Consider the following 57,671-nt stretch of genomic DNA (forward strand, 5'->3'; position numbering starts at 1 on the left):
TTTTTTGACCAATCTTCTTTTACTGGATCGGTTGTTTCATTTTGATAGCTTTCCCACATTGTGTAAGCATATGGGAAGCCGGTATCAGGATTGATATCGATCGGTAATACCGTATTGACGTTGAGTGCAGATACGCCATCTTTGTAACTTCCGCCACCGTATTCTTCTGGCACATCCCCATCACCATCTAGCAATGCTTGTTTTCCGAACTCAGTTAAGACAGGCTCGCCGTCTTTCATTTCCCAAGTCAAGCCTTCTGGACCACTACTGCCGCTTGTTTGAGAAGAATTTGCTAACACACCTTCTGAAGAGTAGAGCCAGTCAATGAAGGCTGCGATTCGCTCTGGGTCTTCGGCATTAGAACCGATCCCGATAAATTGTTTGCCACCGTATACTTCCGCACCATAAGAGAAGATTTTTTGATCTTGGATCGGTGCCAACATAAATCCTTTTCCTTCAGTCAAGTTCGTGGTCGTATTAAAGGCCGCTTGACCTAACCAAGGCCACCATGAGAATAACACTTGTCCTTCTTGGAATTTTGCAAAAAGTGTATCGTAATTTTGCGTCGTTGATTCTGGGTCAACTAAGCCCATTTGATTGGCTTCGAAGTAAAACTTAAGTGCACGAATATATTCAGAGTCACTATCGAGAATGCTTTGATAATCAGATCCATCGGCTTTTGCCAAGACAAATCCTGATTCATCGTACCCATAGTAGGTGACAAGCTGTTTGCCTGCATTCATCATGTTGCCGTCCCAATCGCTGAATAGAGAAAACCCATACACTTTTTTGCCAGAATCTGTTGTTGGATTGTCTTCTTGCATTTTTTGAATCACAGGAAGCAGGTCTTCCAATGTCCCGATTTCTGGGTATCCTTGCTCCCCATAAAGATCCCAACGCACATAAGCACCAAATGTAGGATCTAATCCTTCTGAAGGATCGGTGGCCTTTAAGGTAGAAACAGAAGTTGGAAAGCCATACAGCCCATCGGCATCTTTGTTTAGATTTTGAACAGCCGCATCGAAGCGCTGAACGTTTTCCATAGTTTCATAATACTCGCTCGCATCGGTCAACAAACCTGCTTCAACCAATTCGTTGTATTGTTGGCCATTATCAACAATGATCAAATCACCCAAATCGCCTGCTGCCGTTCTCGTTTGATAAAGGGTATCACCGTTTCCAGCAACGTTTGGTGCGATGATGTTCAATTCCATATTGAATTTATCCCGCACGATTTTGGCAAACCAACCTTCTTGCATTCCCATATAGTTGGCTAGCCCATTATAGACATCGATCGTGATCGTTTCATCGTAGCCACTTTCACTGGAAGCAGCATCTGTCTCAGATTCAGCCGCTCCTCCACAGCCGGCTAAACTACCTAGCAATGTCATGCCTAACAAACCTGTTGTTACATATTTGGACATTTTTTTCATTTTCTTCCCTCTTTCTTTTTATTAGCCTTTCACCGCACCCAACATAATTCCTTTAACAAAATACTTCTGGAATAGCGGATAAATGAACATGATTGGTAAAACAACAATGACTGAAACGGTCATGCGGATCGACGTCGGCGTCTGCGTTGTTGCTGCTGAAGCGATGCTAGAAAGTGATCCCGATGTATTTTTGACCATTTGTGCTAACGAATTGGCTTGATTGATATACGTGTAAAGAAGGTATTGCAAGGAGTAGAGACTTTGATCCGTAATGTAAATCAGTGTATCCTGGAAGGAATTCCATTGACCCACTGCCGAGAAAATCGCTACTGTTGCTAAAATCGGGGTACAGTTGGGTAAAATTACCCGAAAGAATACTTGAATGATGCCAGCTCCATCCATTTCAGCTGCTTCTTGCAATGATTTGGGGATCGACTCAATATAGGTTTTCACCAAGATGATATTAAAGGGCTGAACGACAGCCGGCAAAATATAGACCCAAAAGTTATTCGTTAAACCTAATGTCTTCATGGTGATGAATAATGGAATCAACCCTGCATTGAAATACATTGTAATTACGACAAAGCGATACCAAAATTTTCGTTTCCACATTTTTTCTTGGGTAAACATGAAGCCTAAAAACGCTGAAGCTAAGACAGTCGCGGCGGTACCAATCACCGTTCTAGCCACCGAAACTGTTGCGGCTAGAGGCAATCCTTTTAGCTGTAACACTTGACTATAGTTTTCAAAATGGATCTCTTGTGGAAAAAAGCGAATTTGGCCTAACGCACTCAACTCATTATTACTGATTGAATTAATGATCAAGTAATAAAAGGGATACGCGCAAATCAACGTAATCAAAAAGAAAAAGGTATAATTGAGGATACTAAACGTCAGGTTTTCACGTTTGCGTACTTTTTTCGCCTTTTTCTTTTCACTAATCGATAGTTCCATTGATATCCTCCTCTTCTAAATAATGGATGTCCCCCGAATTTTTTTCGAAGCAATATTGACGATGGCTAACAAGGCAACAGAAATGACACTTTTTAGCATACTGATCGCGGTCGCTAGCGACAGACTATTTCCGCCCATCCCTAAATTGTAGACATACAAATCAAGGACTTGGATCGTATTTCGATTGAATGCATTTTGGAAGACAAAGTACTGATCCATTCCGTTGTTCAGCAAGTTGGCGATAGACAGCATCAACATCACAAGGAACGTCGGCATCAAGGCAGGTAGTGTGATATGACGCATCAGGTGGAAACGATTCGCCCCATCGATTCGTGCCGATTCATACAATTCGGGGTCAATTCCTGAAATGCCTGCAAGATACATGATGGCACCCCAGCCCAAGCCTTTCCAAATATTCCAAAGACACATCATCAGCCACGTATGATTGCCGCTATCCAAAAATTTGATTGGATCGGTAACGAAGCCCCATTCTTGCAGCAACGTGTTTACCAGCCCTGTTGAAGAAAACAAGCTAAAGGCAATCGTATACACCAAAACCCAACTGATAAAATTCGGCAGCGTGGTCAGCGTTTGGACCAAGTTTTTAAACCATTTGCACTTGATTTCGTTCAGTAAAATGGCGAAGCCTACTGGTAGGATCGAAGTGGCGATCCCTAAAAAACTCATGGCAAAGGTGTTTTTCATTACTTGTACGATCTGATCCACTTGTGTTGGACTAGAGACAAGAAGTCGAAACCATTTGAAGCCTACGAACTCGCTGCGCGCTAAACCTAATGCTGGTTTGTAATCATAAAGTGAATAAATCCATCCGTGCAAAGGAAAATAAGAGAACAAAAACACGAGAATCAGAAAGGGAACGATACATAAAAACAAAATCTTCCCTTCTCGTGTCACCCGCTTATTTTTTCTTGGGACACTGCTTAGTTTACTTTCCATTTTCCTCCCCCTTTTTTTGTAACCGCTTTTACATTTTTAATACTAGCACCTGAATGCTTATTTGCCACCTGTGAAAAATAGAGGTCAATCCGTACATTTTAGACTTCATTTTTCTTTTATTTATAAAGAACGTTGATCTATCAATGTTATCGATAGAAATCGCTCAAATGGTAAGGCTTTCAAAATTTGTTTTTTGCGAGTACTATAGGAATATATCAATTTTGGAGGGATAAAAATGAAGTACAATCCTGATGGTCAACTTTACAAAATAAGCACCGTTTTTTCACAATTCACATTGTTAAATTTACTATATATCATTAGCTGTTTGCCAATTATTACAATTGGTGCTGCGACAGCTGCCCTTTATGAAGTGACGATTCGTTATGCGGATGAGGAGCGTGGTGAATTGATTGTAGGCTATGTGCGAGCGCTACGAGCAAACTTTATGAAAGCCACCGGTAGTTTTCTCCTTCTTGGGCTCCCCATGGTAGCACTACTGTATAGTAGCTTGTTTTGGTTTTCCTCAAAAACCATTCTTGCCAGTATTTTTGCTTTCGCTCTAATTGTTACAACTATTTATCTGTTTATTGTGTTAGTCTATTGCCTTGCGTTAATTGGACGTTATGAAAACAGCTTTAGGCAAACACTAAAAAATGCGTTTCTGTTACCGATCGCGGACCCTATCCGTTCGTTAGCCCTCGCACTTATTCCTATCGCTGCGTTTTGTTTTGTTGTTTTATTTCCGTTGTTTAAATTTCTCTTGTTGATTTTTGGCTTTTCTTTTGTTATTTATTGTAGTTCGTTCCTGTTGCTTTCTATCTTTCGTAATCAACAAGCATGAAAAGAATCAGTCATCTCTCACTTTTTCGTCGTCTGAGTCAGTTTTCCATTCGGCGACAATTGTTCATTCTTTATCTACCTGTTGTTTTTTTATCCACAGTGACTATAGGTCTCTTATTGGTCTACGATTCAACTAAACAGTTGACAGGCAATTACCAACACTTGGCAGAGTTGAATGCTCAGCGTGTCAAATCTGTTCTTTTTGATACAACAAACACGCTGACAAACACGGCGAGTTCCTTATCAAACGATACCCATCTACGTCAACTTTTAACTGCCAATTACCTTGACGACCAAGAAGCGATTGTGGACATCAATAGCTATGATCAACTAGATGAGATCAGAAATCTTCAAACCTCGATTGCGAAATTAACTATCTATACGACGAATCAAACCATTCCGAACTATAAATATTTTCAACAGGCAGATGACACGATTCAAGCGACCGCCTGGTACCAACGAGCTCTCAAGCAACCCGATGCTTTTTTGATGACGATGCCAGAGGATTACAAAGCAAATCGTTTGAGTCTTTATAAGACGTTGCCTTTGCCTTTATCAAAAGAAACAGCCGTTTTGGAGATCCAAGTCGATTACAATTATCTCAGTAACCGACTTCGTAATTCATCCTATGAATTGGAATTACAGTTAAATGATGATGTCATCTTTTATAGTGACAAAATCAATCAAGTTGGGGAACCGGGACAGCTGACAGCTCTTTCTGAGCCGCAAACGAGTGCTGCCTTTTTAAAAAATGATGGTACCAAGGTGATGCTCACCAAAAGCACCTTACCCATGAGTAACAAAGAAGATATCATCACGATTTATAGTGCGGATACAAATGCCTATCGTAATCTACGCGCCAATCTGATCCGTTGGAGCACGATCGTTTTGGTGATTTTGATCACTACTTTCATCATCGTCTTTCTCTTTGCTCGATTCTTTACCAAACGAATTTCTCAACTGCAGCAGGCGGTCTACTTTGCCTCGATCGAGGATTATGATTTCTTTCAAAATATTAGCGGCGAAGACGAGATTTCACAGATTTCTCTTGATTTCCATAAGATCATTCAACGAATCAAGAAAAAAGAAGAAGAGATCTACCGTTCGCGTCTGGCACAGCAAGAGCTATTGACTCAGCAGCAGCAAATGGAATTTAATATCTTAGCGGGGCAGATCAACCCCCACTTCTTGTTCAACACGTTAGAAACGATTCGCATGATGGCGCTGACTTCCGGCAATTCAGACGTCGTTTATGCCATCAAATTACTAGCAAAATCGATGCGCTATACGCTAGAAGCCCACGGAACCAAGCGAACGAGTTTAGAAGAGTCCTTAGATGCCGTTCACGTATATGTCAAGATCCAGCGGATGCGTTTTGGTGATCGAGTCAACTTTTCCTATTCAGTCTCCAATGAGATCGACCAAAAAGAAGTCCAAATATTGCCCCTCCTGATTCAGCCATTGGTGGAAAACGCCATCTCCCATGGCTTGGAAGGCATCACCTATCCAGGATTTGTCCGTTTGACAATCACCAAAGACGGCCATGATCTGGTGATCGTGGTACAAGACAACGGCAGCGGGATACCGCCAGAAAAACTCGAACACTTGCAGCAAAAAATCAAGACGCCCTCCACCCATGCCAAAAAGAACATTGGGCTAGCCAACGTCAATCATCGGGTCAAAATGTTTTATGGACCTGAATACGGCTTGACGATCGAGAGTGTGTTGGGCAGCGGCACACAAGTCACCTTGCGGATCCACGATCTAAGCCAAGATTCATCTTCTCCTCACTAAAACAGCAAAGCCCCCCTTCGATTCCTGTTTCAGAAATCGAAGGGGGGCTTTTGATTGATTAGAAATCCCGCACACGAAGGGTTTGTTGGGATGAAGAGGCGCTGGCATAGCAGCCTACCATGATCCCAGTAAAGACACCACCAACTTCAGTAGTCAGATATTTTGTTTCTCCCCTACCTAAAGGCTGTGCTTGTCCTTGCTCATCAACAACAGAAAAACGATAAGTTTCTTTATTGGCGCTCAGCTGCAAGGTGACTGTATCTGCTGCATAAGGCAGTTTCTTTTCCACTTTCCATAGGGAACCGATTTGTCGGCGGAAAACTAGCTGCTGACTGGACGCCGTTTTTTCCAAGTAGCCCTCATAGTGATGGGTGGCATTTAAGAAAACCGTCAATCCCGCTTGTCCATCCGTTAGTTGCCGACAATCAAAGGTTGCTTGAAATTGTTGATCAAAGGCGGTTTGCCGTTGGAACACAGCCGCAAGTTTGCCTTGATCAGACAGACCCGTCTGATTAGGATGCAGCAAGAAGCCATGCGGCTCTTCTTCAATCAACGTCGGGTCCCATTCGAATAAAGTCACGTAATCAGGCTTGCTGCTCTTCTTTTGTGTTTCCTTTGGTGCCGCCGCTGTGTCTACCTGAATGGTTTCTGGTAGATGACCTTCCTCGCCAAACACCGGCCATGGGTTTGACCAGTCCACTGGCAGCAGGCATGTTTCCCGCCCTAACAAATGCCTCAAAGGATAGCTGATGGGGCGTACTGCTAGACAGACTGCCCACCAGTTGCCTTTAGTATCTTGCACGAGATCCGCATGCCCTGCGGCTTGCAGTGGCAGATTCGTACTGCGATTGGTCATCACTGGATTGTTGGGGCATGCTTCATAGGGTCCCGTCAAGGAACGGCTGCGGGCCATGGTCAGCATATGCCCATAGGACGTTCCGCCTTCGGAGATCAACAGGTAGTAATAACCGTCTTTTTTATACAAGTGGGGGCCTTCTGGATCAGCCGCTCCGCTGCCCGTCCAAATATTTTGCCGCGGGCCTAGTTCTCCAGAAGCCAAATCGATCGTCCGCAGATAGATCTCCTTATGGGTGCCTAAGTAATAGGTCTGCCCATCGTCATCTACGAAAATCGTCGGGTCGATCCCAGGGGTGTCCAGCCAAATCGGGTCAGACCATTCACCAGCGATGTCATCCGTCCAAATCAGAAAATTGCCTTCTCCTCCTTCGTTTGCGCCAACGTTAGTACAAACGAGGTAAAAGCGGTCCTTGATGAAACGCAAGGTTGGGGCATACAGACCAAAAGCATTGGGGTTTTTCGTCGATAGCTGCAACTGCTCAGGTCGCGAAAGTCCATGGCCAATCAGCTGCCAGTCTGCCAAGTTTTTACTGTGATAGATTGGTAATCCAGGAAAATATTCAAAGGTACTCGTCACCAGATAAAAGTCTTCACCGACACGGCAAATACTGGGATCTGGATGAAATCCAGGTAAAATTGGATTCGTGATGGTTCGCATGGGCATCTAGAACTCCTTTATCGTGGTTTGGTCAGCCGTCAGCTCATGGCTCGTTTTTCCAGCAGTCGTGTGTATCTGCAAGGATGCTTGCTGGATGCCAGTCAGCTTGACGATCAGTTCTTGATCGACTCTTTCGACAGCCACCTCGCCAAGCCACTCACCGTGGTGATCATAGATAGCGGCAGCGGTCTTGTCTTGCGGATCAAAAAGATGGATCGTTGGATGTTGGGCATAGTCATAGACTGCTTTGGTTTGTTCATGGCCTTCGATAATGACTTGATTTGGTCGGACTAACAGTGGCAAGTGGAAATAGTCATAGGTTTCTTGGTACCAGCGTCCGCCCTCGTAGGCTTTGCCAGATAAATAGTCGATCCAATGCCCCTTCGTTTTCGGTACGTAAAAGGAGACTGTTCCTTGATCATTAAAAATGGGCGCCACTAAAAGGTGTTCCCCCAGCATGTATTGGCGATCCAAATGATGGGTCATCTCGTCTTCAGGAAACTCTAAGACCATTGCCCGCATCATCGGAATCCCCGTTTGAGCGGTTAGCACCGATTGGGCTTGCAAGTAAGGCATCAAGGACAATTTTAACTTGGTAAAGGCTTTAGCTACCGCCACGGCTTCGTCGTCATAGACCCATGGCACTTTGTATTCCCAGCTGCCATGGTAACGGCTATGGGAAGACAGCAGACCAAATTGTGTCCAGCGCTTGTAGAGGTCTGGAGTTGAGCCAGCTTCAAACCCTGAGATATCGTGGCTCCAATACCCAAAGCCGCCTAATCCAAAGGATAGACCGGCTCGCAGCGACTCTGCCATCGATGGATAATCCGAGGTACTGTCGCCGCCCCAGTGTACAGGCAAACGTTGCGAACCAACCGAAGCTGCCCGCGCAAAAACGATGGCTTCTTCTGCTCCCTTGACTTCTTTCAGCAAGTCAAAGACGACCTTATTGTATAGATAGGCGTAATAATTGTGCATTTTTTCTGGATCAGAGCCATCATAGTACACCGCATCGGTGGGAATCCGTTCACCAAAATCCGTTTTGAAGCAATCCACCCCCATGTCTAATAAGGTACGCAGCTTGCTGTTGTACCAAGCGACCGCTTCAGGGTTGGTGAAGTCGACGATCGCCAAACCTGCTTGCCATTTGTCCCATTGCCAGACATCTCCATTGGCACGTTTCAAAAAGTAGCCATTCGTCATTCCTTCATCAAACAAGGGTGATTTTTGCCCAATGTAAGGATTGATCCAGACACAGATTTTCAATCCTTTGGCTTTCAAGCGCTGCAGCATTTTTTCAGGTTCTGGGAAAGTTCGTTCATCCCACGTGAAGTTGCACCACTCGTATTCTTTCATCCATAAGCAGTCAAAATGAAAGACCTCAAGAGGGATATCACGTTCTGCCATACCGTCTACAAAAGACGTCACGGTTTGTTCATCATAATCCGTCAAGAACGAGGTACTTAGCCATAACCCAAAGGACCATGCAGGCGGCAGCGACGGTTTTCCCGTCAAATCAGTGTAGCGCTGGATCACTTGTTTCAGCTCATCACCAGCAATCACAAAGTATTGTAGCGATTGTCCTGGATTGCTGAATTGAACACGCGAAACTTTTTCACTCCCCACTTCGAATTGCACCCGATTTGGTGAATTGACAAAGACGCCATACCCTTTATTACTTACATAAAAAGGAATATTTTTATAAGCTTGCTCTGTACCAGTCCCCCCATCGGCATTCCAAATATCAACACTTTGGCCATTCTTCACGAAATTAGTAAAGCGTTCCCCTAAACCATAGATCGTTTCTCCCACATCCAGAGTCAACTGCTCGCTGATATGGGTATTTGCTTGCGGATCGATCACTAAGGCTTTGCTGCGAGGCTTGCTTTGGGTAATCAGCTGTTCTTTGTAATAAAACGAAGCTGTCACATTTTCCTCTTTGGTGATTACGACTTGCAAGTCTCCCGAGCGAAAAACATAGGATTGCTCGTCTTCTGAAATATCAGGAGTGATCGCTTCTGTCATCAATTCAAAATCGGGGGCTTTGGCTTGGACCCCTTTATAGTTATAGAGGGTGATCCCAATGATATTGCTTCTAGGGGTAGTGACTTCCATCGTTAACAATCCGCCATCCAGCGTTGCCCCTTTATGTCCGACATAGCTATAAGGCAGATATAAAACCAATTTGTTTTCTTCTTTACGGGCATCGTAGACATGCACCGCAAATTTCACATCAAATCCTTCACGAAATAACCAACCGCCATCTGAAAATTTCATTTTTTTCCTCCTTGTTGGATCAATGTCAACGCCCCTAACAGACCAGAATCATTATAGTAACGACAAGTCTCGATCGGCACTTGGAAATCTGGCCAATGGGGGTTCTCATTGATTGCTTGTTTGATTATAGCTAATAGATCAGGGTGTTGGCTGATGCCGCCGCCGATCAGTATTTTTTCGGGATTCATCGTGACAGCTAGGTTGTAAATCGCAAGTGCGACATAACGTGCCCACTGATTCAGGATCTCCTGCGTTTCAGGATCACTCGACCGCTGTTGCATGATGGTTTCGCCTAAAATCTCCTCTGATTCAGGAATCGCTTTTGCCCGCCGATAGGCAGCAATCAGTCCTCTCGTTGAAGCTAGATCATGGAGGGTCGCAAAAGAAGATGCTTGAAAATCAGTGATCATCATTCCGAATTCTCCTGCCCGAAACCCATGTCCGTGAATCAACTGGCGCTGATGAACGAGCGCGCCACCAATACCGGTGCCTAATGTGATCATGACAAAATCTTGTACGTCAGCAGCATTGCCGGTAGAAAGTTCTGCTAAAGCAGCACATTTCGCATCATTTTCGATCCAGATCGCATAGGACTTGTTTAAACGCTGCTGCAGCTCTTGTACAACAGCACAGCCGTGTAAAGGAGCCAACGCCCCCGCCATGATCGCTCGGCCATTGACTGAATCAATGAAACCAGGAAAACTCAGCCCGATCCCTTCGATGACATGCACTTGCTCGACTTCTTTTATTTTGGCAGCTAAGGTAGCAAAAAATTCATCCCGCGTATTACTCGGGGTTTTGATTTTGCCTCGGTCCAGCCATTGATTCTTCTCGGTAAAAAACCCGAATTTGATATAGGTCCCCCCTACATCAAAGCACAGGCGTACATCTGTCATTTCTCCTCCTCCGTTCGAAAAGCGCTTACAGTTTTCATTTAAATTATATAAAAGAAAAAAAAGAAAGCCTACTTCTCAGAATAGACTTTCTTACTATAAAAATTAGCTTTTTCTGCCTCCGATAGGCCATAGGATACTTCTTTTTTATTTCAGCATTGCTCCATTTGAAGCAATGACTTCCTTATACCAATCAAAAGAATCTTTCTTGATTCGATCAAACGAACCATTCCCTTCATTGTCACGGTCTACATAGATGAACCCATATCTTTTTCGCATTTCACCTGTAGTAAATGAGATGAGATCAATACAGCCCCATGCTGTATAGCCAATCACATCAATGCCGTCTTCCTCGATGGCAAGCATCATTTGTTTGATGTGTTCTGCTAGATAGTCAATCCGTTCGGGATCATGAATGCCGGTTTCTGTCATTTGGTCATTAAAACCAAAGCCATTTTCCACAATGAAAATCGGCAGTTCATAACGATCCTGCAAGAGATTCAGCATATAGCGCAAACCAATGTGGTCAATCGTCCAGCCCCATTCCGTCATCGTTGCATAAGGATTCGTTGTCAGCACACTGCTGCCCAACAGAGGATCATGTAAATAGTTTGCATCTGAGCGAGTAGATACTGTATTGCTTAAATAATAAGTAATCCCGATATAATCAACGGTGCCCTTTGCCAAATCATCAAGATCGGCTTCTGTTACATCGATCGTGTACCCTTTTTTCTGCCATTCATTGAGAATTCTTTTTGGGTAGTGTCCGCGAACGTGTACATCTGTGAAATAGAGTTGATTATTATCTTCTTGTTGTGCTAACAATTGATCACGAGGATCAGAAGTCAGCGGGTAATTAGGTGTGGCAGCTAAACAGCAGCCAATTTGAAACTCAGGATTGATTTTTTTCGCAGCTGTGACGACCCGAGCTGAAGCAACAAACTGATAGTGAGCGGCTTGGTACATGCCTGCTAGTTTCTCCTCATCCTCGTCAAAGATCACACCAGAATTGGTAAAACTGTAAATTGGATTATCGATGATCCGCTGATTGTTGATCTCGTTAAATGTTAGCCAATACCGCACTTTTTCTTTGTAGCGTTCCATTACAGTTTGCGCAAAACGTTCAAAAAATCCGATCATCTTTCTGTTGCGCCAAGCCCCATAGGTTTCAACTAAATGATAGGGCATCTCGAAATGAGACAACGTCACAACAGGTTCTATTCCATATTTTTGCATCTCGTCAAAGACCTGATCGTAAAAATACAGCCCTTCTTCGTTCGGTAGTTGTTCATCTCCTAAAGGAAAAATTCGTGTCCATGCGATACTGATTCGCAAAGCTTTGAAACCCATTTCCGCAAAAAGTTTGATATCTTCCGGGTAACGATGGTAAAAATCAATGCCTTCATGATTCGGGTAATATTCCTCAGGCAAGATTGTGTTGGTAATTTTCCGAGGCCGGTCTTTCGTTCCTGCTGTCATCACATCGGCAATACTGATCCCTTTCCCGCCTTCTTGCCAAGCACCTTCCACTTGATGAGCGGAGATCGCACCGCCCCATAAAAAGTTTTCTTTCATTTTCAAACTCCTATCCTTCGTTGTTTACGGTAAACAGAATCCCTTCTGCTTCAATTGTTCCGGCCGTTGTTTCGTACTCGATTACTGTATCTGGTCCACAATTTGTAACGATCACGGGTGTCGATAATTGATAGCCTTTATCCAGAATCGCCTGCCGGTCAAAGGTCAACAAACGATCTCCTCGTGCAATTGTCGCACCATTTTCGACGTTAACATCAAAAAACTCACCATTTAGATTCACGGTATTCAGCCCGACGTGGATCAATAATTCAACCCCTTGATCAGATTTGATACCAATCGCATGCTTAGAAGGGAAAACAGCAACAACAGTGCCCGCAAAAGGTGCCCGAATGATTCCTTCATCGGGGATGACCGCAATTCCTTGTCCAGCGATCCCGCTGGCGAACACATCGTCTTCCACTTCTGCTAAAGGCATCACTTGTCCTTTTACCGGTGAGTAAATCGGAGTTGCTGCATTGGTTAAGATACTTTCTACCTCTGATTCAGGCTCTGCTTCAAATTCTGTCAGTTCGCTTTCCTTCACGCCGAAGAAATAAGCCAGTAAAGCACCTGACAACAATGAAACGGTGATTCCGATCAGATAGCCCACCAAAGGACTGTAAACAGGCAAGGAAAAAATATTATGGAAAACATACGCATTCATCGTCACACCAAAAGCGCCTAACACCGCTCCGCCTAAACCACCGGAAATAGCTACGATCGGCAAAAGTCTTTTGTAACGAAGAATAATCCCATAGACGATGGGCTCTGTCACGCCGGCAAAGAAGCCAGTCAATGCAACAGGGCCTGCCAAAGCCCGCATTTTCGAATGTTTTTTCGCTCGTAAGAAGAAGCCAACTGCAATCCCGATTTGAGCAAAAACAGCGGCCAATGCCATTCCTTCAATGGGGTCTCCACCTAATCTTGTCAGATTATCTAACGTTACAGGTGTAAAGCCCCAGTGCAAACCAAACATAACCATGAAGGTCATCCCGCCCCCTAAAACGATGCCTGAAAGGATTCGGCTTTTTTCAAATAACCACATTACACTTCCTGATAAAAGATCCCCGAAAAAGGTGCCGAATGGACCAAAAAGGATAACGGTCAATGGAATCATGATCATCAAACTAAGCATTGGTACGGCAAACAATTGAATGTCTTTATAAATAATCTTTTTCAAAAATTTATCTACAAATTGATAAATGAAAATAGCCGCAAAAATCGGAAATAGGGTTGTGGCATAGTCCACGGCTTGAACTGGTATCCCCAAGAAATTTGTATTTTCCACGCCAATCAACCCAGTAAACTGAGGTTCCAACAATGCTGCACCAATCACGCCGCCAACGTACATGTTGGCACCTAATCTTTTCGACAACGTGATCCCTAAGAAAATCGGTAAAAAATAAAATATTGCATTACTCGCGGCACTCAAAATGACATAAGTAGAAGATTCTGCTGATAACCAATTAAATTGGGTCAAAACCGTCAGCAGTGCTTTTAGCATCCCCGAACCTGCTAGAGCAGGAATTAAAGGAGAAAAAGCACCTGAGATAATTTCAAATACGGCGTTCAAATTAAAACCTGTTTTTTTCGAAGAACCTGTTTCTTGATCTGATAACCCAGCCATAGCTGAGATCGTCGCATAGTAATCTGATACATTGCTGCCGATTACGACTTGATATTGTCCTCCGCTTTGTACAACAGACATCACATAGGGCAGTTTTTGAAGTTCCCCTTTATTGGCCTTGGCGTCATCCTTCAAGCCAAAACGCAATCTCGTTGCACAATGAACCAAGCTGTCGATATTTTTTTCACCACCGATCAAGCGAATGATCGCGGCACTTTCGTTTTCAAATTTCATAGTTATTCTCCTTTTGCGTATAATAAAAAGCGTGATCTAGAATACACCTCAAACAAAAGACTCGTTTGAGTACTCACTCTAGGTCACGCCTGCTTTACCAGTAACGATCCGTTAAGATGCCAATCGATTTAAATGTAAGGTTAAATACAACACTTCATCTTCAGTGATTTCCCACTGATACCTATTTTCCAGAAATTGCTTGATTTTCATAGCACACTCATAATCCAACGGATATTTCAGTTGAATCACATCTAATAAACTAGACGCTGGTTGAGCTGGTAGCTCATTGCTCATCTGTCGTTTAACAAAGTAGCGAATGTGAGTGATGAATCGGGAAAAATAAATAGAGTCTTGTCTGAATTCTTTACCATAATGATAATTGATGATCGTCAAAATATCTTTCATGACTTTGGAAATCAGCATTGTTTCTTCCATTCCGTTGTTATCGCCTAAAAAATTCACGAAATGCAGCGTAATAAAAGCAGCCTCATCTTGCGGAATATTCAGATGTGTTCGCTTTTGCATCAGCTCAACCGCTTGAAGACCAATTTCATATTCTTTCGGGTACACCTGCTTTAATTCCCATTCTAGGGGTGTTTGAATTTTCATCCCTTCTCTTGCCCTCGTCAGAGCAAAACCGATATGGTCTGCAAGTGCCACTAGCAGTGCAGGATTGCTTTCGCATTGAAACGCTTCCTCAAACAATTTTAAAATATCGCTGGCCAGTTGCAGATCACGATATTCAATCCGTTTAAGCAGCTGTTCCAAATCTGCAATGCTTTTTTGGTCGTTAATGATGAATCGCTTTTCTATTTTCTTTTGATCGACAGTGTCGCCTGGCTTCAAACCAAAGCCGATGCCACTCCCCATCACAACTTCTTCTTGGTGATTGTCGTTCAGGACTAATGAAGCATTATTATTAAATACTTTGACGATTTCCATGGTCAACACCTCCTAAAATAAAACAAAAAAATAACGTCACCAACTAGCTATGATCTTTTTCCAAAACAAACGAATGGAGAAAATCTCATACCTGTGGTCACGCCTGCATTATCAGTAACGATCCGATGCACTTACTATACTTCAAAATGAAAACGACGTCAATAGCTTTTTTAAAGCATTTTCTTGTATGAGCTTCTGACGAGATTATTCAAAAAAATGGCGACAAAAAAAGACGTGTTGTCTCTTGCTGCCGCCATGCGAACCTGTAATGCCGCTTTTTCTTTTCACAAATTTCTCTTTTCATTGCCTATGCGATGGACTGTTTTCCTGAAAAATAGCTGCTCATGTATCAGCGAATTTTCTTATGTTTTTCGAAACTCATTCGGTGAAACCTGATGGTATTGTTTGAACTTTTTGTAGAAATAATCAACATTGCTGTAGCCCACCAATTCAGCAACTTCGTAGACCATTAGATTGGAATGACGCAAGATTTCCACCGCTTTTTCCATTCGAACTTCATCCAAGAACGCCAAATAATTTTTCCCAGTTTCTTTGCGAAACTTCTTGCCTAGATAGGCACTATTGTAATTGAAACGTTCCCCGATTTTTTTCAAGGTCAAATCTTCTTGATAATGCTTTTTCGTGTATTGGATCAATTCTGCAATGATATCGATTTGGTTCAAACTGCTGGCGACTGTTGCTTGCAAGTCTGTTAGTTTTGCGGTGATCACCTCTTGCAGCATTGGAAACGTCTGGGCGAGAAAAATCTGCTGATGCACTTCGTCTGTCGACCATTCGATTGCTAAGGCTACTTTTTCACTGATTTGATGCTGCAGCCATTCGATGTCACCATTGATTTGCCATTTGATCTCTTCTTCCAATGCCAATGAATGATAAAAGGTTTGATAATAGCGGGATAACGGCTGTTCTAACGGATCGTTTGCCAAAATCGCCTTAACTAATTCTTCACGCAAATCGCTTCGTTCTTCTGCTTCTTGCGTCGTATCCAAAACATGGTGAGAAATGACTTGATTGGGAAATAAGAAAATCAATTTACTTAATGTCTGGATATCGATCATCAATGGCTTCAAGTTATCTTGCGCCGCAAACCAGCGGGAGATCAAGATTTCTTGGTGAGCCATTTTTTTACGGCACCATGCATCGATCGCCTCGTCGGGAAAGCGCTCCTCGTTTAACAAGACCAAATACCGATGATGCCGATGGATCAAGGTGACGACTTGCGCCACTTGCTCCTGCAATTTCTCAACCAGCTTTTGGGCATCTGCCTCCTCGGAAAGACGCAATAGCTTGATGGCTTGTGCGTCTTTGATTCCCGTTTGATCCCCGCCAAACAATTTCTCCATCAACTGACTCTTCTGATTTTTCTGCTGATCGGTCTTGGCTTTTTGATCGATTTTCGTCAAAATACCGATCAGCTCTTCTTCATCAACTGGTTTCAGCAAATAGGTCACAGCGCCCAGTTGCAAAGCTTGCTTGGCATAGTCAAAATCTGAGTAGCCGGATAAAATAATGGCAAAAAACAAAAGCCCTTCCTCCGATGCTGCTTGCACCATCTCAAGACCATTTTTTCCCGGCATACGGATATCAGCGATCACAACATCTGGCTTCAATTCGCGGATCATTGCCAAGCCAGCTTCGCCGTTTTCCGCCGACCCGACGATTTGATACCCCAGACGTTCCCAATCGATGATCAGAGGTAGCCCATTTCGGATCGATGCTTCATCGTCAACGATCAACACTTTACGCATTTTCCAACCTCCATTTTCAGCTACTCCTTCATTACATCATGTTTCACTTGTCAAACTTGCCCCGTTGGTGCGAATCACCTCTTGATACCAATAAAAACTATCTTTCGGGATGCGCGCCAACTGACGTTCGCTTTGATTGTCGCGATCAACATAAACAAACCCATAGCGTTTTTTGTATCCATTCAACCAACTTAGTAGATCTGTAAAGGACCAAGCACAATAGCCGATCAGCTCAACCCCATCCGTGATGGCCTTTTGCAGTTCCACCAGATGTTCCTGCAAATAGGTGATGCGGTATGGGTCATGGATCTGTTTGTCTTCTGTCAATTGATCGATAGCGCCTAACCCATTTTCAGTAATAAAAATCGGCAAGTCATAATTGGCTTGGATGCGCCGCAAGGCTACACGGAAACCAACGGGATCGATCTCCCAGCCCCAATCCGTTTTTTTCAAGTGAGGATTTTCTGCTGTCGCAAACATGGTTTCTTCGGGTGAGAACTCACCAGTTGCCGCTTGCATCAAATACGGATCGACTTTAGAAAATTCTTTCTTTTCAGCTGACTGCTTTTGCAAATTGTTTTGCTGGGCCGTCCCACCGTGATAGTAATTGATTCCTAAGAAATCAGGTTTTGCCTGTTTTAATAGTGCTTGATCTTCTGGAGTGACTTCAGGAGCCAAGCCAACTTTGGCTAATTGCTTGTAGACAAATTTTGGGTATTCGCCTTTGCAATAGACATCTAAAAACCATGCGTTGTTGAAGGCTTCGCCATTTTCTGCTGCCAGCACATCTTCTGGGTCACAGCTAAACGGATACATCGGTCCATAGCCAAAACTTGGACCGATCTTGCCCTGAGGAACCAGCTCATGGAACAAATTGATCGCCTTAGCATTGGCAAGGTTGATGATATGATTGGCTGCATACATCCGTTTTAAGTCCTTCAAGCCCGGCGGATGTGCCGCCCAACGGTACCCAAGAGAAGTGAAGACATTTTGTTCATTCATGGTGACCCAATAGGTGACTTTCTTTCCTAGGCGTTCAAAAAGGATCCGGCAATACCGTTCAAATGCTTCTGCTGTTTCTCGGCCTTCCCATCCTAAGTATTTGTCTTGCAAAGCCTGGGGAAGGTCCCAATGATACAGCGTCAAAATCGGCTCTACTCCTTGCCGAAGCAATTCGTCCACCAGCTTTTCGTAAAACGCCACACCCGCTTCATTGACCGCGCCTTCGCCATCAGGCAAGATTCGCGACCACGCCACGCTGAAGCGATAGGCTTTCAAGCCCATTTGCTTCATCAAAGCAACATCTTCTTTGTACCGATGGTAATGATCGATCGCCACTTTGCCGTTGGTTTCCTCAAAAGTATTGCCAGGAATTTGGGCATAGGTGTCCCAAATCGACGGACCTTTGCCGTCTTCTGCCCATGCTCCTTCAATTTGATAGGCCGCCGAAGCTGCCCCCCATAAGAAGTTTTCTGGGAAAGGATCTAAGTTTGTGTGAAACATCAAGTTGCCTCCTTCATTTCCTAAACCGAAATAAATCGGTTACATTTTATCGTATCATAAGTTGGTTGATTCGTAACAATTGCCAAAAGATATTTTTAGGTGAAAAAACTGCCGCTCCTCAGAACGACAGTCGTTTCTTATTAAAACAGGTAATCATTCAAACGAGATTTCACATATTCAATGTGGCTGGATTCTAATTCGATTTGATCATGCGCCAATGCGTAATCTGTCAGTGTTTCTAAGTTTTCCTCATCAGCAACGATCTTCGCTCCGATGCCTTCTTGGAAAGAGGCGTATCGTTTTTCCTTCAATTCGTCTAAGAAGCGGTCTTCTTTTAGTTTCGCTGCTGCTTTCAACGCTCGGGCATACGTATCCATACCAGCGATGTGGGCTAACAACAGATCTTCCATTTCAAATGACGAACGACGGACTTTAGAATCGAAATTGATTCCTCCCGGCGCAATGCCGCCGTTTTCTAAGACTTCGTATAAAGCAAGTATCGAGTCAAAGACGTTGGTTGGGAATTCATCCGTATCCCACCCTAACAGCATATCTCCTTGGTTGGCATCCAGTGAGCCTAATGCGTTATAGCTACGGGCAACGGCGATTTCATGTTCAAAGGTATGGCCAGCTAAAGTTGCATGATTGGCTTCTAGGTTTAATTTGAAATCTCCTTCTAAGCCGTAGTGCTGAATGAAGGCCATCGTTGTCGCTGCATCAAAATCATATTGATGTTTTGATGGTTCTTTTGGTTTCGGCTCTAATAAGAACTGCGGTTTATGACCGATTTTTTCGCCATAAGCGATCGCCATTTTGAATAGACGGGCGATGTTGTCTTGTTCAAATTTCATGTCTGTATTCAACAAGGTTTCATAGCCTTCACGGCCACCCCAGAAGACATAGTTTTCGCCGCCTAATTTTTTCGAGATGTCTAAGCCTTTTTTGACTTGGGCTGCCGCATACGCATAAACTTCTGCATTATTGGTGGAAGCAGCGCCGTTATTGAAACGAGGATGTGAGAACATATTTGCTGTATTCCATAATAGTTTGATTCCCGTTTGTTCCATTTTTTCTTTGATCAAATCGGTGATTTCGTCTAAGTTTTGGAAAAATTCTTCTAACGTTTCCCCTGCAGGTGCCACGTCAACATCATGGAAACAGAAGAACTCTGCCCCTAATTTTTCGCAAATCTCGAAGAAGGCTTCTACTCGATTTTTCGCCGTTTCCATTTCGGTGTCACCGATCCACGTCCGTTTGTTGACAGGTGCGCCAAAAGGATCAGAACCGTCTTGCGTCATCGTATGCCAATAGGCGATTGCAAAACGTAGATGATCTTTCATTTTCTTGCCTAAAACAACTTCTTCGGCATCGTAGTGGCGAAATGCAAACATATTGTCTGTTTTAGGACCTTCGTAGCGGATTTTTTCGATCTCTGGAAAATAAGTCATTGTTGTTGCCTCCATTTTATGTTTTTTAGTGTAATAAACTAACTTACTTGTTTCCAATCATTTAGAACCAAAAACGATTCCTCGCTTTGATCAAGTAGATTGCCTGCTGCCATTACGCTACTCGATTTGCGCCAATGCATGGCAGATAGGGGCGGTTTGTTGGTAGACGGTGCGGTAGATCGCATAAATTTCTTGGTATTTGGCGACATTTTCAGGAATCGGTGCAATGGCCTTGCCGTATTTGACAAAGGCGTTAACACAGGCAGCTGCATCTGGATAAATGCCACTGCCGATTGCTGCCAGCATTGCTGCGCCCATACCTGGACCTTGCTCAGTAGACAAAGTCAGCATTTCTGCATTAAAAATATCGGCTTGCATTTGCAGCCATTCGGCATTTTTCGCACCGCCCCCCACAGAAACGATCTGGGTGAATTTCCGCTGTGCCCGTTCTTCCATGATCATTTGGGAATCTTTCAAAGAGAAGGTGATCCCTTCTAAGACCGCACGACTGAAATGCTTTTCGCGATGCCGTGTGTCGATGCCGATAAAACTACCCCTGATTTGGCTGTCGGTATGCGGTGTGCGTTCGCCCACGATATAAGGCGTAAACAGCAGGCCTTCTGCCCCTGGGTTTACCTCACTGATCGCTGAAAGCAATTCCTGAAACGATTGGTTGGGGGCAAACGTATCACGATACCAGCTTAAGGAATTTCCAGCGGCTAACGTGACCCCCATTGAATACAACTTGTCTTTGATCGCATGACGGAAAAGGTGTAGATCTCCTTGATAATCAACCTCTTGCGCTTCTTCAAAGGATAAGAACACACCGCTAGTGCCAATCGACACCATGCCGACACCTTCGGCGATGATCCCTGAACCTAATGCAGCACAGGCATTGTCTGCGCCACCTGCATAGATCGTCACCTCTTGTTCAAACCCAAAAGCTTCTTGCAGCTCTTTTCGCATTTGCCCTACAGGCGCTGCTGATTCAAAAAGCGGCGGCAGTAAATCCGATGCGATTGCGAATTTTTCTAGAATGGCTTCAGACCAGCACTTCTTTTCGATATCCAGCAGTAACGTACCCGCTGCATCGGAATAATCCATCGAATAGTTCCCAGTCAGCCAAAAAGCCAAGTAGTCTTTTGGCAGCATCATGTGACGAACTTGTTGCCAATGTTCAGGCTCGTGTTCTTGGACCCATAAAATTTTTGGTAAGGTGAACCCTTCCAAAGCAACATTCTTGGTGATTGCTTTTATTTCCTCTCCAAAGGATGCCATGATCGCTTGGCATTGTTTGGTGGTCCGAACGTCATTCCATAATATTGCCGGACGAATGACTCGGTTTTCTTCATCCAATAAAACAAGACTATGCATTTGCCCAGAAAAGCTGATGCCGATCAATTCCTTTTGCAGCGTTGGAAGCTGCTGGATCAAGGTTTTGATCACCTTATCTGCCGCCTGTTGCCAGTGCACCGGCTCTTGCTCACTGAACCCCGGTCTTGGGGATGACAATGGATAGTCAGCACTTGCTGTTCCTTGGAGTTCCCCGGTTTGATCAAAAACTAAGCCTTTTAACGCACTTGTTCCTAGATCCAACCCTAAAAAATAAGCCATCTCTTCTCTCCTTCCTCTGTTTGAAGCAGTTAACCATTGACTCTTAAACGGTTAATTAGCATTCAAAACTAACTAATTGGATAGTAAACGATTCTCGCATTCCTGTCAAGCGCTTTCAACGAATCTTTCATGGTTTTTCCTTATCAAACTGCTGCTCCTACATTCTGCGTCTTTTCTTTATTCTTCAGCTTGCACAATATTAATTTGCACGGTAAGCTAACACTAATCACATCTACGAAGAGGAGAACACATGATTATCAATAAAATGGGCATACGCGAACAAAATGAAGCGGCTGTATTGAAGACGATCATTGACAATGAAAATGTGTCACGAGCGGAAGTGTCAAATTTGACCCATCTCAATAAAGCGTCTGTTTCTCAAATAACCAAAAAACTGATCGACACGGACTTCGTGCGCGAAGTCGGCATTGGTGATTCCACTTCGATCGGTGGTCGCAAACCGATTCAATTGCAATTCAATCACCGTAGCAGCTTAGCTGTTACCTTTGACATCGGCTATAACTATGTTCGAGGGATGCTCTCTTATATCAATGGCGAGATGATCGCCTCTGCCGACCATTCCCATGAATTGATCACCAAAGAAAATGTACTGGCGACGATCGATTCCATGATGAAAGAGTTTTGGCCGCAAATGCCGCAAACCACTCATGGATTAGTAGGAATCTGTTTGGCGATCCACGGCATCGTTCACAATCAGACGGTCACCTTTGCCCCCTACTACGACTTGGAACACTTTGATTTGATCGCCCCTTTGAGCCAAAAATACAATACGGCGGTCTATATAGAAAACGAAGCCAATCTGACGGCTTTAGGCGAGTACTGTTTTTCTTCTGATTCCACGAATTTACTGAGCGTCAGCGTCCATAGTGGGATCGGTGTCGGAATCATCGTTGATGGGCAGCTGCAAACCGGTACTCACGGCATGGCGGGGGAAGTTGGTCATTCTACGCTCTTTCCTCACGGCAACTTGTGCCCTTGCGGCAATCGAGGCTGCTTAGAGCAATACGCGTCGAACAAAGTCTTGTTTGACACCTACAGTCACTATACAAAAACTGCGTTCGTTAATTCGGATACCTTTGCACAAGCCTATCATGCCGGAGAAAAATCAGCAGTCGAGTTGGCGCAACAAAATGTTGAGTTTCTTAGTATTGGGCTAAACAATGTCATCACTTTTTCTGATCCCGAAGAAGTCTATATCAACAGCTCGGTCTATCGCAAAATTCCTGATTTATTACTAGCGCTGCAGCAAAAATTGACCAGCCAGTTCACCAAAAACACGAAGATCAAAAACAGTCGATTAGGCGATCAGGCCCCGCTGTTTGGCGGCAATGTTTTAGTGGCGAAACATTTCTTGAATATCAACGATTTGCGCTTTGCGGCACTTGATCTCTCCCGTGTGATCCGTTAAATGAATGCTGGACTGAAGACTCAGTCCAGCGTTTTCTTTTGGTAAAAAGGTCTCGCTATCCTTTGATTCCGCCAGCCGTCACACCGCCCACGATGTATTTCGATAGAAACAGGTAAATCAGCAGTAAAGGAATAATACTTAATGAGATCCCTAGATACATACTGCCAAATTCAGTACGGTAAACATCGGTTTTCAGCAATTGGACCAGCATCGGCAACGTATACTTTTCCGTATCGTTGATCAAGATCAAGGGCATCAAGAAATTATTCCACGAGGTCACGAACGAGAAAATCGCCATGGTGGCTAAGCCCGGTTTCATCAAGGGCAACATGATGCGATGGAAAATTTTGATTTCGCCGGCTCCGTCCAAACGAGCAGAATCTGCCAAATCAGGATGATAGATCGTTTCTAAGTATTGCTTTAAGAAAAAAACGGTAGCAGGTGATGCGATCGCTGGTAAAATCAATGGCAGAAAATTATTTAAGAGCCCTAAGCGATTCATAAATTGATAAAAACCGATCATGCTGATTTGCTGAGGAATCATGATCAGCCCAAGAATGACAGCAAACAGGACTTTCTTGCCACGAAACTCATAGGCGATCACGCCATATGCTGTCAATGCCGAAAAATATACATTGAGAACGGTAGCGCCAGCCGCAATCAAGAAACTATTTTTAAACCCATTGAAAACATTGAAGCCTCTGCCCATTAAGACGGACCAGTTGTATTGGAGATTACCGCCTGGCCACAAGGACAGCCCTTGCTGGATCTGTTCTGCTGAACGGGTCGCATTGACTAAGACGACCCAAAAGGGCAGAATACTTAAGATGGTCAGCAACACCAAAAAGACATAGATCAACAATCGTTTTGCTCGATAGCTATTTTCCATTTATTTTCGCCCCACTTTGCTGTTTTCTTTGAAAAATTGAAACAATAACGTGCTTAATACGATCGAAAGTACCAATAATAGCACCGACGCGGTTGCGGCAACGTTGAAATTCCGACTCCCGGTAAAGGCTTGGTTGTAGATAAACATCGTGATCGTTAAGACACTATTGTTGGGATTGCCGTTTGTCAGCAAAAAAGGAATGTCGAACATTTGCAAGCCGCCAATCAAGGATGTCACTAATGTATAAAGCAAGATTGGTTTTAACAAAGGCAGCGTGATCTTGCGGAAAATTTGACCATCATTGGCTCCATCGACCATTGCTGATTCAAAAAGAGCATCATCAATGCTCAAAATGCCCGAAACCAAAACGATCGTTGTCTGACCATACCACATCCAAAATTGGATAAAGGAAACGATCAGCCGAGTGCCCGTTTCACTACGGAAAAAGTCATAGGGCTGGTCCAAAACACCGAAATGCTGCAAGACTAGGTTGATCGGACCTAACGGAAAACTGAACAAAACGAAAAATAAGATTGCTACTGAAGCGGCAGTAATGATGTTGGGTAAGTAAAAAACGACTTTGAAGAAGCCTTTCCCCCGCAAGCGCAACTTGATATTGGTAAACCATGCCGCCAGCAACAGAGCCAAGCCAATTTGAGGGACAAAGTTTACGCCCCACAAAATAAAGGTATTGCTGATGGATTTTAAAAATAACGGGTTGCGAAAAATCGCAAAATAGTTATCCAGTCCGACAAGATTGGCAGCTGGATTCCACCCTTTTAGATCCGTAAAGCTTAGGTAAATCGTATAGAGAATTGGATAAAGCTGAAAAACCAAGAATGCTAGAAAAAATGGTGCGATAAATAATAGCCCATAGCGATGATACTGTTCAAATCTTCTCTTATTCTGCATCGTAATCCCCCTGATATTTATTTCTTCTACTGCCAACTTCTGCCTGTAAAGACAAGCCATTTGAGCAGCGCATAATACCTAGAAAAGGTTGAAACCGCCCCCGTCTTCGGTGCCGGTTTCAACAACACCTAATCTACTTGAACATCTGGATAAGCATTGACGACCGCATCTTTAAAGTTTTGGATCGCCGTTTCCTGATCCACTTCACCTTTTGAAAATGGTGTCAAACAACTATCCGTAAAGAGGGTTTCAATCGTCTGGTCATACTCGGTCAGAATTTTCGCATTGATGTCTTGAACCATATCGGCAAATTCTGCATAGTGGTTTTGACCGCCTAAAAATTCCTCTTCATATTCGCCTTTAATTTCTTCAACGACTCGCTCATTTGATACAAAATCACCGGTATCTTCGGCCCATTGTTTTAAAAATGCTTGATCTGTGGTCAAGTAAGCCACCAATTGCGCAGCTTCTTCTTGCATCTCAGAATTTGCTGTAGCACCGATCCATGTGCCGCCCCAGAACCACGACGACGGTCCTTGGATCATGCGCCAGTCCCCTTCTGTTGAGCTGGAGTTATCGGCAGCTGTCGCATTTGGTTTTAACCAATAGTGCAGCCCCCATGTCGGCAAACTATAACCGAATACATTGTCGCCATTCATTCCAGCAAACCAAGCTTCTGATTGTCCTTCTGTATCTTGTGTCAGGCCTTCTTCTACAAATTTTCGTGATACATCCAACAAGTCATACAAACTGTCGTCGATCACTAATTTGCCGTCTTCAACCCAGCCATGTTCGCGTTGACCATAAAAAGGCTTTGCCAAATCTTGGACACTAGAGATCATATAGGTGGTTCCACCACTTTTTTCTTTGACTGCTTTGGCTTGCTCATAGAACTTGTCGTAGTCTGACAATGCCGATTGCGCAGCCGCTGGATCATCGATCCCTAGCAGCTCTTCTGCCATCGATGCCCGGTAATAAAACCCGCCAGGAGCAGCTTGCCAAGCCAAGGCATGAAGAACCCCGTCTTTTGAAGTCCCTACGTCTTTGACATATTGATACGTATCTGCCGCGGCTTCATCAAGCCCCAGTGAACCAAGGTCTGCCATCATGCCTGATTCCACATATTTTTTGACAAAGGCAGATTCTAAAGCAATCACATCTGGTGCATCTTTGGAACCGAGAATCGGATCGAGCTTGGTCTCGAATTGGTCAGAAGGAATCTCCACGATCCGAATGTCATAGGCCAAGTCGTCATGCGCCGGCAAATAGTAATCATTGATCATTGTTGATAATTCTGAAGTAAAGGTCCAAACCACGAGTTCATCCTTGCCACTACTTCCCGTTGCGCTATTATCTGAGCTGCTGTTTCCAGAACCATTCCCGCAGCCACTAAGCATAAAAGCTGCTAAGCCCGCTACTGACGCTGTTTGTAAGACCCGTTTCCAATTTTTCATCTTTCTTCCTCCTCGATTTTTTGATAATCAAATGAATCAAAATCAGCCGCCAAACGATTGCCGGTCGTATCGATCGCAAACATCCCTACAAAAGCCCCTGTAAAGAATCCACCGTAATGTTCTGCTACATAGTCGTCAGACAATTGCAAGCTGTCAAATAGCTGATCGATGACCTGCCACTCTTTTTGATCAAACGAGTACGCGTATTGATAGTGGGCATAATGAACGATCGTTTTGAAGTAGACTGTTTGTACATCGGCTGGTATCACAACTTCTGGTGCTTTTTGACTCTTCAGTTGGCCCTTATCGCTTGCCAATACAGTGATGATTCTGCCTTTCGTCTCATCATGAGTGATGCAGATCGCCGACCAGTTTTGTGTATTGTAGTAATTCGTCATGCCTGCCAACTGTAGAAACGAGGTCGGTGAAAATTCGACGGCAGTCGTTGCTTCGAAACGAAAATCGCTCCATCTTCTTGCCACTAGTGCTTGATGGAACAAGGAATTGAACGACTCTCGCCCATACAAGCGCAAGTACCCTGGTCGTGCGGTCAAACTACCGATTTTCTCAGAAAAAGGAATCCGCAAGGTTTGAAACACTGGTGCCAACGACGCCTCTTCAAAATCATCAAAGCCTGATTCTGTTTCCCACGGATGTTCGGGCAGCTGTGGCTGTGGGACTTCCTCTTTTGGAAAGTTTCCGCCTGTGATATACGGCCAATCATTTTCCCAATAAACAGACTGGATCGCTGTTTCTCGTCCGAGCGGGCAATAACCGCGATTTTCTAAGAGGGGCGTTTCTGGATACTTCAGCGCTCGCCCTGTTAAGTGAACAAAATACCATTCATCGGTCTGCGTTTTCACAAATGAACCATGGCCAGCTTTTTGTAGCAGGATCTCTGGCTGTCCCCAGGAACTGATCAGAGGGTTTTGAGGATGAACTTCATAAGGCCCTTCGATGTGCGTCCCACGAGCGATGGTACTTGCATGTTCAAACTTGGTGCCACCTTCTGCCGTCAATAAATAATAATAGCCGTTCACTTTATACATAACCGGTGCTTCCGTCAATTTGCGCTCTGTTCCTTTGAAGATGATTTTGGGCTGCCCCACCAATTTCTTGGCTTGCCAATCAAACTCTTGGAGAGCGATCCCATAAAAGGAATGGTTTGTCGGACGATAATCCCAAACCATGTTCAGAAAATATTTTTTGCCGTCGTCGTCATGAAATAACGAGGGATCGAAACCAGAAGAATTCATATAGATTGGTTCTGACCAATCCCCATCAATGGTTTCACAGGTGATCAAATAATTGTTCACATCTTTCCAACTATTAGATTGTGTTTTGACATCTGAATAAATCAACCAAAAACGACCATCACTGTAACTTAAGTTTGGCGCCCAAACGCCCCCAGAATCTGGGTTTCCCAGCATATTCAACTGACTGACACGATTGACTGGTGTACTGATCAAGCGCCAGTTCTTCAAATCCTTCGAATGGAAGATGCGCACACCTGGAAACCATTCAAAGGTCGACGTAGCAATGTAATAATCTTCACCTGCACGATAAATACTCGGGTCTGGATGAAAGCCTGTTAGTATCGGATTGGTAATCAAAAAAATTTCCTCCTCTTTCCCTCTTTGGCATTTTGTGGTTCAACTGAGTGTCAGTAGGAATGAGCTTCATTCAGTTAGTAAGTTTTCTTTACTAATATACCTAACAAAAAAAAGAAACTTGCTGCTGCAGCTCATTTTAAAAATATTCACTAATCATTGTTCTATTTACTTTCTTCAGCTGAACTGTCATAATTATAGAATGAAATCGCTATCATTCACAGGACGATTTCCACACATCGATAGACAAAAAATGGAGGATAGATCGCGTGACCATTTTAGAAGAATACCATTTCGGCGAATACCTAGGCGTTTCCAGTTACCATCCCTACTCGCTTAATTACATGGAACATTTTCATCGTTCCTTTGAATTGCTTTTTTGTAGTGATGGCGAAGCGGTTGTCAAAATCGAAGAAAGTCCCTATGTCCTTACGACAGGCCAAGTGTTATTAGTCATGCCTTATCAGACTCATGCCATTGAAACCCCTAAGGAATCACAATTGCATATTCTTGTGTTTTCACCTGAGTATATTCCAGATTTTTACGCCAAAACGAAAGATTTCGCTTTGTCAGATCCGGTGATCACCATTGATTCATCTGTTGCCAAGCAGCTCTACTATCCTTTATTTGAAACGGATTCCCGCTATTTACGAAAATCGGCACTGTATCAAGTCCTGTACCTTTTTGAACACCAAACGACTTTATTACCAGCCAAAAATCAAGAGGATATCCTGATCCAGCTACTTGTTTACATCGAATCCCATTTCAAAGAAGAACTGACGCTCGAAAAACTAAGCAGCAGTATCGGTTATAGCAGCGTCTACGTTTCCAGAATGATCACCGATAAATTGAAAAGCACCTTTCCTCGGCTTTTGAATCAAGCAAGAATACGCCATGCCTCTTTTTTGCTGACCCATAGTCTCTTGCCGATTACGGAAGTAGCAGAACAAGCAGGCTTTCAAAATGTGCGAACCTTCAATCGAAATTTCAAAGCATTGACCTCACTGACGCCAAAAGAATACCATTTAAAACACAATGCTCATTTTTCGTTGCTGAAGGAATAGCGTAAAAAAGCAGCTTCACTTAGCTGTAAAGTGAGCTGCTACAATCTTACTCGTTTTTCTAGTCAGCCTTTTGCCTCATTCCTAGAAACTAGTGAAAAACGCTCTAACTTCCCCTTCTTCATAGAGAAATGAGCAGGAAAAAACCAATTGCAAAAATGAACCTTTGTTGTTTTACTGATTCCACAAAACTATGCCTGTTTTAAAACACCGTACTTTTTAGCTTCATACCCTTTTGCTTTGTTGATACTTCTTGGAATATCGATCAATCCCAAGAAAAATGATTCACGACGAGCCAGTCTTTGACTTTCGTCAGATCAGAAAAAGTTTTCACCTGTGCAACTACTTCTTGCTCAAGTTTTGGCTGTTTAAGCAAAGGATACTTCCCATTTTTCTTGACTGGCAAAGCACTCAAATCATCCGCAATCAGAAAAGCTGGGATCTCGGCTTGTTTTGCGGCTTTTATGCCAGCTAGAGAATCTTCTAATACCAAGGCTTCTTCAGGCTTTACGCCTAATTGTTGGCAAGCTGTTAGAAAGATTTCTGGATCAGGTTTGCCCTTTCGCACTTGATCCCCAGAAACCACCGTATCAAACCAATCTGGCATCTGTTCCATTTCAAAGTACGCCTTGATTTTTTCTTTCGATGAAGAGGATGCCATGGCTATCAAGCAATCTTGTTTTTTTAATGCTTCCAACAGGTCAAGAAGGCCGGGCTTTTTGAACACCCGTTTTTCTTCAGCTAAAATCACTTCTTTCTGACGATTCATCGCTTCTCGCCACCGATCCGTTGGTACTTGATTGCCATAAAGTTCCTGCATCCCTATACGAATATCTGCTTCCGTTCTGCCAGTCAGGTAATAATAAACTTCTTGGCAAACTTCAAAATCATATTCCTCCGCGGCTCTTAAATAAGCGCGGTAAGCTAGACGACCTGTTTCAAACATCAAACCGTCCATATCAAAAATCACCAGTTTTATCTTTTTCATCCTATAGCCTCCTTTACTTTTCTGCGAATAAAAAAGCAATGGTACCAAAATCCTTTGGCACCCATTGCTTCACCTTGTTTATTTACAGCTGACTGCTCAACTTAGCAATGATTTTACATGCGCCAAATGGCTGTCAGCCTTTTCCCGACCTTCTTTTATTAATGATTCTGAAAGAATGAAGGAGCCGCCAACTGCTAGCACCTGCGGATCAGATAAATAGTCTTGCATATTTTCGAGGTTGATTCCGCCAGTTGGGACAAATCGAATATCATAAAATGGACCCCTGAGGGCTTTGATTGCCGGCAAGCCCCCGTAGATATCCGCGGGGAAAAATTTCACAACTGATAAGCCATAAGTCGCTGCTCGTTGAATGTCATTTGGGGTAGCTGTTCCTGGAAACACTGGAATGTTTTCGGCAAGACAAAATTCCACCACATCAGGTACAAGAGCAGGGGAAACAATAAAGCGCGCCCCTTTCTCAACTGCTGCTTTCGCTTGTTCTAAGGTGCGCACCGTGCCTGCGCCGACGATCAATTTGCCTGATTGAGAGAGTTTTTCAATCGCTGCTAAAGCAAGGTCACTGCGGAAGGTCACTTCAATAAAGGGTAGTTCATGTTCGATCAACAGTGATTCTACTACTGGCAAATAGGTAAGATCTGTTGCAGTGTAAAGAGGCAATACCCTTGTTTTTGCCAATTGTTCATCGAGTGTCATACACTCTTTCCTCCCTTCGTTTCCTTCGATTGCATTTGTTCTTTCAAGACGGCTTCATGAAGCCCTTGAAGATAACTGATACCAATCGCGCGATCATACAGACCATAGCCTGGCATCGCCACTTCCCCCCAGATCGTCCGCCCGTGATCTGGACGGATGACGCCATCAAAACCGACCTCAACCAAGGCTTTCATGATGGCATACATATCTAATGATCCTTCGGTGGACAGATGGGCGGACTCTTTAAATTTACGTTCTCCCATAAACAACACATTGCGGAAATGAACAAAGTTGATGCGTCCTTTTAAGGCATGAACGATCTCCACCATGTCGTTTTCTGGATCGGCACCTAACGAACCGGTGCACAACGTTACCCCATTATAAGGCGAATCCACGATGGCCATGATTTTTTTCAAGTCCTCTAAATTTTTGGTGATTCGTGGCAAGCCAAAAATTTCCCAAGGTGGATCGTCGGGATGGATCGCCATTTTCACATCTACTTCTTCACACACAGGAATGATCCGCTTTAAGAAATAGCTTAAGTTATCAAAGAGGATTTCTTGAGTGACCCCTTCATAAGTTGCCATCAAACGCTGGAACTTTTTCAGTCGTTCTTCTTCCCAACCTGGCAATTGAAAGCCTTTTGATTGGCTATGGATCAGCGTATACATCTCACTAGGTTCCATATCATCCACAACGGCTTGATCATAGAGCAAGGAGAAGCTGCCATCCTCGTTTTGATAAAATAGATTTGTTTTGGCCCAGCCGAAGATTGGTTTGAAGCTATAGCAGATCATATGTACATCACAAGCTGCTAAATTCCGAATCGTTTGAATATATTGATCGATGTAGTGATCCCGTTCCTCTGTTCCAGCTTTGATCGCATCGTGGATCGCCACACTCTCAATCCCTAATAGCGAAAGATGCTCTTTTTCAATTGATGCTTTTAGTGCGTTGATTTCGGAAATCTCCCAGACATCTCCGGGCATTTTATTCAGAAGTGTTCCTACAATGCCGTGCATTCCTGGAATTTGTCGAATATTCGTTAACGGGATCGTATCCCCTTCCCCGTACCATCGAAACCCCCATTGCATTTGCTGTCATCCTTTCGTTTTTAAAAATCATCGTCCTCATCAGTTTCTTCGCTACTATCACCTGCTGAAGAATTGTGCCAAAGCGCTACACTATTTTCTCCTTGCTGGATCACTGCTGCCACCGCCTGTTCAATCGGTGTTGCCAAAAATTGGTGATTGATCGCTTCTAATACCATCGGCAGATTCACTCCGCCGATCACATACGTCTTTTCCTGAAGAGATTCTTCTAATTGATTGATCGTTACAACCGACTGATTGTAGGGACTCGCACTCAATAGATCAGCAAACACCACTACACCGTCCCCTTGATCTGTTTCGTGGATCGCTTCATGGATTTTGTTTCCCAGAAGTTGAATATCCTCTCCGTGGTTCAAATTAACGACCGCAATATTTTCGACACTGCCCATGATCACCTCTGCAGCATCTTTAAAACCAGTACTCAGCTGTCCGTGAGTTGCCAATACGATTCCTAACAAATGTTGTTCCTCCTTTTTCGCTTCCTAACCAAATAACGCAAGGACTTTTTGCATATTCCTACTATTCAGCTCTTTTTGCTTTAATTGTTTTCTAGGCAACACATACGTCTGATCCTGCTGCTTTTCTGCACAAAACAGATAGTTGATGCTGCCCATCGCTTCACTACTGTGTTCGATCGCCAGCTGCTGCAGTTGCCCTTCATTGAATTGCTTGCCGATAGCTCGAATCGGAGCATCGGCGCCGATAGAATCTAAATAATAAATCTTCGCATTCGGCCCTACTGAATCACGTAACACTTCCAACCCGCGTTCTCCAAAACTTCCTTCATCAAGAAACGCAAAAGCAGTCGCTGTTTGACTGTTTTGACTGATCAGTGACAGCAGCGCTAAGATAGAGGACGTATTGCGGGTCAGATTTTGCTCAAATCCTGCCCCGCGGCTTACGCGATTTAATAGCAGAAAATAAATACCGACTCCTAAAGCAAAAAGCGCTGTTTGCCATGACAACAAGGGAAATCTCCCTGATGCAAAGTGGATATAAAGCCAGGTACCCAACAACCCAAAAAGAATCATCACTGCTGAAGCAGTCAGAATAAATTGATTTGTTTTACGCCCTTGCTCCTGCCGATCAAAAAAATGGTAATCGCCAAAATGCTGTGGCGGTGTATCATAATATGTGCAGATGATCCGTTTTGCTTTGGTCAGATCGCCAACATACAAATTGCGTGAGGCGTTTTTTTTCGTGTGATCATACTCAATCACCTGAAGATCTTTGCGAAACGGAATGATATCTGCGATGAGTGCCTTCAAAAATCTTTGTTTGCTTTTATCCGTGGAACGCGATCGGTAGACATACCGATAACGAAAAAGCCAATCACGAAATGTTTCTGTTTGATTCATGGCGGACTCTCCTATTCACAAATTACTGACAAGGAAGGAGGAACTCTATTTTTTATAAGATCCTCCGCCTTCCTCTTCAACAGATGACGAACGCGCTCATTGATTACAAATTGAACTGCTTCAACACATCTTTAAGGGTTGATTTCGGTGCAGAAGGTGTTGCTTGAAAATAGATTGATTCCACACCGTACGCTTCGTTCATTTCTTTGAGTTTTTGCGCATCAGCTTGATTTAAATAAACAGATTTCGTTACCAAGAGATCTTTCTCGGGATCTTTTTGGGCGATACCGCCTATGTTCAATTCTTTCATTGGCACGCCGTGTTTTACTAAGTCGTACATCACACTGACGGTTTTAGCGATCAAAATACAGTTGTAATCTTTGAAGTTGTATTCATCCCAGTAAAATTTGGCTTTTTCTGGTGTAACGACGATCGTTTTTTGCCCTGTGCGGCTACCGGCATTTTTGTATAATTCCCGCATGAACTTATCCTTAGCTACTACCTCATCCACTACAAAAATCGAGTTAACTCCGCTTTTTTGTGACAAGGTCATCATGACCTGCCCATGGATCAATCGTTCATCTACTCGTGCTAAATTTACTACACCCATTTTTTCCACTTCCTTTTCTTATAAAATACCGACACCGGCTAAAATAATCAGAATCAAGGTCAGCCATAGTAATGCTTGCGTGACTTTTAATCCTTTCTTTGTATAGAACCAGTAGACGCCCATTACAACTGCTAACGGCAAGATCCCTGGTACAATCTGATCAAGGATATCTTGGATAATAAATTCTCGTCCAGAAATATCAAACTGCAGCGAAGAACTGACTTTGACATAGTTTCCAGCCAGAACCCCCATCATAAACAAACCGAGAACCGACAGTGTTTCAATTGCGGTTTGGACGCCTGTACTCTGCATCAAACCAGTTGCATTGCGCCCCATCGAAAATGCTTGACGGGCGAAAAACATTCCTAGAGAAACTTGATACAGTGCAAAACAAATGAATGGGAACAACGCACCTAGTGGACTTCCTTGCTGTGCCCAAGGAACAGCAATCGCAATAAAGATATATTGAACGGTTCCTGAGTCGATGGCATCTCCGATTCCTGCTAAAGCACCCATCAAACCAGCTTTCGTGTTGTACATTAGATCATCTTGCATCAAAATCTCTTTTTTCTCATGCTCTTCCTCGGCCCGCTGTTGTTCCATTGATGACATCAGCCCAGTGATGACTCCGCCCCCCCAACTCAGCTGGGTATTGAAAAACAGCAGTTGGCGTTTGTAGGCAGCTTTCAGTGCCTCATCGTCTTTGTAAAGTTTGCGCAAAATCGGCATCATGGCGTATAAAAGCGAGGGTGATAAATACCGTTCAAATGAATGCGGGATCTCATTGGCGAAATGCCATCTTAGGTATGCTTTTGTGACATCTTTCTTCGTGATTTCTTCTGGTGCGCCTTGCGCTTTTTGAATTGTTTCGGTCATTACTGCTCCTCCTTATCGATTAGAACCCGTCATCATAGTCATCGTCATCATCAAAGGATGGTGATGCTGTATTCGTTTCTGGGGCTGGGACCAATTTTCCTTTTTGTGACTGAACAAAAATCAACGCGATCAAAATGCCAAAAATCGCATAGGTGACCATGGTAATTTCCAGCGAACTGAAAACTACACTCATGAAATAGGCCAAGAAGAAAAAGACCATATAATCTTTTCGACCGATCACATAGACGGTAGTTGCAATCCCGATCGCTGCCAATCCTCCGCCGACTACTTCTAAAATATGAATAACGACTGTCCCCTCAAGAGCATTGATGACATCAGCAATCAGCGGAGCGCCTAAATAAAGTGCAATAAATACCAGCGGAACAAATAAAATAAATGAAGCCAGCGTTGGGTATAAAATAATTGAACGCGTCATTGCCTTGGCATTAAGATCTTCTACTGCTTTATCCGTATACTTTCCTAAGAAGGTATTGATAAAGAAACGGAACTGATACAAATAACTCCCTAGCAACCCAACAGGAACGGCAACAGCAATCGCTGCTTCTGGTTGCAGATTTCCTAGCAAAGCTACCGGTACGGCAATCGCCGCAGCAATTGAAGGTTCCGCTGGCATGGATCCGCCAGGAGAAAATACCCCCATGTAAATCATTTGTAAAGCGGCAGTAACGATCATGGCTTGAGCCACATTTCCCATCACCAGTCCGACAACTAATCCCGTCATCAATGGTGAAAAACGTAAAGTCAGTGTGGCGCCTCCGCCGAGCCAACGAGACATGACTGCTGCAACCCATAGCGCAATCAGTAAACTTTGTGTAACACTTAATGTATCCATTTTTCCTCCTCCTAAACTTCTTTCAAATAGTTTTCTAAATCAAGAACAGCTTCTTTCAAGCGTTCTTTGGTGATTAAGACTGGAATCAAGTGTACTTTTTCTTTCGAATCTATGAACTGCACCAACTGATCGATGACTTGTGCATCTTCAGGAAAAATACCCATTTGATGTAAACTCATTGGTAAGTGCAATTCTTGATAAAAGGGGATCAACTGATCGATGACCGTCCATTTTTCTTCAAGGGCTAATTGATAAAACATCCCATAGGCAACCTTTTCCCCGTGAAGAAAACGATGACTTTCAGGCAGATATTTACTGATGGCATCATGCATCGCATGCGCCGCTGCATTGCGGGCATATTTATCGCCTAGCCCGCCTACCATTCCAGCAACTGCAATAACGATCTCCGACAAGTGACAAAAGGCGTCTGTCACTTCCTGCCGCTTCATATCTTCAATCGCTTGTTTCGATTGTGTCAAAATAGCTGTTTCGCATAATTTTGCTGTATAGCCTGCCATTTGCAAGAAGGGCTCATTTTTCAAATGTGGTTGGGCTAAGATTGCTTCCGATTCAATCCACTTTGCCAACGTATCTGCTAAACCGGCGATGAAGTAGGAGACTGGTGCATCGATCACTAACGTCGGATCGGTAATCAAAAAAGCAGCCTGTCTTAAATAGTGTTCCGACTTTCCTTCAGATTCTCCCGACTCTTTATACATGACAGACAAGGGTGTCCATGGTGCACAATTACTGGCCAATGTTGGGATCAGTCCAAAGGGTCGATTGACTACATGTGCTGCATATCCCACTAAGTCGGCTAACTTCCCGCCGCCAACCCCCAGAATAAAATCGATCGCCAGTTCTTCAACAAGATCAGCAATCAGCCCAGCGCCATAATAGCTGCATTCTCCCGTGTAGCGATGATAAAAAATTTCCAAATGCGCATCTTCTAAAAAGAGTAATTTTGGTTTTGCTTTTTCCCATGAAACCGTTCCATGTACGAGCAGCAGTCGTTTTACTTTGTACTCTTTTAATACTTCCGGCACATAGTCGATCGCGCCTTCATGGTAACGATAAACTTGCGGTCCAACCTTTACTTTTAAATCCGTTAGCACGAGTTTCACTCTCCTTTATACAGCCAAAAACCGACTTTCCGCTTGAACAGCACGGTCTGGCAGCAGCCCCTTAACGATTCGTTCAATATCCGTTACACATTTGTTTCCCATCTCTTCTAAGCATTCCATAGTATAAGCCGATGTATGCGGTGTCATAACTACATTTTCAAAAGCTAAATACGGATGATCTTTATGACCAGGCTCTTCCTCTAAGACATCGGTGGCAAGACCAGCGATTTTCCCACTTTTTAATCCGCTTACAATTGCCTCTTCATTCAAAAGTGCGCCACGGGCACTATTGGAGAGATATACTTGATCTTTCATTTTTGAAATTTCTTCAAAGGAAATCATATGATAATTTTCCTCCGTCAAGTTAGCACATAGACAAATAATATCTGATTTTGCTAGCAGCTCGTCTAGCTCGACTTTTTTTCCGCCATAGCTTTGAATATGCAAAGCGGACTTATATGGATCGTATGCCAAAACCTCGCAGCGGAAACCATTTCTCAATATTTCTACTACACAACTTCCAGTATTGCCGACACCGATCACCCCTACCGTCTTGTTAAATAATGCGCGTCCGACAAAGTTCGCTCGTTTTTCCCATTGATCTTCGCGGACCTTTGTATTCGATTCAACTGTACAGCGCAGAAGCGCCAATAGATTGGTCACATTATTTTCTGCTACTGCATCTCGCTCAACCAAAGCTGGAATGATCGAAACAATCGTTTGGTGGTCCTTCGCTGCTTCTAAATCAATATTGTTATAGCCGATCCCGTGGCGTGTGATCAGTAGCAATTCATCTTTATACTCAAAAAACTCTTTGGTAAAAAATGGGGTAACACTTGCTATAATGATGTTGTATCCCTTAAGCTTTTCTGCCAATTCTTTCCCATTGATTTCGCTATCGAACGTGAAATGACTGACAGTTCCGATTGCTTTCAACCGCTCGATATGCTGCGGAAAGATTTTTCCAAAGCTGCTGGAATTCACTATAGCGATCTTAAACTGTTCCATATTCCTCCTCCTTACTCTTTTGCAACAATCTCGTGACCACCAAAACCATTCCTTAGCGCAGAGACGACTTTTGCTGAGAAACTGTCTTCTTCTTGGGACAAATTTCTCATAAACAAACTCATAGCGATCGTCGGTACAGCAACATTCATCTCCAAAGCCGTTTCCACTGTCCACCTAGCTTCACCAGAAGCTGCAACAACCCCGCGATATTCCTCCAACTTAGGGCTCTCATTAAATTGGGCCGCTGCGATTTCCATCAGCCAGCTGCGAATAACCGATCCATGATTCCATACCTCTGCGACGGAAGCCAAATCAAAGTCATAGGCACTTTGTTCAATCAATTGAAAGCCTTCACCGATGGCTTGCATCATTCCGTATCCGATACCGTTATGGACCATCTTTAGAAAATGACCGCTTCCTGATTCCCCTGCATAAAGGTAGCCTCCTAAAACAGCCACATCTGCAAACAAAGATTCCACCTCTGAAAAAGCGATTTCATTCCCGCCAATCATCAAACATGCATCTTTTCTAGCTCCGGAAACCCCACCAGAAGTCCCACAATCAAAGTAATGCACCTCTTTTTCTTTAAACCAGGCTGCTCGGCGAATCGAATCTTTGTAATTAGAATTTCCGCCTTCAATCACGATGTCTTTCGCTGATACAAGGGGCCATAGTTCTTCAAGAATCCCCTCAGTCACAGTTCCCGCAGGAAGCATCAACCATAAAACCCGTCGGCCGCTAAAAGAATTCGTCAAATCAGCTAGCGTTTGATAGAGTGTAATTCCAGCTTCTTGCGCTGTTTTCTGCGCATGTATCGAAAGATCCAGCCCTTTTACTTGATAACCTTGATCTTTTAAATTGAGGGCCAAGTTCAATCCCATTTTTCCAAGTCCGATAATTCCTATCTCCATGATAGCGCCTCCATTTCATACTTTCATTATACAAAAAAATATTTTTTTGTAAACATAAAAAATAAAAATAATTTTTATTTGCTTTTTTTCTTTAAAAGAGGTAACGTAACAATACAAAGATAATAATGTTCATATAAAGGAGGTAACCGTCTTTGACTGTTTCGATTCGCCTGCAAATAAAAACGCTTTATAAAGACTTAAGTCTCAAAGAACAAGCGATTGCCGACTACATTTTGGAAAATCCTAGTAAAGTCAGCCACAGTTCAATCAGTGATTTATCCAATGAATTAGGCATCGCTGATTCGACCTTTTTTCAATTCACAAAAAAACTCGGTTACAACGGATTTAAAGACTTCAAAATGGCAATGCTGATGCAGGAAAATGATTTTTCTGCCATTTCGATCCATGAAAATATCCAGAAGTCTGATAATGAATTGACTATGGCTCAAAAAGTATTTGATTCCAATATGACCACATTGACTGATACCAAAAATCTTTTGAAAGAAGAAGATTTAAAGCTTGCTGTTGCAATGATCAATCAATCTAAACGACTTTTTTTCTTCGGCGTTGGTGGTTCAGAGATCGTGGCAACCGATGCCTATCACAAATTTTTGCGCTCGCCGATCACTGTTTTTCACAGCAGTGATTATCACATCCAACTGATGGAGGCTTCATTGTTGACGCCAGATGATTGCGGCATTTTTATCTCTCATACTGGAAAATCAAGAGAAACCATTGAACTAGCTCAAGTTGCCAAAAACAATGGGGCCAAAATTATCGTCATTACTAGCCATGCTGCTTCCCCTTTAGCCAAACTCGGCGACGTGGTTTTCATCTCTATTTCCGAAGAAACTGAGTTTCGCTCAGAGGCATTGGCATCCAGAATCGCTCAACTGAGCATCATGGATTCCCTCTATGTCATCTTAATGTTTATTAATCGAGACAAAGCACAACAATCGATTGCCAAAATTCGGCGCTCCATTTCAAAAATCAAAGAACCCTGAGAAGGGAAGAAAAAACTTACATTTTTCTGCGTTTCGCTAATTCTTTTGTGAATCACAGTTGATATGCAAAAAAACTTGTGCTTTTTTCTGTACTCTTCTTTGGTTTCTTATCAACTTTTTCAGTTCTGAATCTCAAATGCGCTGAGCCTGCCAAAAATCTTGTCCCTTACTCTTGCTAATGTTCGCAAAAAAACCACATCACAAAGCTATCCGCTCTGTAATGTGGTTTTTTAAGACTATCTTTTTTTAGGTAAATCAATAACGACTAGACACAATCTCTGCTCCAAAGGGCATCAACGCTAAGCGCGCCATTTTCAATGATTGCGCCGCAAATGGAATGCCGATGATCGTGATGGCTAGAATGACTGCGCTAGCTAAATGGCCTAAAGCCAGTGGTATACCAGAAAAAATCAACCATAAAATATTTAGAATCACGGACACGCCACCGCCACGGTAAACGATGTCTTTCCCAAATGGTGCGAGTGACAACGTCGCAAACTTAAAACATTGCAGACCAATGGGAATGCCGATGATGGTGATACACCATAAACACCCAGCCAAAAACCATGAGATCGCACCGATCAAGCCGCCAAAGACAAACCAAATCACGTTGCCTAAAAAATTCATCTGATTGCCCTCCTTCTTTTTTTAATAAAGACTGTTCCTGTTTTAGCAAAGAAAGCAGAGGACATCGAAAGCACTCAGACGTGCGCTATCGTCTGATGCTCCGCTTCTCTTTTTTCTTAATACAAGCGAAATGTGTTATTTTGTAAAATGCTTATTGCCCAGAATCAACGGTTGATTCGCTGCTATTGTTAGACTCATTTGAATCATTGCCGAAGACACCGGTGATCGAAGACCAGATGCCGCTAAAGAAGCTCTTGATATTTTGCCAAAGGCCCTTAGAGGTTTCTTCGATTTGCTTGCGAGCTTCTGACAGATCCAATTCTTTGATGAAGTCATCGAAGATATTGTTGTCTCGCATGTCGCTCATTAAAGAGGTCAATTCAGAAATTTGATTTTCCGTAACGATTCCTTCCAGTCCGTTGTCCTTCAAGGCTTTTTCTACTGTTTCTTGAATATCTGCTTGGGTTAATTCCGTACCATCTGCAGTTTGAGCAGCCAAATCGGTTTTCGCTTGTTCTTGCGCTGCATTCAAAGCTTCATCGGAATAGCCTTCTTTATCTTTATTCTCTTCGGTGATCGTAGACAGCACATCCATCTCATCTTGAGCTACGGCTACTCGATTCTGATTGATGACACCGCCTGATTCTTCAACGATTTTGTATACCCCAGCTAAAGCTCCGGAACCGTCGATCGGTACAGCAGAAGCGACCGTTAGCTTCGCATCAGTGATCCCTGCCGTCAGCGCTGCATTTTGGTACTGGGCTGCAGTGATGCGGGTAATGTTATCTGGTGTCGCGATATCGACAGTGATTCCTGCCCCGCTTTCTAAAGTCTGCATTCTGACCGAGCTATAGACCGCCCAATCTGCAGTAAAGCCGCCATCGGGAATGTATTTCATCAAGTCATTACCGTTTGTCGTATAAATCGGTGTTTCGCCTTGGATGCCTAAGCGCTCAAGTGTGTAGTCTTCTTGTGCTTTCGTCAAGGCATTTCCGATCGCCACAGCATTGACTTGCAAACGATCTGAACTGCTGTCAGAGGTACTTGTTTGACTGTCGGTAGTGGCTGTCGTTGCGGTAGAACTGCTTGTTGCAGTGGAACTGCTCGTCGTTGAATTGGTTTCGTCAGCAAAAACTTGTGGTGCTGCTAATAAAACTTGGCTAGATACCAAGAGAGTCGCTAAAATCATCGCTGGTTTTCGAGTCTGTTTTTTCATCACTATATCCTCCAAGTGTTGATCTCTTTTTCAGGGATTTTTCCCTCTTACTGCTGTTATTGTACTATAGGTTTTCTTGCAAAGCCTACGTCTAGGGTCTGAAATGAAGAAAAACTTAGAACTCTGCTGCTATTTAAAAAAGGCGCAATTTGGTATTATCCTTGGTACAGCAATACTTTAGGCGCTTTTCTTTTCATCAACTGTTTTTTTAGCAAACCCAACAGCATAGGATTTTAAACGGCTGCCCACTTTCCTCAAGCCGAGAAAGGCTCCCGTTAAAACTATCGTATAAAAGAACAACGGAAACCCTCCTAGTGAAAAAAAGACTTTCCCGGATTCCAGAAACAGCGGGTGACTCAGAAAGATCAATCGACTAGCCTCAGCTGCTTGTTTTGCTTGCCAAGTCCGCTTTTGTGGTTGCTGCTTGATAAGACAAGTAAGGAAAAAAAGAGTCGTCGGCACAAAGAACAGCATGAAATTCTTATCGTCCCCCTGATTGAGATACACGAGTCGACCTTCAATACTTAATAAGCAAAGAGAGACCGCGAATTTTCTGCCAAGATGCTTCGTGAAAAAAGGACGTTTCTGGTGTTCACCTAAACAAAACCCGCACAGCAAAAAAAGAAACCCATAAAAAAGACCGTTTCTCGTTGTAAAAAATAGGGTCCGATAATTTTGATAAAATACCAATAAAGGTCCACTTAAATAACTGCTGTACGTTTCAAGACAGCCAATCACATACAAACTGATCGCCAGTAAAAACTGCCACCGATAGCCAAGAAAGCGGGTTTTCCTTACTAACCACATGCCAAAGAGCAACGCTGGAAAATACCAAAGATGGTACCAGACCCCTACTGTAAAAAAGCCAGTAGCCAAACCGATGACCCGTAATGAATCAGCAAGATTTTGCTGCCCTAAGTAAAACCAGCCTAAGGGAAGATACACGATCGACCAACGCAAATAAAGCTTGAGTTGTCGTTTGCACCATTGCTGCCATGAACAGGTACTCTTTTGAAAAAAATAGCCATTCAGCAGCAGAAAAAAAGGAACCGCCAAACGACATAAGAGACTCTTTAACAAAAAATGAAGCCCGTTGTTTTCTGCCAGTCGGCCACAATGAACGAGAATCACCAATAAGGAAGCGATGAATTGGATGTAGCCAATTGGAACCATAGGTTGTTTTGTCTTCATTCGATCGTTTCTCCTTTCTCCGTCAAATTTGATCAAACATACTTCACTCTACTGGTCCTTTCTTTTTGTGACCAGCACGGAAAGCTTCCAAGATAGAAAGGCAGCGCAACAAGTAGAAACATTGATAAATAAAGGATGTTACCCTTTGTTGCATCGCTAATTTCATAGATCCTCGTTCGCATAGAAAAGAGTTTGCTATAATATAAGAAGAATGATGGAGGCAAAACAGACACATGGATATTGGGAAAATTATCAAAGAAGAACGCACCAAACGAAATCTCACACAAGAACAATTGGCGCAGGAATTTTTTGTCACTCGGCAACCGATTTCAAAATGGGAAAACGGCAAGAGCTATCCTGATCTAGACCAAGTAGTCAAGCTGAGCAGCTATTTTGAATTGACCTTGGACTATTTATTAAAAGAAGATCAGCAGATGGTCCAAGAACTTAATCTGACCACCCACCGCAAACGAATTGGCCTCGTATTGATCGCCCTTTTGACTATTCTCAGTATTAGCTTAAGTACGATTTTGTTGGCAGCATTTTGGATCGATCCAGTCTTTTTTACAAAAGAAGACCTAACGATCACTTCTATAAAAAAGTATCGCTTGCCTGCCACTGAGATAACGAATGAGGCAACCGGACAAGTGATTCAACTGCCTGAGGATACGGAATACTTGATCACTTATACGATCGATCGGCCGCTGGTAAAAACGGATCGTCTGTCGGGTTATAAAGAATACAGCAGCGAAAATGCCAGCCAATTAACGGCTTTTGGTCATCGCGGTTTTCATTTTGGCGCGCAAACAAGCAAAATCGTCATTCGCAGCAATCGCGAAGACAATTTAGCTGCACCAGAATTAAATGCAGGCAAGGATCTTTATCTTCGTAATATGAATAAAGCGCGCGTCTATCAAAAATCAGCAGCTGGTGTCGCATTTTCTATCGAAGATGAAGGCGACCTCCTCTTTACTGCAGAAAAACTGGCGCAATTGCCCTTTGAACAAGGACAGCTGCCAGAGTAAACAAAAACCACCGAATCGTTTTGATTTGGTGGTGTTTTGCTGACTTTCTTATCCTAGCAAGATCATTGCGATCGCCGCCAAGGCGTTGTTAAGAAAATGCATGGCGATGGCTGTTTCTAGACGCTTAGTTTTTACATAAATCAACGCCATAATCAGTCCCATAGCACCGTAAATCAGAAACTCGACCAGATTGGTGACGGAATGGATGATGCTAAAAATCGCCACACTTGAAATGATCCCGACTATTGGGTATTTCTCGAATAAAAGGCCAATAAACCCACCACGAAAAACGATCTCTTCCATAATTGGCGCAGCAACAGCGATCAATAAAAAGATCAAAAGCGGATTTTCGCCTGTAAACAGTTCCCCTAACAATGCATCATTGGCGGTCGCCTCTTGATCGGATATATGCTGCAGATAGAGCGTTCCGCCAACTGCAACGACTCGACCTAAAACAAACCCTCCGACGATCCATAGCCAATTTTTCTTCGTTGACCAGCCAAAGTCAAAGGTGGCAAGTCCTAACTTTTTAGCCAAAAACATCAGTAGACCAATGTTTGCCAAAAGCAAGGCAATCAACCCATAGCTGATCATCGCAGGAATCGTCGGTTCTCCTGCTTCCAAATAATAGATTTTTACCACGCTAAATGCGGTCATCCCTACTTGACTAAGTAAGAATAAGCCAATCAAAATAAAGACATTCTTTACTGCTTTCATGCTCTCCTCCATTGTTTGCTCATTGCATTTTTCAGGATTGGGTTACGACAAATCATGACACAGCCCATCATTTGGTTCCCCATGTTTCCAGAAAATGCTTAGCCACTATCGGCTGCTTATAATGATACTTAGTTTCCTCATTATTTACAACTAATAAAAAATAAAAATAGTTATTTTGCTCATTTTATCGAATAAACCACGCTTTTTCATTCCCATTCTTTTCAAAAAAAATATAAGTAATGTTTGAAAAAAGCGCTCTCTTATGCTACACTGTTCCTACTTTTGTTTGGCTGACGAACCGCTGCCCCAACCATGTTCGTTTGGACCAACTCGTTGCGAGTATTCGATTTCGAATGCTCTTTTTGTCGCGTTTGTCAAAAGAAAGTGAGTGAATCCAAATGATCCAAGTAGAACACCTCAGCAAGACCTTCCAAGTATCCAAGCGAAAAAGCGGCTTTCGCCAAGCAGCCAAAGCCTTTCTTTCTCGTGAAACCACCACCGTCCATGCGTTGCAAGACATCAGCTTTACCATCAATGAAGGCGAAATGGTTGGCTACATCGGGCCTAATGGTGCTGGAAAAAGTACCACCATAAAAATCATGTGCGGGATTTTGACCCCTGATCAAGGCGTTTGTCACATCAATGGTCGTACGCCTTGGCAAGAACGTATCCAACATGTCAAAGACATCGGCGTCGTCTTCGGGCAGCGCAGTCAACTCTGGTGGGATGTCCCCGTCAATGACAGCTTTGATTTGATTCGTGATATCTACAAAGTCGACGCTGCTAGTTATCAACGCAACCTAGAAGAATTAGTCACCTTACTAGATTTAGGTGAGATCTTAAAAACCCCTGCTCGTTCCTTGAGTCTCGGTCAGCGTATGCGCTGTGAGATCGCAGCCTCCTTACTCCATGACCCCAAAATCTTATTTCTTGATGAACCCACCATCGGTTTAGATGCTGTATCAAAAATCGCCGTGCGTCAGTTCATCAAAAAAAGAAACCAAGAAAAAGGTACCACAGTCATCCTGACGACCCACGATATGCAAGATATAGAGGCGCTGACACAACGAATTCTGTTGATCGGCAAAGGGCAAATTTTGCTAGATGGTCGCCTCGATGAACTAAAGCACCGTTTTTCTGATGTCAAAACGCTGGAGGTCGACTATCAAGGGAATGAGCCCCATCTGCCAGAAAACGTCCAGCTGCTTCAAAAAGACGTCGGTCGCCTTGTTCTGAAGCTTGATCCCAAAGAAGTGTCGGTCGCTCAGCTGCTCAGTCTGCTCAGCAATCAAGTCGAGATCACTGATTTGGCCGTTGCCAGTATCACCGCCGAAGAAATGGTCGCTAAGCTGTATCAGGAGTATCAAATATGAGGAAGTATCAGGCATTTTTCCGCATCCGCTTTATCAATACCTTGCAATACCGCTCGGCGGCGATTGCCGGGATGGCTACGCAACTAGCTTGGGGCTTGATGGAAATTCTGGCATTCCACGCCTTTTACCAAGCAGATCCTAGTGCCTTTCCCATGACCTTTCAACAAACCGTCTCCTATGTTTGGCTCCAGCAAGCCTTCTTATCCTTATTTATGTTGTGGTTCTTTGAGGCAGAAATTTTCAATACCATCACCACAGGGTCGATCGCCTATGAACTTGTGCGGCCGATGGATCTATACAATCGCTGGTTTTGCCAATCGGCTGCCAATCGCTTAGCAAAAGCCGTCTTGCGTTGCGGACCGATTTTTGTGATTGCCTTTTTACTGCCAGCACCTTATCGTTTAATTCTGCCAGCAAACATCGTTGCCTTGTTCTTGTTTCTCTTGTCTATGGCGCTGAGTTTAGGTGTAGTGATCGCTATGTCGCAGCTGGTCTACATCTCAACTTTTTATACATTATCCTCCATCGGGGTGCGGATCGTCATCAGCTCCATCGGTGAATTTTTAGCTGGCGGGGTCATTCCTCTGCCTTTCTTTCCGCAGCCTTTTCGCCAATTCGTGGAACTATTGCCTTTTGCTTCCATGCAAAACGTCCCGCTGCGAATTTACAACGGGGATCTGACTGGCTTTGCGCTTGTTTCAGCATTGCTCTTACAAGCGTTTTGGCTCGTACTTTTGATCGTGATCGGAAAAATTTGGCTGCAGCAGGCGCTCAAACGCGTCGTTGTGCAAGGAGGTTAAGGAATATGGTTTATTGGCATTATTTTTGTATTCATCTCAAAAGTCAGATGCAGTATAAAGTTTCCTTTGTGTTAACCGCTTTGGGACAATTTTTAGGTTCCTTTACTGCTTTTTTAGGCATTTGGTTTATGTTTACCCGGTTTCATCAAGTGAATGGCTTCACCTTTGAGGAAGTCCTGCTTTCCTTTGCGACGGTTTTGTTTGCCTTTTCGATTGCGGAATGCTTCTTTCGCGGGTTCGATCTTTTTCCGCAAATGATCAGTAATGGCGAGTTCGATCGAGCACTCGTGCGCCCTCGCTCCTTGATTTTTCAAGTCTTAGCTTCCAAAATGGAATTCTCGCGTCTCGGCCGTTTTATTCAAGCCTTGCTGTTGTTTGCTTATGCGATTCCTAATAGTGGAATTGCTTGGCATTTTGGAAATGTCCTGACTCTTTTTCTGATGATCGTCTGCGGCGCCCTCTTTTTCGCCCTATTGTTCTTAGTGTATGCCGCCATTTCCTTCTTTACGATCCAAGGACTTGAATTTATGAATATTTTTACCGATGGTGCCCGCGAGTTCGGCCGCTACCCCTTCAGTATCTACGGAAAACACGTCTTGCGTTTATTGACCTACGTCGTGCCGATGGCTTGGTTTCAGTATTATCCGTTTCTGTATGTCATTGGTCGCGTAACTAATCCTTGGTGGATCTTATCACCCTTGGTTTGTCTACTCTTTGCCTTTCCCGCCTTCTTCTTTTGGCGAGTAGGTTTGAAGAACTATATTTCTACGGGTTCGTAAATAAAAAGGGCTCTTTGTCAATAAGGACTGATGAGTTGTGCAAAATCAAATCTGGGTCAGAATGAACCACATTCTGGCTCAGATTTTTTGTTATCTTACATTGATTAATTGATTGATCAAAAAGATTCTAATTCTCATGTTCTCGAATGATTTAAATCCGTAGGATACTCGTTTCATTGTCTTTATGTGGGTATTCTTCGCTTCTATTTTTCCATTGGAATAAGGATAGATCATTGCGTTGGTGATGCCTTCTTCATGAGTAAGAAGGTTTTGAAGCTTTTCCCGAAAGCTGTCATCTAACGTTTCGGGAAGTTCTGCCAATAAGGAGAAAAATAAGTCAGGGTCTTTGTCTCGAAAGGCTTCAACTAATTCATGAAAAAAGGGATACGCCTCCTTTAGGGGCGGAGAAAACTCAAGCAATCGATCAATCATCATTGCTTCAGTAAGAAATGGGTATTTTGGTGCTCGGAAACTTTTCCATGTTTTGTATTCATAATGGTTGATGTTTGCACGATTTTTTAGCAAAAAGCGCCAGTTCTTTTTCAGTTTTTCTGCCTGGCTTTTCTGTCCGGCTTTACGAAGTTCATTCATTTCACGGATACGCAACTCATTGAACGCTTGATTCATGTGTTTGACAATATGAAACCGATCAATCACTACTTTCGCATTTGGCAGAACACGTTTGGTGAGCTGGAAGTAGGCGGCGTTCATGTCTGTCACCAAGAATTCTACTTCTTCCGGATTGGTACAACCTAAAAAATAACTTGTTAATCGGGGTAATTTACGCGTAGGCAAAACATCTATTAGTTTTCCTGTTTCGCCATCTGCGCAAATAAAGCTCATTTTATCTTCTATGGAAGCATGCGAACGAAATTCATCAACCATCAATACTCTTGGGAGAATCTTCTTAGATTGCTTTGGTAAATAGCTTTTAAACTCTTTCAATGTACGAATAACGGTGGTCAAAGATACCTGACAGCTTTTCGCAATAAAAGATAAAGATACTTTTTCAGTCAGTAAAGAAGCAATTTTATATCTAACATGATTTGCGATTGAATGTCTGGGTTGGACAAAATAACTTTGAGCAGTCCAATGGGTGCGACAGTTTTTACAGGTATAGCGCTGCTTTTTTAGGCGCATAATCAAAGGCATATGATTGTATTGTTCAAAACGGACAATCGTTTCCTTCTTCCCATTTTTCACTATAATTGCTTTCCCGTTTCCATCTACCACAGTAGAACCACAACTTCTACAAGCACGAGGAGTAGGCGAGAGAACAGCATCGACGACCAACGTCTTTTTCTTCTGAAGGGTCTCGTAAGAGACCTCTGTAATCATCAAATCTTTCTCTATTATTCTCAGCATTTTTTTGATAGAATCATTCATATAGCATATCGTCCTCTCAGTTGTTTATTTTGTGGTGATTTAATCATACTAGAGAACGATATGTTTTTTAATACCTAAAATGAAAATGGGGCTGAAGAATCAATTCTGATTCATCAGTCCCATAAATTATAGAGCCATAAAAAGGAGCGCCTCTCTTTGAAACTAAGAGAATGCGCTCCTTTTTTATTCGGTTATTTCAAGTGAAAAACAGCTTCTCCTTGCTGAATATCGCCGTCAGTTCGCAGGCACTTCCCGCCTTGTTCCTCCATGAAGACAACGATCACCATGGTCTCTTTGCCCATTTCCTCAACTGCTGCTACATCCATTTCTGCCAGCAGCTCACCTGTCGTGACTGACTGGTTTTCTTGGACCGCGATCGTGAAGGGCTCCCCTGCTAACGCCACTGTTTCAATTCCCATGTGGATCAAAAGGGAACGGCCATCCACCAACTCAACGGTTAAGGCATGCTGTGTTGGAAAAATCGTTCGAACCGTCCCGGCTGCTGGTGCATAGATTTTTCCGTGATGATGAGAAACGGCAAATCCATTTCCCATCATTTTAGACGAAAATACCTCATCTGGTACTTCTTCGATCGGTAGCAGTCGGCCTGTTGCCGGTGCACAAATTTCTATTTTTCTTTTAAAAAGCATCCGTAATTCCTCCTTAGATTGCCGACAGTGTTCTCTGACAGCTAGAATAGATAAGAAAAGCTACGAAGGGCAATAAACCAAAGATAAAGATGGCAGTATCGAGGGACAGCACCTGCGAAAGAAAGCCGCCAGCTAATGGCGAAAGAAACGATGCCGCACCAATGTACACACTGATCGATATCAGTTGTCCAGAAGAAAAAACAGCTGGCGGTGTAATAGCACTGATAATCATTCGACTGCCGATGGTAAATGCCGGTACAGTGAAAAACTGCAGAAAACTGGCTGCCAAAAGTAAGAATGGGCTACTAGCAAGCCAATAGACAAAAAATTGTAAGGTTAAAAATATGCCTGCAATCAAAATCAAGCGCTCATTTTTCCATTTAGCAATCATGCGATTCAGCAAAAGGTACGCTGGAATTTCACAAAAGGATTGGATCGACCATTTCAGACCAACAAATTCACTGCCTCTTTCCATTGTAATCAGCTTGTCGATAACGACCGTATTGTTCGCAACGATCGTCAAGTACAAGAGAAAGAACAGTCCCGTATAAACCAAAAAGCGTCGGTCTTTGCATAACAGAAGAATGTCTGCCAGCGAGACACCGCTGTTTGTTGCTGTTCCTTGCTTTTGCGGTAAGGCGTTTTTCTCTGGGATCGTTCGTGAAAATGTATAATTGATAAGCAAAAAGAGGAGCAGCGGCAAACTAAACCAGCGATAATTATTGGAAAATAAAAAGAATGGCACGCAGACACTCATCATACTCCACCCTAAAGAGCCGTTTGCTTTGATTGAAGCAATTCTTTTTGAAGTACTGGACTCCGATAATACCCAGTTATCGAGCACCGTTGCTGTTGTATTGGCTAATCCACCCGCAATAGCCAATACCAGAAAATGGATCAGCCAGTGGTCTTTTCCTAACCAATAAAAACTAATGGAGAAGAAAACCAGAAAGATCATCAGAAGCATCGAAATACGTTTTAATCGTTTGCTCTTGTCCGAATAATAGCCGATCACTAACTGAAAAAGAATTGTCGTGATGCTGTAGGAGGCTAAAAACCAGCCTCTTTCAAGCGCATCATAGCCTTGCTCAGTTAAAAAAGGAACGATTTGTGTCATCAAAATCGCCATCGTTGCATATTGAACAAAATAGATTACTTGAAATTTGTGTTTGATTTCCATTCTTTGTTTATGATCGGCTGAAGGAAATTCCTTCAGCCGATCCCTTTCCTTTTTACCTGCTGGACCTATTTAAGTTCTGGCCAATATGGTTCGTTCGCCACAATCATTTCATCTAATATTTCTTTGGCGACTTTCGCACTTGGTACAGTTTTGTTCATAGTAAAGGACTGCCACAATTTTTGGTAAGACTCTTGTTCCCAAGCATCAACTGCCAATTTTTCAGATGCGATCTGCTGCTCCATCAATCCCTTTTGGAATGTTGGAATATCACCGATCGACAAGACTTCGTAGCCATCTTTTCCAACTAGACAAGGCAGTTCCACCATTGCATCATGGGCAAAGTTGGCAATTGCGCCGTTGTTTTCAACAATAAGAATCATGCGTTCTTTCGTATTAAAGGTTAGTGCGCAAGCAAGGTCTGTAATAAAGGACGCATGTTCGTTTGAGGCAAATGTTGTATCAACTGCTGTGTTGTTTGCAACGATTCGTCGGCATTCATCAAACACATACTTCTCTCGTCCGTCAATGATCTCATTGGCACGGGTATACTCTTTGTCCGCATGAGCCACCGTTTCATCAGCCATCAAATAATATTTCAGATAGGTATTCGATAAAAATTCTGGTTCAATTTCGTGCAGATCTTTAGCCGCCCACATCGTTTCCAGCCAACTGCTTTCTTTATGCTGGCCTTTTTGTGTTTGTTCGGTGTAGCCGTACTTTTGAACATGCGCACTGATTTGTGGCATCAAGTCATTGCCGTCATGGTCTTTGATGCTGGTCCACCAGCCAAAATGATTCAAGCCGAAATAGCTCGTCTCAAATTCTTTCCGATCCTTCAACCCAATCACTCGCGCCATGATATCTTCCAAACAAACTGGCATATCACAAATATTGATGATTCTTGAATTTGGTCGGAATCTTCTGGTCGCTTCGGCAACGACTGCTGCTGGGTTGGAATAGTTCAAAAGCCAGGCATCTGGCGAGTATTTTTCCATGTAGTCGACTAGTTCTAAGATCGGTCCAATCGAGCGCAGGCCATAAGCTAAACCACCAGGTCCGCAGGTCTCTTGTCCGACAACATTATGCCTGAAAGGAATTTTCTCATCTTGTTCCCGCATAGCATATTTGCCGACACGAAGCTGTGCCATTACGATATCGACATCCGTAAAAGCTTCCTTTGGATCGGTTGAATATTCGAACTGTACTTCTGGCGCTCGCTCGGCAATAATGATCGCACAAGCTTTTGCTACGGTTTCTTGTCGCTTTTCATCGTTGTCATAAAATTTGATTTTTCTAACTGGAAAGCGCTCTTGACTTTCTAATAACATCATAACTAGCGATGGTGTATAGGTACTTCCGCCACCTGCAATTAAAATTGAACTTTTTTTCTTACTCATGGTACTTGTTCCTCCTTGTGATTCTGTTTTATTCGGCCATTAGTTCTTCGAATGATTCTCTAACCGTTGGTACCGTTAATCCTACAATGATTTGAATGCCGCCATTTCCAGGGTTGACCAATCCTGAGGCACCTGCTTCTTGAAACTGCGTACTATCTGCAACTTTGTCGGCATCCTTAACAGTCAAACGCAGCCGTGTCGCACAATTCGTTACATCAATGACATTGTCTTTCCCACCTACCAAGTGCATATAGGCCTGTGCTTGCCGCACATGTTTTGGTAATTTTTCATCTTGCTTTTTGTTGTCATAATCTGCTTTTGTATACAACTGCATTGCTGCAGTATCATCCTCACGTCCAGGCGTTTTTAAGTTGAACTTCTTGATCATAAAGGAGAACACAAAATACCAGATAGCGGTAAAAATCAGCCCGATAATGATTTGGGTAATATAAGTTGAACTGTGAAATTTCCACAAGGGCAGCCAATTTAGACCTAACCAGTTGATCAATCCGCCGCCAAAGTCCCCGACAACCCCGAAAGCATAGGAGATTGTGGCGATCGAAGCATCCAGTAAAGCATGAACAAACCATAATGCTGGTGCAACAAACAAGAAAGTAAACTCGATTGGTTCAGTGATTCCGGTCAAAATAGCCGTCAATGCTGCCGGTGCAATCAATGCGATCACTTTTTTCTTTTTATCAGGCCGAGCCGCTTGGATCATCGCTAAACTCAGACCTGCCGTTCCAAAGACTTTCGACATTCCCGATAGTGAGAAACCGCCAAACGGATAGAGCTCTTTCAGCGAAAACGCAGTAGTTTGGAACTCGCCAATGTGGGAGGCCCAATAAACGGCCATTCCCCCTTCGACAACCGCACTGTCATAGGCAAACGGTGCATAAACAAAGTGATGCAAGCCTGTTGGAATCAGTATTTTTTGCAAGAACTGATAAATAAAGACACCGAAGTTTCCTGATTCAATGAAAAAGCCTTGCATGCTTCTCATTCCCTCTTGGATAACTGGCCAGACAAAACACATGAGTACTGCCAAAGGAACCATGGCAAAAAAGGAAATCATGGTTACAAAGACTGATCCGCTGAAATTCGACAGCATTTCTGGCAATTCTTTTTCATAGAAGCGATTGTGGAGATAGACAACGATTCCCGAAATCAGCAAGCCGCCCATCATGCCGGTATCTAAGGTGATGATTCCTGCAATCGAGGTCAACCCAGAACCAGCAGTTGCCCCTTGAGCTAAATCTACCGCAAATGATTCTGGCCACAAAGTTAAAATTGCATTTACAAAATAATTAAAAGCGATATAAGTAACGAGTGCCTCCATCGTAGCGCGAGCGGCGTATTTTTTAGCTAGACTGATCGGCAGCCCTACTACAAATAAAAGCGGTAATTGGAAGAAGGGCGTCCAGCCTCCTGCTGCGATCACATTCCAAAATTTGAACCAGAGGGTATCTGGTGCTGCGATATCCCCCATAATCGTCTGATTCGAAAATAGCAGAGAAAAGCCGATAACGATCCCAAAAAAGGAAAACAGCATGACCGGTGCCAGCATCGCTCCGCCGAACCTTTGAATTTTTTTCATCATAGTTTTTCGTCCTTCACGTTTTTTAGTTAAGCGCTTTACTGATTCTCATTTTACTATTAAAATGATGCTATGAAACCCTTTTCCGTTGTTTAAAAGTTTCTCACATTTGAAAGGTTTTTTTCACATAAAATGTGAATTGTCACACAGAATCAATGGAGAGATAAAATGAGGAGATAGCCTATGCTGCAAGACCGTATCACTACCTACCAGTCAAGATTAACCGAGAATGACTTTTTGATCTGGTCCTACATCACCACTCACAAAAAGCACTGCTTGGCAATGTCCATCAATGATTTAGCCAAGGAGTGCATCGTTTCTAGGACGACGATTATGCGCTTTTGTCAAAAAATCGGCTTTGATGGCTTTTCAGAATTCAAATACCATTTAAAGAACGAGGTACAACAAGAAAATGCCCTACTCTCTGAGATTGAAGGCGAAATTCTAGACAATCATATTCAAACGATTGAAAATTTAAAAAAGAAAGATTTTACAGCATTGTGCAAGATGATGGCTCATGCCAAACGAATCTTTGTCTATGGTTCAGGGGACATTCAAAACCTTGTTTCCAATTATATGAAACTCTTATTTTTGCCTAATGGACTACTTGTCTACGATTTTGGTGCGATCTCAGTCAATGAACAATTTTATCGCATCATCGAGCCAGATGATTTAGTGATTTTGATTACTTTAAACGGTGAGTCACCCACCGTTGTCAAACTAGCAAAGCAACTGAAACAGCGCAATATCAACACGATCGGGATCACGAAGCTGAGAAACTCAACGGTTTCTAAACTCTGTTCTGAAACGATTTTCTTTTTAAATCCAGAGATCCAGTCAACCGAAAATGCGATCGCTCCCTTTCAAACGACCGCCACACTTTTCTTTGTGATCGAGTACTTATTGTTAAAATATGATGCTTGGCAAAAACAAGCCGCAAGCGTCTCAGAGCCATAAAAGTTCTCTTGGTTTTCCTTAATTCATTTAACTTACAGTATTTTGAAAGACGCTTGAATAAGCCATTTTCAGCCAATTTCTGCTAGGAAAAGCAGCCAATCTCTGGTAAGATAAATAAAAACGTAAAAGAGGACCAGTTATGGAATATTTAGCGATTTTACTTGTTTTCTTTCTATTGAATGTAGTGATACTTGTACTTGGATTGAAGAAGAAACGAATCATGCTGCTTTTTCTGTCACTCTCTGGTTTATTGTTGGTTTGCTTGATTGCCATTTCTTACGTTTTCTTCTATTCAAATACACTTTAAGTCGTCAAAAACACGGGAAGCTGGCTACGAACCTACCGAAACAAACGAGGCTGTTTTAGTCATTACACCCGACGTATAGGACACATTTGTTAAAATTAATTTGAGAAAAAAAATGACTGTGACATAAGTCGCGAAAAAAGCGTAATGAATAACGGATATCCGTTCATTCATTACGCTTTTCTCTTGTTTTTTTTCATGATGAATAATTAAACGAGCTATACTCTCCACATGTTTCACAGATATAGTAATAGTTGCGTTTCTTCTTATTATAAAGTTTCAACTTCTTCCCATTTTTACAACTCTTGCATTCTTCTAATTCAGTCAAGGTTTTATAATAAAATAACTCACTGATCATTTCTGGATAAAAATGCGCAAGCAGCTCAATCAGCTTTTTTCTGTCAACCAACAGTAGATTATCACCGGCTATTTCTAATGCTTGATCTGTAAAAAAATGTGTAGTGATGAAAAGCCCATTGGGAAACCCTTTGTCTGGAAAAATCCCTTTAAATGCGGCAACGAGTGGCTTACTGATCCGCTCCGTTGTCTTTTGCGGATTCCAAGCTTTACATTGGACCGCTATTGCCTTTTTATTATTAGAAAAAGCATACACATCAATACCACCATCTTTGTAACCATCGATGTTTTGGACGGTATATCCCATCTTTTGTAAAATACATTCAGCAATATAATTCAAATCCTCAGATTTACAGGTTTCTAATTGAGCCACAATCTTTTTCAATTTTTTCGGGTATGTACGTTCATTAAAGTTGCTTAGTTCTGGTAAATTAATAACTTCCTTCTTTTTCTTAAATGAAAACATGCCTCTTCCTTTCTTGATTGTTTTGGATGTGATTAGTTAAAGCTTAGCTAGTAAGTGGTCTTTGATTATGTAGAATAAAACTGGTTCTAAGAGAGGAAAAATCTACTTTTCTCAAAAAATCGTTTGAATCCGGTGAAATAAGTCAAAATAAGAAACTTATATAGGGATATTATTAATTTAATGATAATTTTATTTAAGCTAAAAGTCAATTGAAGCTTGAATATTCAATAACAATCGAAGGTTAAATCAAATCACTCTTGATCACTGCTTCATTTAAGAAAATTTTTAGATAGGATTCGTTATAGTGCTAATTTCCACATTCTTGTCTTACTGATCTATTGAGTCCTCTTACTTTACTTGTAACAGATTCTGAATGGTTTCTTTCGCTTTAGCAGTTGAGTGTCTATTACCTATAAAAATAAAAAAAGGTTTCCCTCGTAAAAGGGAAACCTCAGAAATGTTGCCGAAACAACATTTGCAGTTATTTGTCTTATTCTGCAGCGTTTGTGTCTTTGAGACCGTATTGATAGCTTTCAGAAATCTTAATGATAGCTGACATAACTTAATAATGTGTTTATCACACTTTTAAAAAATTTAAATTAGCTACAAAATACCAGTAAATCTTACTCGGTATGGTCAAAAGTATGGTCAAAAAATACTTGCCAGTGTATTAAAAGTAAGAAAAAAGAAAACCACTCACTAATTTTGATTCCAAGCATCATTTTGGATAAATCGATAAAAAACAAGCGTTACAATTAGTAGTCCACTCTATCAAACAGTTTTCTCCCTCTCCAATCTGTATTTGGCTCATCTAAATATGCCGAACCGTATGTTTCAAAAGCTTCACAATTCAATGATAGATCCTCTAATAAGAAATCCTTAAATAGCTCACTTGTTTGCAATACCAAATCTATACCGCTTTTATCAAAACCATCTGGTTTAGGAACTTCTTCCAAAATTTTCACAAGTCTGTCTAATGGGTTAGGATGAGTTCTATAAGAATGAAATGAAGGTCTAATTTGATTCATCATACTTTCACCTACATCAAGAAAAATAAACCAAAGTAGAGAAGAACTATAGACCTCTTGAAATTGAAATTTATTATATTTGGGTAGCATTAAAGAATTTATATCGGCTTCAAACTCTTTTTTTTGATCTAAATTAAAAAATTCACTTTCATACTTAATACCATCGATACTTGTATAAAAAGGGAGCCTAATCAAGTTTCTTTTATCTAAATGGTTACACAAATGATGTGAAAACTCATGTCCGACAATAAACTGAAGTTGCCATGCAATATTCTTTTTTATTTTCTTACTTATTTTGTTCGGGACTTTGCCTCTAGGATCAAGAGAAAAATCCATAGCTTCTGTTTTCAAAAAGATACGCATAGCTATTCTAAGAGAATTCATACGTATATTGTATGGAATTTCTATTTCGAAGTTTAATAATGCTAATGACATATAGTAGATAAAATAGTATAACGATTCATTTAGATAAATAATCTTACCAAACTTTTGATTGTTTTCTGCATATCCATTTAAGTCATCAGAAAACATATTACCAAAACTAATTTGCTCACAAAGAGCTTTATCCTTATTCGAAAGGCTCTTGAGAAAGTTATTATAGTGCGAAATTGCAAATGATTTTTCAAAAGACCAATTTTTTGAACTTCTTGCCTTCGCGCAATATACTCTAGTAAAACGAGCATTGTCAGCGACAATATTGGCTCTTTTCTGCAAAATGTAGTCATTACCATTTTGAGGATTAAGAATTCTATCAATTTCTGATTCATTGCAAAATCCAGTAAACCAACTTCTTTCTATGAATTCATCCATATTCTCATTACTTGATACCGCTTTGGGTTCTCCAAAAAGATAAAAATCACCTGTTTTTCCAGATATTTTCTTTGGAAAAGTATTTTTTTTAAGTAGTTTCTCGTTCATCAACATCTCTCCTTAAAACTATCAAAGGACTATTTCATAGAAAACCGATAGAGCCTGATAGGGTACAAACCGCTTTAAATAATTATTTAGAATTCAATAAAACCTTGAAAATTGTTAGTAAAACTTATTCAAGAAGACCAAAAGTATGTTCAAAAATCGTTTATCAGCTACCTAATGAACACACATATAAATAAAGAAATGGAATCTCGATAAATATAATAATATAGTTGAGTTTATCAAGATTTCTTCAAAATCTTTTTGATAGCTTTCAGAAATTTTGGTGGTAAATGATACAACTTAATACTGTCTTTATCACACTTTTACAAAATTTAAATTAGCTACAAAATACCAGTAAATCTTACTTGGTATGGTCAAAAAACTTACCAGTATATTGAATCTCTATCAAAATATATT

50 protein-coding genes (1 of these 50 running past the window's edge) are annotated in these 57,671 nt (G+C 42.5%); 10 read left to right on the top strand and 40 right to left on the bottom strand.

Going from position 1 to position 57,671, the window contains the following annotated elements; translation table 11 throughout:
• The 3 genes in view from IGI71_RS13860 to IGI71_RS13870 are tightly spaced (at most 21 nt apart) and all read right to left on the bottom strand, a layout consistent with a single transcriptional unit that may run on beyond the window.
• Positions 1-1,433 carry the 5' portion of an ABC transporter substrate-binding protein gene (locus IGI71_RS13860; RefSeq protein WP_333718691.1) on the bottom strand. It extends 316 nt beyond the left edge of the window, so 1,433 of the gene's 1,749 nt are visible here — the first part of the coding sequence; its start codon is at positions 1,431-1,433; its stop codon lies beyond the left edge, outside the window.
• Positions 1,434-1,454: 21 nt separating this feature from the next.
• Positions 1,455-2,387: a carbohydrate ABC transporter permease gene (locus tag IGI71_RS13865; protein ID WP_005228460.1), complete on the bottom strand. Its 933-nt coding sequence runs from the start codon at positions 2,385-2,387 to the stop codon at positions 1,455-1,457.
• Positions 2,388-2,402: 15 nt separating this feature from the next.
• Positions 2,403-3,344, bottom strand: coding sequence for an ABC transporter permease (locus IGI71_RS13870; RefSeq protein ID WP_333718692.1), 942 nt, complete (start codon positions 3,342-3,344; stop codon positions 2,403-2,405).
• A 235-nt stretch (positions 3,345-3,579) separates the two neighbouring features.
• On the opposite strand from IGI71_RS13870, the gene IGI71_RS13875 reads away from it, so the two are divergent.
• Positions 3,580-4,185 carry a YesL family protein gene (locus IGI71_RS13875; RefSeq protein WP_333718693.1) on the top strand — a complete coding sequence of 202 codons (606 nt, stop codon included), beginning with the start codon at positions 3,580-3,582 and terminating at the stop codon, positions 4,183-4,185.
• On the top strand, positions 4,182-5,978 hold the full coding sequence (locus tag IGI71_RS13880) for a sensor histidine kinase (RefSeq protein WP_375818141.1): 1,797 nt from the start codon (positions 4,182-4,184) through the stop codon (positions 5,976-5,978). Before IGI71_RS13875 ends, IGI71_RS13880 begins: the two co-directional genes overlap by 4 nt.
• A gap of 58 nt (positions 5,979-6,036) precedes the next feature.
• Here the strand turns inward: IGI71_RS13880 and IGI71_RS13885 are convergent, their stop codons facing one another.
• The 10 genes from IGI71_RS13885 to xylB all read right to left on the bottom strand — a co-directional run bounded on the left by IGI71_RS13885 (position 6,037) and on the right by xylB (position 21,376).
• The gene (locus IGI71_RS13885; RefSeq protein WP_430615815.1) at positions 6,037-7,500 is read right to left on the bottom strand and encodes a family 43 glycosylhydrolase; all 1,464 of its coding nucleotides are present in this window, start codon (positions 7,498-7,500) and stop codon (positions 6,037-6,039) included.
• On the bottom strand, positions 7,501-9,771 hold the full coding sequence (yicI, locus tag IGI71_RS13890; protein ID WP_430615817.1) for an alpha-xylosidase: 2,271 nt from the start codon (positions 9,769-9,771) through the stop codon (positions 7,501-7,503).
• Positions 9,768-10,667, bottom strand: a complete 900-nt coding sequence (locus IGI71_RS13895; RefSeq protein WP_333718698.1) for an ROK family protein — start codon at positions 10,665-10,667, stop codon at positions 9,768-9,770. The genes yicI and IGI71_RS13895 overlap by 4 nt, the downstream gene beginning before the upstream one ends.
• Positions 10,668-10,811: 144 nt before the next feature.
• Positions 10,812-12,239, bottom strand: coding sequence for a 6-phospho-beta-glucosidase (locus IGI71_RS13900; protein WP_333718699.1), 1,428 nt, complete (start codon positions 12,237-12,239; stop codon positions 10,812-10,814).
• A gap of 10 nt (positions 12,240-12,249) precedes the next feature.
• On the bottom strand, positions 12,250-14,100 hold the full coding sequence (locus tag IGI71_RS13905; RefSeq protein WP_060791440.1) for a beta-glucoside-specific PTS transporter subunit IIABC: 1,851 nt from the start codon (positions 14,098-14,100) through the stop codon (positions 12,250-12,252).
• A gap of 111 nt (positions 14,101-14,211) precedes the next feature.
• Entirely contained in the window at positions 14,212-15,042 is an 831-nt protein-coding gene (gene licT, locus IGI71_RS13910) for a BglG family transcription antiterminator LicT (RefSeq protein ID WP_010749938.1), read from the bottom strand.
• Positions 15,043-15,404: 362 nt separating this feature from the next.
• The gene (locus IGI71_RS13915) at positions 15,405-16,811 is read right to left on the bottom strand and encodes a response regulator (protein WP_333718701.1); all 1,407 of its coding nucleotides are present in this window, start codon (positions 16,809-16,811) and stop codon (positions 15,405-15,407) included.
• A gap of 36 nt (positions 16,812-16,847) precedes the next feature.
• A complete protein-coding gene (locus tag IGI71_RS13920; RefSeq protein WP_333718702.1) occupies positions 16,848-18,314 on the bottom strand; it encodes a glycoside hydrolase family 1 protein in 1,467 nt (488 codons plus the stop codon).
• A gap of 140 nt (positions 18,315-18,454) precedes the next feature.
• A complete protein-coding gene (gene xylA / locus IGI71_RS13925; protein ID WP_333718703.1) occupies positions 18,455-19,762 on the bottom strand; it encodes a xylose isomerase in 1,308 nt (435 codons plus the stop codon).
• 117 nt (positions 19,763-19,879) lie between these two features.
• Positions 19,880-21,376 carry a xylulokinase gene (gene xylB, locus IGI71_RS13930; RefSeq protein ID WP_333718704.1) on the bottom strand — a complete coding sequence of 499 codons (1,497 nt, stop codon included), beginning with the start codon at positions 21,374-21,376 and terminating at the stop codon, positions 19,880-19,882.
• 250 nt (positions 21,377-21,626) lie between these two features.
• Between xylB and IGI71_RS13935 the strand changes: the two genes are divergently transcribed.
• Entirely contained in the window at positions 21,627-22,805 is a 1,179-nt protein-coding gene (locus IGI71_RS13935; protein WP_015510297.1) for an ROK family transcriptional regulator, read from the top strand.
• A 55-nt stretch (positions 22,806-22,860) separates the two neighbouring features.
• Here IGI71_RS13935 and IGI71_RS13940 read toward each other — a convergent pair whose 3' ends face one another.
• The 4 genes from IGI71_RS13940 to IGI71_RS13955 form a co-directional block, all read right to left on the bottom strand.
• Positions 22,861-23,694: a carbohydrate ABC transporter permease gene (locus tag IGI71_RS13940; RefSeq protein WP_005228444.1), complete on the bottom strand. Its 834-nt coding sequence runs from the start codon at positions 23,692-23,694 to the stop codon at positions 22,861-22,863.
• The gene (locus IGI71_RS13945) at positions 23,695-24,606 is read right to left on the bottom strand and encodes a carbohydrate ABC transporter permease (protein ID WP_034858631.1); all 912 of its coding nucleotides are present in this window, start codon (positions 24,604-24,606) and stop codon (positions 23,695-23,697) included.
• Positions 24,607-24,734: 128 nt separating this feature from the next.
• Positions 24,735-26,060: an ABC transporter substrate-binding protein gene (locus IGI71_RS13950; RefSeq protein ID WP_333718705.1), complete on the bottom strand. Its 1,326-nt coding sequence runs from the start codon at positions 26,058-26,060 to the stop codon at positions 24,735-24,737.
• Entirely contained in the window at positions 26,057-27,673 is a 1,617-nt protein-coding gene (locus IGI71_RS13955; protein WP_430615821.1) for a glycoside hydrolase family 43 protein, read from the bottom strand. The genes IGI71_RS13950 and IGI71_RS13955 overlap by 4 nt, the downstream gene beginning before the upstream one ends.
• A 266-nt stretch (positions 27,674-27,939) precedes the next feature.
• Here IGI71_RS13955 and IGI71_RS13960 point away from each other — a divergent pair, with 266 nt between their 5' ends.
• Entirely contained in the window at positions 27,940-28,734 is a 795-nt protein-coding gene (locus tag IGI71_RS13960; protein WP_430615823.1) for an AraC family transcriptional regulator, read from the top strand.
• 262 nt (positions 28,735-28,996) lie between these two features.
• Here the strand turns inward: IGI71_RS13960 and IGI71_RS13965 are convergent, their stop codons facing one another.
• The 11 genes from IGI71_RS13965 to gnd form a co-directional block, all read right to left on the bottom strand.
• Entirely contained in the window at positions 28,997-29,719 is a 723-nt protein-coding gene (locus tag IGI71_RS13965) for an HAD family hydrolase (protein ID WP_430615825.1), read from the bottom strand.
• Positions 29,720-29,815: 96 nt separating this feature from the next.
• Positions 29,816-30,433 (bottom strand): bifunctional 4-hydroxy-2-oxoglutarate aldolase/2-dehydro-3-deoxy-phosphogluconate aldolase, encoded by a 618-nt coding sequence (locus tag IGI71_RS13970; protein ID WP_077452043.1) that lies wholly within the window; start codon positions 30,431-30,433, stop codon positions 29,816-29,818.
• Positions 30,430-31,527: a mannonate dehydratase gene (gene uxuA / locus IGI71_RS13975; protein ID WP_087627934.1), complete on the bottom strand. Its 1,098-nt coding sequence runs from the start codon at positions 31,525-31,527 to the stop codon at positions 30,430-30,432. The genes IGI71_RS13970 and uxuA overlap by 4 nt, the downstream gene beginning before the upstream one ends.
• A 20-nt stretch (positions 31,528-31,547) precedes the next feature.
• Positions 31,548-32,003, bottom strand: a complete 456-nt coding sequence (locus IGI71_RS13980) for a PTS sugar transporter subunit IIA (RefSeq protein ID WP_289229944.1) — start codon at positions 32,001-32,003, stop codon at positions 31,548-31,550.
• Positions 32,004-32,027: 24 nt separating this feature from the next.
• Positions 32,028-32,903, bottom strand: coding sequence for a hypothetical protein (locus IGI71_RS13985; RefSeq protein ID WP_005228435.1), 876 nt, complete (start codon positions 32,901-32,903; stop codon positions 32,028-32,030).
• 103 nt (positions 32,904-33,006) lie between these two features.
• Complete coding sequence (locus tag IGI71_RS13990; RefSeq protein ID WP_005228434.1) at positions 33,007-33,513, bottom strand: PTS system mannose/fructose/N-acetylgalactosamine-transporter subunit IIB; 507 nt, start codon at positions 33,511-33,513, stop codon at positions 33,007-33,009.
• Positions 33,514-33,531: 18 nt separating this feature from the next.
• On the bottom strand, positions 33,532-34,389 hold the full coding sequence (locus IGI71_RS13995) for a PTS system mannose/fructose/sorbose family transporter subunit IID (protein ID WP_074535421.1): 858 nt from the start codon (positions 34,387-34,389) through the stop codon (positions 33,532-33,534).
• 19 nt (positions 34,390-34,408) lie between these two features.
• Positions 34,409-35,242, bottom strand: a complete 834-nt coding sequence (locus tag IGI71_RS14000) for a PTS mannose/fructose/sorbose/N-acetylgalactosamine transporter subunit IIC (RefSeq protein WP_005228432.1) — start codon at positions 35,240-35,242, stop codon at positions 34,409-34,411.
• Between the two features lie 11 nt (positions 35,243-35,253).
• Positions 35,254-36,357: an iron-containing alcohol dehydrogenase family protein gene (locus IGI71_RS14005; protein ID WP_005228431.1), complete on the bottom strand. Its 1,104-nt coding sequence runs from the start codon at positions 36,355-36,357 to the stop codon at positions 35,254-35,256.
• Between the two features lie 15 nt (positions 36,358-36,372).
• Positions 36,373-37,374, bottom strand: a complete 1,002-nt coding sequence (locus IGI71_RS14010; RefSeq protein WP_010749950.1) for a D-isomer specific 2-hydroxyacid dehydrogenase family protein — start codon at positions 37,372-37,374, stop codon at positions 36,373-36,375.
• Positions 37,375-37,385: 11 nt separating this feature from the next.
• The gene (gnd, locus tag IGI71_RS14015) at positions 37,386-38,285 is read right to left on the bottom strand and encodes a phosphogluconate dehydrogenase (NAD(+)-dependent, decarboxylating) (RefSeq protein ID WP_333718708.1); all 900 of its coding nucleotides are present in this window, start codon (positions 38,283-38,285) and stop codon (positions 37,386-37,388) included.
• Between the two features lie 152 nt (positions 38,286-38,437).
• Here gnd and IGI71_RS14020 point away from each other — a divergent pair, with 152 nt between their 5' ends.
• Positions 38,438-39,289: a MurR/RpiR family transcriptional regulator gene (locus IGI71_RS14020; RefSeq protein WP_333718709.1), complete on the top strand. Its 852-nt coding sequence runs from the start codon at positions 38,438-38,440 to the stop codon at positions 39,287-39,289.
• Between the two features lie 255 nt (positions 39,290-39,544).
• On the opposite strand, the gene IGI71_RS14025 is transcribed toward IGI71_RS14020, so the two are convergent.
• The 3 genes from IGI71_RS14025 to IGI71_RS14035 form a co-directional block, all read right to left on the bottom strand.
• Positions 39,545-39,916, bottom strand: a complete 372-nt coding sequence (locus IGI71_RS14025; protein WP_010749951.1) for a YccF domain-containing protein — start codon at positions 39,914-39,916, stop codon at positions 39,545-39,547.
• Positions 39,917-40,067: 151 nt separating this feature from the next.
• Entirely contained in the window at positions 40,068-41,132 is a 1,065-nt protein-coding gene (locus IGI71_RS14030; protein WP_201688392.1) for a DUF1002 domain-containing protein, read from the bottom strand.
• A 177-nt stretch (positions 41,133-41,309) separates the two neighbouring features.
• Entirely contained in the window at positions 41,310-42,323 is a 1,014-nt protein-coding gene (locus IGI71_RS14035) for an acyltransferase (protein ID WP_333718710.1), read from the bottom strand.
• A 233-nt stretch (positions 42,324-42,556) separates the two neighbouring features.
• Between IGI71_RS14035 and IGI71_RS14040 the strand changes: the two genes are divergently transcribed.
• Positions 42,557-43,348 (top strand): helix-turn-helix domain-containing protein, encoded by a 792-nt coding sequence (locus tag IGI71_RS14040; RefSeq protein WP_430615828.1) that lies wholly within the window; start codon positions 42,557-42,559, stop codon positions 43,346-43,348.
• A 48-nt stretch (positions 43,349-43,396) separates the two neighbouring features.
• Here the strand turns inward: IGI71_RS14040 and IGI71_RS14045 are convergent, their stop codons facing one another.
• Positions 43,397-44,065, bottom strand: a complete 669-nt coding sequence (locus IGI71_RS14045; RefSeq protein WP_151196525.1) for a CPBP family intramembrane glutamic endopeptidase — start codon at positions 44,063-44,065, stop codon at positions 43,397-43,399.
• 398 nt (positions 44,066-44,463) lie between these two features.
• On the opposite strand from IGI71_RS14045, the gene IGI71_RS14050 reads away from it, so the two are divergent.
• Genes IGI71_RS14050 through IGI71_RS14060 form a run of 3 tightly spaced genes read left to right on the top strand, consistent with a single transcriptional unit; the run spans position 44,464 to position 47,017 of the window.
• A complete protein-coding gene (locus IGI71_RS14050) occupies positions 44,464-45,438 on the top strand; it encodes an ABC transporter ATP-binding protein (RefSeq protein ID WP_060791460.1) in 975 nt (324 codons plus the stop codon).
• Positions 45,435-46,238: an ABC transporter permease gene (locus IGI71_RS14055; protein ID WP_005228415.1), complete on the top strand. Its 804-nt coding sequence runs from the start codon at positions 45,435-45,437 to the stop codon at positions 46,236-46,238. The genes IGI71_RS14050 and IGI71_RS14055 overlap by 4 nt, the downstream gene beginning before the upstream one ends.
• Positions 46,239-46,243: 5 nt before the next feature.
• A complete protein-coding gene (locus IGI71_RS14060; RefSeq protein WP_086295692.1) occupies positions 46,244-47,017 on the top strand; it encodes an ABC transporter permease in 774 nt (257 codons plus the stop codon).
• 90 nt (positions 47,018-47,107) lie between these two features.
• Here the strand turns inward: IGI71_RS14060 and IGI71_RS14065 are convergent, their stop codons facing one another.
• The 5 genes from IGI71_RS14065 to IGI71_RS14085 form a co-directional block, all read right to left on the bottom strand.
• Positions 47,108-48,403: an ISL3-like element ISEfa11 family transposase gene (locus tag IGI71_RS14065; protein WP_275851999.1), complete on the bottom strand. Its 1,296-nt coding sequence runs from the start codon at positions 48,401-48,403 to the stop codon at positions 47,108-47,110.
• Positions 48,404-48,594: 191 nt separating this feature from the next.
• Positions 48,595-49,053: a PTS sugar transporter subunit IIA gene (locus IGI71_RS14070; protein WP_016612787.1), complete on the bottom strand. Its 459-nt coding sequence runs from the start codon at positions 49,051-49,053 to the stop codon at positions 48,595-48,597.
• A 13-nt stretch (positions 49,054-49,066) separates the two neighbouring features.
• A complete protein-coding gene (locus IGI71_RS14075) occupies positions 49,067-50,233 on the bottom strand; it encodes an MFS transporter (RefSeq protein ID WP_201705288.1) in 1,167 nt (388 codons plus the stop codon).
• Positions 50,234-50,298: 65 nt separating this feature from the next.
• Positions 50,299-51,630 (bottom strand): 6-phospho-alpha-glucosidase, encoded by a 1,332-nt coding sequence (locus IGI71_RS14080; RefSeq protein WP_010749959.1) that lies wholly within the window; start codon positions 51,628-51,630, stop codon positions 50,299-50,301.
• 28 nt (positions 51,631-51,658) lie between these two features.
• Entirely contained in the window at positions 51,659-53,230 is a 1,572-nt protein-coding gene (locus tag IGI71_RS14085; RefSeq protein ID WP_016612789.1) for an alpha-glucoside-specific PTS transporter subunit IIBC, read from the bottom strand.
• A 180-nt stretch (positions 53,231-53,410) separates the two neighbouring features.
• Between IGI71_RS14085 and IGI71_RS14090 the strand changes: the two genes are divergently transcribed.
• On the top strand, positions 53,411-54,184 hold the full coding sequence (locus tag IGI71_RS14090; protein WP_060791463.1) for a MurR/RpiR family transcriptional regulator: 774 nt from the start codon (positions 53,411-53,413) through the stop codon (positions 54,182-54,184).
• A 27-nt stretch (positions 54,185-54,211) separates the two neighbouring features.
• Here the strand turns inward: IGI71_RS14090 and IGI71_RS14095 are convergent, their stop codons facing one another.
• The 3 genes from IGI71_RS14095 to IGI71_RS14105 all read right to left on the bottom strand — a co-directional run bounded on the left by IGI71_RS14095 (position 54,212) and on the right by IGI71_RS14105 (position 57,257).
• Positions 54,212-54,457, bottom strand: coding sequence for a hypothetical protein (locus IGI71_RS14095; RefSeq protein WP_016608418.1), 246 nt, complete (start codon positions 54,455-54,457; stop codon positions 54,212-54,214).
• Between the two features lie 227 nt (positions 54,458-54,684).
• The gene (locus IGI71_RS14100; RefSeq protein ID WP_005228410.1) at positions 54,685-55,311 is read right to left on the bottom strand and encodes a restriction endonuclease; all 627 of its coding nucleotides are present in this window, start codon (positions 55,309-55,311) and stop codon (positions 54,685-54,687) included.
• Positions 55,312-56,066: 755 nt separating this feature from the next.
• The gene (locus IGI71_RS14105; RefSeq protein ID WP_430615831.1) at positions 56,067-57,257 is read right to left on the bottom strand and encodes a hypothetical protein; all 1,191 of its coding nucleotides are present in this window, start codon (positions 57,255-57,257) and stop codon (positions 56,067-56,069) included.
• Positions 57,258-57,671 lie beyond the last annotated feature (414 nt).

It is taken from the genome of Enterococcus sp. DIV1279b, from assembly GCF_050531515.1.
Classification (GTDB): Bacteria; Bacillota; Bacilli; order Lactobacillales; family Enterococcaceae; genus Enterococcus_D; species Enterococcus_D casseliflavus.

Bases quoted from the DNA above. Each gene is read 5' to 3' on its own strand.
- IGI71_RS14085 (WP_016612789.1), bottom strand. From the start codon at position 53,230: ATGATGAAAAAAATTCAAAGGTTCGGCGGAGCGATGCTGGCACCGGTC.
- licT (WP_010749938.1), bottom strand. From the start codon at position 15,042: ATGGAAATCGTCAAAGTATTTAATAATAATGCTTCATTAGTCCTGAAC.
- IGI71_RS14090 (WP_060791463.1), top strand. From the start codon at position 53,411: ATGCTGCAAGACCGTATCACTACCTACCAGTCAAGATTAACCGAGAAT.
- IGI71_RS14045 (WP_151196525.1), bottom strand. From the start codon at position 44,065: ATGAAAGCAGTAAAGAATGTCTTTATTTTGATTGGCTTATTCTTACTT.
- IGI71_RS13920 (WP_333718702.1), bottom strand. From the start codon at position 18,314: ATGTTTCACACAAACTTAGATCCTTTCCCAGAAAACTTCTTATGGGGG.
- IGI71_RS13870 (WP_333718692.1), bottom strand. From the start codon at position 3,344: ATGGAAAGTAAACTAAGCAGTGTCCCAAGAAAAAATAAGCGGGTGACA.
- yicI (WP_430615817.1), bottom strand. From the start codon at position 9,771: ATGAAATTTTCAGATGGCGGTTGGTTATTTCGTGAAGGATTTGATGTG.
- uxuA (WP_087627934.1), bottom strand. From the start codon at position 31,527: ATGCAATGGGGGTTTCGATGGTACGGGGAAGGGGATACGATCCCGTTA.
- IGI71_RS13895 (WP_333718698.1), bottom strand. From the start codon at position 10,667: ATGACAGATGTACGCCTGTGCTTTGATGTAGGGGGGACCTATATCAAA.
- IGI71_RS14060 (WP_086295692.1), top strand. From the start codon at position 46,244: ATGGTTTATTGGCATTATTTTTGTATTCATCTCAAAAGTCAGATGCAG.
- gnd (WP_333718708.1), bottom strand. From the start codon at position 38,285: ATGGAGATAGGAATTATCGGACTTGGAAAAATGGGATTGAACTTGGCC.
- IGI71_RS14040 (WP_430615828.1), top strand. From the start codon at position 42,557: ATGGATATTGGGAAAATTATCAAAGAAGAACGCACCAAACGAAATCTC.
- IGI71_RS13865 (WP_005228460.1), bottom strand. From the start codon at position 2,387: ATGGAACTATCGATTAGTGAAAAGAAAAAGGCGAAAAAAGTACGCAAA.
- IGI71_RS14055 (WP_005228415.1), top strand. From the start codon at position 45,435: ATGAGGAAGTATCAGGCATTTTTCCGCATCCGCTTTATCAATACCTTG.
- xylA (WP_333718703.1), bottom strand. From the start codon at position 19,762: ATGACTTATTTTCCAGAGATCGAAAAAATCCGCTACGAAGGTCCTAAA.
- IGI71_RS14065 (WP_275851999.1), bottom strand. From the start codon at position 48,403: ATGAATGATTCTATCAAAAAAATGCTGAGAATAATAGAGAAAGATTTG.
- IGI71_RS13985 (WP_005228435.1), bottom strand. From the start codon at position 32,903: ATGAATCAAACAGAAACATTTCGTGATTGGCTTTTTCGTTATCGGTAT.
- xylB (WP_333718704.1), bottom strand. From the start codon at position 21,376: ATGGCTTATTTTTTAGGGTTGGATCTAGGAACAAGTGCGTTAAAAGGC.
- IGI71_RS13950 (WP_333718705.1), bottom strand. From the start codon at position 26,060: ATGAAAAATTGGAAACGGGTCTTACAAACAGCGTCAGTAGCGGGCTTA.
- IGI71_RS13995 (WP_074535421.1), bottom strand. From the start codon at position 34,389: ATGACCGAAACAATTCAAAAAGCGCAAGGCGCACCAGAAGAAATCACG.
- IGI71_RS13880 (WP_375818141.1), top strand. From the start codon at position 4,182: ATGAAAAGAATCAGTCATCTCTCACTTTTTCGTCGTCTGAGTCAGTTT.
- IGI71_RS14025 (WP_010749951.1), bottom strand. From the start codon at position 39,916: ATGAATTTTTTAGGCAACGTGATTTGGTTTGTCTTTGGCGGCTTGATC.
- IGI71_RS13875 (WP_333718693.1), top strand. From the start codon at position 3,580: ATGAAGTACAATCCTGATGGTCAACTTTACAAAATAAGCACCGTTTTT.
- IGI71_RS14035 (WP_333718710.1), bottom strand. From the start codon at position 42,323: ATGAAGACAAAACAACCTATGGTTCCAATTGGCTACATCCAATTCATC.
- IGI71_RS14075 (WP_201705288.1), bottom strand. From the start codon at position 50,233: ATGGAAATCAAACACAAATTTCAAGTAATCTATTTTGTTCAATATGCA.
- IGI71_RS13990 (WP_005228434.1), bottom strand. From the start codon at position 33,513: ATGGGTGTAGTAAATTTAGCACGAGTAGATGAACGATTGATCCATGGG.
- IGI71_RS14095 (WP_016608418.1), bottom strand. From the start codon at position 54,457: ATGGCAATCAAGCAAACCAACAATAAACCAGAGAGTGACAGAAAAAGC.
- IGI71_RS14100 (WP_005228410.1), bottom strand. From the start codon at position 55,311: ATGTTTTCATTTAAGAAAAAGAAGGAAGTTATTAATTTACCAGAACTA.
- IGI71_RS13970 (WP_077452043.1), bottom strand. From the start codon at position 30,433: ATGACACTCGATGAACAATTGGCAAAAACAAGGGTATTGCCTCTTTAC.
- IGI71_RS14105 (WP_430615831.1), bottom strand. From the start codon at position 57,257: ATGAACGAGAAACTACTTAAAAAAAATACTTTTCCAAAGAAAATATCT.
- IGI71_RS14030 (WP_201688392.1), bottom strand. From the start codon at position 41,132: ATGAAAAAACAGACTCGAAAACCAGCGATGATTTTAGCGACTCTCTTG.
- IGI71_RS13965 (WP_430615825.1), bottom strand. From the start codon at position 29,719: ATGAAAAAGATAAAACTGGTGATTTTTGATATGGACGGTTTGATGTTT.
- IGI71_RS13935 (WP_015510297.1), top strand. From the start codon at position 21,627: ATGATTATCAATAAAATGGGCATACGCGAACAAAATGAAGCGGCTGTA.
- IGI71_RS14070 (WP_016612787.1), bottom strand. From the start codon at position 49,053: ATGCTTTTTAAAAGAAAAATAGAAATTTGTGCACCGGCAACAGGCCGA.
- IGI71_RS13900 (WP_333718699.1), bottom strand. From the start codon at position 12,239: ATGAAAGAAAACTTTTTATGGGGCGGTGCGATCTCCGCTCATCAAGTG.
- IGI71_RS13915 (WP_333718701.1), bottom strand. From the start codon at position 16,811: ATGCGTAAAGTGTTGATCGTTGACGATGAAGCATCGATCCGAAATGGG.
- IGI71_RS14010 (WP_010749950.1), bottom strand. From the start codon at position 37,374: ATGGAACAGTTTAAGATCGCTATAGTGAATTCCAGCAGCTTTGGAAAA.
- IGI71_RS14050 (WP_060791460.1), top strand. From the start codon at position 44,464: ATGATCCAAGTAGAACACCTCAGCAAGACCTTCCAAGTATCCAAGCGA.
- IGI71_RS14080 (WP_010749959.1), bottom strand. From the start codon at position 51,630: ATGAGTAAGAAAAAAAGTTCAATTTTAATTGCAGGTGGCGGAAGTACC.
- IGI71_RS13940 (WP_005228444.1), bottom strand. From the start codon at position 23,694: ATGGAAAATAGCTATCGAGCAAAACGATTGTTGATCTATGTCTTTTTG.
- IGI71_RS13945 (WP_034858631.1), bottom strand. From the start codon at position 24,606: ATGCAGAATAAGAGAAGATTTGAACAGTATCATCGCTATGGGCTATTA.
- IGI71_RS13905 (WP_060791440.1), bottom strand. From the start codon at position 14,100: ATGAAATTTGAAAACGAAAGTGCCGCGATCATTCGCTTGATCGGTGGT.
- IGI71_RS13885 (WP_430615815.1), bottom strand. From the start codon at position 7,500: ATGCCCATGCGAACCATCACGAATCCAATTTTACCTGGATTTCATCCA.
- IGI71_RS14000 (WP_005228432.1), bottom strand. From the start codon at position 35,242: ATGGATACATTAAGTGTTACACAAAGTTTACTGATTGCGCTATGGGTT.